This window comes from Bradyrhizobium elkanii WSM2783 (genome assembly GCF_000472865.1).
GTDB lineage: Bacteria > Pseudomonadota > Alphaproteobacteria > Rhizobiales > Xanthobacteraceae > Bradyrhizobium > Bradyrhizobium elkanii_A.
Window position 1 is genome coordinate 57,056 of sequence record NZ_AXAP01000020.1, and the last position, 57,671, is coordinate 114,726.

The following is a 57,671-nucleotide window of genomic DNA, read 5'->3' on the forward strand; positions in this document are numbered from 1 at the left end:
TGTGCAATCTTTCCGCCGCAGCTTTTGCGCCGCCTGCGGCGCGCCCGATCCGCAGGAAAGGCGCGCCAGCGGGATAGGGACGGTGTACGCGACCTCGCTGGTCTGCCGCGCCGCGACGCCCGAGACGCGCGCGCATGTGCCCTACAACATGGTGCTGGTCGACACCGCCGAAGGTTTCCGCATGATGGCCCACGGCGAGAATGATCTTGCGATCGGCGACAAGGTGACCGCGCGGTTTGCGCAGTTCGCGGGCCGCGTGGTGCCGTATTTTGAAAAGGTTAGATGATCGCGGTCACCGCCAATAGAGCACAATACTGGCGATGACGACCATTGCCGTCACCGCCAGCATTTGCGCGAGCGCTTCCGAGGCCGCCCTCCTGGTGGCTTCCTTCATGCCTGTCTCCCTAGACTTGGGCGTGACTCATCGTGGCGCGGAAACCGCGCAAGCGACGGCCTTTTAGATTGGTACTCTCGGAACACCCCGCGTCGGACATTCGCTCTGATTGAGTCCCCACTCGGCGAATATCGACGGTAGCAGGGTCGGTCAGCATTGCGGCGGCATTTTGACTCGGCTGTGTTGCTCCTGCGTCAAGCGGCGGATAGTGTTTTGAAACTTAACGGAACCGAAGCAAATCGAGAAAAAAGAACGAGACGGAAAAGAATGGCCCGCATCGAATACAGCGATCCCGCCAAAGCCAGCGATCGCACCCGTGAAATCCTCGACAAGAATCGCAACGCCAACATCTTTCGCATGATGGCGCATTCGCCCAGTTATTTTGAGCAATATTGCCGGCTCGGTGGCGCGATCCGACACAGAGGCGAGCTTGATCCTGTTGTCCGCGAGCTTGCGATCACCCGCACCGGCATCCTGTGCGAAGCTCCTTACGAAATCGTCGCGCATAAACGGATCGGCAAGAATGTCGGCGTCACCGACGAACAGAACGAAGCGTTGGAGAATTGGCAGTCCGCCACCTGCTTCAACGACGTGCAGCGCGCCGCGCTCGCTTTCACCGATGAGATCGTCAAGCTCAACAAGCCGACGGATGCCACCTTCAATGCGATCGCCTCGAAACTGACGCCAGCCGCGCTCGTCGAATTGCAGCTCTCGGTCGGCTTCTACATCATGACCTCGAAATTCCTCGAAACGTTCGAGATCGACCTGCAGCCGGTATCGGAAGTGGTGGGTTGATAGGGACTGTTGCCGCGAACTCCTTCGCCTCGCCCCGCCTGCGGGGAGAGGCCGGATCGCATCGCCAGATGCGATCCGGGTGAGGGGCTGCCTCCGCGAATATAACTGGCACCGTGTTCGCAGAGGCAGCCCCTCACCCAACCCTCTCCCCGTAAGAACGGGGAGAGGGAGATCGATAGGCCTACGTCGCCGTCAGCAGATCGACCTTCGCGTTTGCGACGATCAGCCGGTCGGCGAGCAGTTGCGCGAGGTTGCGCATGATCCGCTCGCCGGCGCGCGGATGCTGCTTGCGGAACCGTTCGAAGTCGCACAGCGGGATTTCCCAGGCGGTCGCAGCCTGGTCCGCCAGGACGTCAGCGGAGCGGACCGGTTCGATCAGCGCCATCTCGCCGAACGCCATGCCGGCGGTGAGCGTCGCCAGGCGGACGCCGTCGGGCAGGGTGATGTGCACGACACCGCTGCGCAAGAAGAACAGCGAGCCAGCGGCATCGCCGGCGGAGATGATCTTCTCGCCGGAGCGGTAGGTGTGGGTCGAAGCGAGCGACGCGAGGTCGGTCAGCTCTTCCGCGCTCAATCCGGCCAGCAGCGGCTGCTCGGACAATTCCGTGGTCTCGAAGAAATCGATCGAGCCGCCATAGCGGTAGACGATCTGGTCCTCCGCCCATTCGATTGCGGTATCGAGCAGGTAGAAGTCCCTGATGTTGCCGAGCTTGGCCGTCCACTCGCGCAGCGTCTTCCATTCCGTCGATGAGCGTTTGATTCCGGACAGGATCACGGTGACGCCGAGCGCGGCCAGTTCCTCGAAGGCCTCCGCCACCAGCCGCGCGCCGGCACGGGTGGTGGAGGTGACGCGGTGCAGGTCGAACACGACGAATTGCGGCCGCCGCTCCGAGGCCATCCGCCGCGACACGTAATCGACCGCGGAAAGCGACAGCGTGCCGACCAGTTCGATGATCCGCACCTCCTCGTGATGCGCCGCGAGGATGTCGCGCTCATGCGGGCGGCGGACGCGGCGCGACGGGCTCTTGCCGATATTGTAGTCGGCGATGATGCTGGTGCGCGCATCGTCGCTGCGGTTGAGCATATGCAGGTCGTAATGCGAAGACAGCGCCTCGCAGACCTTGATGCCGCGCACGCTGTTGCCGTGCTTGTCGAGCTTGGGCGAATAGCTGCCGAGCCCGAGCCGTGCCGGCAGCGCAGCCAGAATGCCGCCGCCGACGCCGCTCTTGGCGGGAATGCCGACGCGATAGATCCATTCGCCGGCGAAATCGTACATGCCCGACGAGGTCATCACCGAGAGCGTGCGCGAGATCGCATACGGCGTCATCACTTGCTTGCCGGTCACCGGATTGATGCCGCGATTGGCCAGCGTTGCCGCCATGATCGCGATATCGCGCGCGGTCACCAGCACCGCGCATTGCCGGAAATAGACATCCAGCACGGAGGCAACGTTGTCCTTGATCACCGCATTGGTGCGCAGGAGATAGCCGATCGCCCGATTGCGGTCCCCGGTCGTGCTTTCGGAAAGATAGACCGCCTCGTCGAGCGCGAGCTCGCGCCCGGCGAAGCGGCCGAGCGCCTGCCGGATATAGTCGAAGGCGGCATCGCCCTTGGCCTCATGGATCAGCCCGGTGCAGGCGATGGCGCCGGCATTGACCATCGGGTTGAAGGGATGGTTCTCCGCATTCAGCCGGATCGAGTTGAAAGGATCGCCCGACGGCTCGACGCCGATCGCGCTTTCCACCCGCGCCGCCCCCAGCGTGTCCAGCGCCAGCGCGAACACGAATGGTTTGGACATCGACTGGATGGTGAAGGGCACCTTGGTGTCGCCGACCTCGTAGACGTGACCGTCGAGGGTGGCGAGGCTGATGCCGAAATGGGCAGGGTCGGCCTTGCCGAGCTCGGGGATGTAATCGGCGACGGCGCCACCGGTCTCGGCGGCGAACTCGTCGTGGCATGACTGCAGGAACCGCAGCAGAGGCGGTCTTGAGCGGGTCCAGGCGGTGGCGCTGGAAGGAGGCGGCTCGGATTTCATCGCCGCCTGTTGTGCAACGCAATCAGGGGGCGCGCAACTGGTTCGGTATTAGCGCCTGCCGCCGGACCAGGAGCAGCGCGATCAGGACCGTCGGCACCAGGATGGCAAGGCCAAGCAGCGTCACCTGCATCTGCGACAATGGCATGATGCCGCCGCCAGGCGTCGCCACCACGAAGCCGCCGATCACGAGCAGCACCCGCAGCGGCCATTCCAGCGCGCCTGCGCGGCTGAGATCGCCGACAAAGGCCTGATAGCCCTGGATGCCGCCGCAAATGAACAGCGTACCCAAGGCGGCAAGCGCCATCAGGCCAAGCCCGGCGAGATAGGGGGAAGGTCCCTGCAGCACCAGCGCCGGGTTCAGCACGAAGAAGAACGGGATGAAATAGATGATGCTGCCGACCCACATCGATTCCCAGCCTGTCTTCATCGCCGGCGATCCGGCGATGCCGGCCGCCGCAAATGAGGCGATCGCGACCGGCGGGGTGATCGACGACAGCATGCCCCAGTAGAAGATGAACATGTGCACCGCCATCCGGTTCAGCCCGAGCTTCTCCAGCGCCGGCGCCACGAGGATGGCGAGGAAGATGTAGCACGCCGTGGTGGTCAGCCCGAGGCCCAGGATCAGGCTGGTGAATGCGCACATCGCCAGCAGCAGGAAGGCGTTGTCGCCCGCAAGCGTCAGCAGGTCGTTGGCGAGGCTCGAGACCACGCCGGTCATCGAGAATGCGCCGATCAGAAGCCCGCAGCCGGCGAGGATGCCGACCAGCTCCACGAAGGTGCGGCCATTGACCTCGAGGAATTTCGCGATCGTGGCCCAGGTCCAGCGCGTGTCCTTCGAGAAGAACTGGTTCAACACCAGCAGCAGCGCAGTGGCGTAGAACGGGGCGTGGCTCTCGCGCTTGAAGTAGAGCAACATCACGATCAGCAGCGCGATCACGAACACGTAGTACCAGCCGGACTTGAGCGTATCCATGACCCGCGGCAGTTCGGCGCGCGGGATGCCTTTCAAGCCATGACGCGCCGCATAGGAGTCCACCTGCATGAACAGGCCGATATAATAGAGCGCGGCGGGAATGATCGCGGCGACCGCGACCTCGGCGTAGCTGATGTTCAGGAACTGCGCGATCACGAAGGCGGTGGCGCCCATCACCGGCGGCGCCAGCACCGCGCCGGTCGAGGCGCAGGCCTCGATGGCGCCGGCATAGGAGGCGCGGAAGCCGCTGCGCTTCATCACCGGGATGGTCATGGTGCCGGCAGTGAGCACGTTGGAGATGATCGAGCCGGACATCATGCCGAGCAGTCCGCTCGCGAAGATGCAGACCTTCGCCGCCCCGCCGCGGAACGTGCCGCACAGCGCAAAGGCGATGTTGATGAAGAATTTTCCGGCACCCGTCATCATCAGCGCGGTGCCGAACACGAGGAAGCCGATCACGGTATCGGCAAAGGCCTGGATCGGAATCCCAAGCAGGCTCTCGCCCGAGAGCACATGATAGGCGGTGGCCTGGTCGAAGGTGAGTTCGGAGCCACGAAACGGCCCGAGCCATTTGGCCTCGGCAAACAGCGGATAGACTGTGAAGGGGAACACGCTGAGCAAGAGGCTCCAGCCGCCGGTGCGGCGCAGGGCCTCCATCAGCATCGCCCACATCACGACGCCTGCAATCAGGACGTTGCGCGGCGCGCCGTCGGATTCCCAGCCGTACTGCGCGGCCTTGCGGATGTTGAGCATCAGCCAGATCGCCGCAGCAAACGTCAGCACGAACAGGAGAAGGTCGTACCAGGGAATCCGGTCGAGCGGCGCGCTCCCCGTTCCCGGAAAGATCAGGAACGTGAACGGCAGCATCAGCGCGATCAGCAGATAGAAATATTCGGTGTTGAGCTGGGTGTAGCCGATCAGGAAGCGCAGCGAGAATTGCTGGTTGATGCAGAGCAGGATGGTGGCCGCGGTCGCGATCACCAGCGCCCAACGCCAGCCGCCGCGCAAGCTGCGCACGCGCGTGACCTCGGCCTCCTGCATGTTGCCCGCCCCGGCATGGGGATCTTCGAACTCGATCCTCTTCGGCGGCGCGGCCACGGCGCTATCGAGCGGAGAAGCTGACATCAGGAGATCCCCACAATGGCGTTAGCTTGCAATGGAAGCTGGTGGCTTTATTCAAAGCCGTTCGACATGTTGGCCTTGGCAAGCGCTGCCGCGCGCGCCTTCATCCAGCCTTCCAGGAACGCCTTCTCGTCCGCGGGCGGATTGGACTTGCCATATTCTGTCCAGGCGGCGGTGAGCACGTCCTGGCGCTTGAACAGCGCGTTGTTGTGGGCCTCCTGCTGGTCGGTCCATTGGCCCGCTTCCTTCAGCGCCCTCACGGCGCCGGGATGCACCGGCGCGACCCAGTTCTTGGTCTGCCTATCGGCGGCAAGCCCGCTCGCGCCTGGCGCGGAATCCTTGTAGGCATCGTAGTTGACGATCATCGCCTTGGTGATGGCGTAAATCTGGTCCGCGGGCACGGATGCATAGGCGACGAAGATCGGGTAGGGGTAGTTTGCGAGGTTGAGCGGCTTCTCTGGCGAGATGCCGGCGCCACAGGTCGCGCGATGCGGGAAGAAGAACGAGCCGACCTTCTGCACCCGTTCCCATCCGGCCTTGTCGTCAGCTGGAAGCGGCGGCCAGATCAATCCGCGCGGCGAGGTCTCGGCTTCCTTTGCGGGCCCCGTGATGGTGGTGCCGAAGGCAGCGTCGGTGTCGTTGTTGATCAGGCCCTTCCACATCGCGCCATAGCTTGCGAATTCGACGGCCTTGACGTCGGACTGCTTGAGACCGCCGAAGGCGAGGATGGCGAGCGAGTTCTGGTTCAGCGCGGGCGAGCCGACCACGAAGCCGACGCGCTTGCCCCTGAGATCCTTGATGTCCTTGACGCCGATATCGGCGGCGACGCCGAGCGAGGCTGCATTGCAGTCGACCGTGGACAACAGGAGTTGCAGCGGCTGCGGCCCCCATTCCTTGGCGCCGAACTCGAACACGCCTTCCTGCGCGAAATAGGTGCCGGACCCCATCGCCGACATCACCGCGCGCTTGGCGCGCAGCGGCGCCAGCCGCGCCACGTCATTGCCCGCCGGCAGCACGCGGAGGTCGGTGCCGTACTTGTCCTTCATCATCTTGCCGACACCGACCGCGATGTTGAATCCCGCGGTTCCCGTGTCGTAGGCGGTCACGCCCATCGTCGGCGGCAGCTTGATGTCTTCGGCGAGCGAAGGTCCTGATACGAGTAGGGTGACGCCGAGCGCGAGCAGACGACGGATCATGATTCCTCCCTGATGTTTCGCTACGCGAAACTTGTTGTTTGCGAGGATCATTGCATCGCATCGCGATGATGGCAACGGCGCACCGTTGGCGCGCACTGCCACCATCGTTGCATCACCGGACAGATTGTCGCGGATCGAGCCTTGAATGTGTGCGCGTCAGGTCTCGACGATGGCGACCGCCTGTCCTTCGGCGATCACGTCGTCGACGCTGACGAGGATCGACTTGACCGTGCCCGACGCGGTCGACGTCACCGGAATCTCCATCTTCATCGCCTCAACCAGCGCGACCTCGTCGCCATCTGCGATGCTGGCACCGGCCTCAACGGGTATTGCGCATACACGGCCGGCCACTTCGGTGATGATCTTGATATCTGGCATTCCACGCTCCCCATCCGTTTCGCGAAACGCATAGCGCTCTGCGAACGGCTTTTGTTGTGGCCGCACATTGCCTGAGGTAGCTTGTTCTGCAAGTGGAATTTTATTCCGTACGGCGGAATGGAGCCTATAACAAATGGGAAGACGCTCAGAGCGGCTTAGCCGCCAAGGAATGCTCGCCAGCGATCTCGCAGGCGAGGGCGACGTGATCCAGGTCGTGTCGCGCGCGTTTGATGTCCTCAGATGTTTCGAAGGACACGAAGCGCGGCTCGGTAATCTTGAAATATCAAATCGTTGCGGCCTGCCGCGATCGACGGTGTCGCGGCTCACGCACACGCTGACGCGGATGGGCCAGCTCGTCTATCTGCCGCGGGACCAGAAATATCGGATAGGTCCTAGCGCGGTGGCGATGAGCACCGCGATGATGAAGGGCCTGCAGCTCCGCAACCTGATCCGTCAGCGTCTGCAGGACGTCGCCGAGCAATTGCCCGGCACCGTCGGCTTCGTCATCCCCGATCGGTTCCAGCTCGTCTATCTCGAATACGCGCGCTCGGCGAACGCTCTCGGCCTGCACGAGGTCACCGGCAGCCGGATCTCGATGGCGACCACCGCTGCGGGCCACGCCTATACGGCCGCGCTCGAGCCCGAGGTCGGCGATGCCCTGATCGCGGAGATGGAGCGCGAGATTCCCGAAGGCGCGAAGCTGCTCAAGCCGCGCATCGAGGGCAATCGTCGCCTGTTGCGCGAGCACGGCTATGTCGTCGCCTGCGGCCTCTGGAGTCCGCACATCAACGGCGTCGCGGTGCCGCTATGGTCGCCGCAATACCAGACCTATGTCGTGACGACGATCGGCCTGTTGTCGGCGATGTATGACGAGAAGCGGCTGCACAAGGAGGTCGGGCCGCAAATGGTGCAGCTCGGCGCCGCGCTCGCCAGCCTGCTCGAAGGCGCCGACGCCAGCATCTTCAATAACCGGCTTGAGCGAAAACCTGTTCCGGCAGCCGTGAACCATAACAAGATCATAAAAGCGGAGGAAAGGAATGAACTGGAAGCCGGAACTCGACGAACTCGCCCGGCGCGAAGCGTTCGCGCGGGAGATGGGAGGCGTTGAGAAGGTCAAACGACAGCGCGATCAAGGCCGGCTCACCGTTCGCGAGCGCATCGACAAGATCGTCGATCAGAAATCCTTTCACGAGATCGGCGCCATATCCGGCATCGCCGAATATGACGAGAACAACGAGCTCAAGCAGCTGACGCCCGCGAACTGCGTGTTCGGCCGCGCCAGGGTGGACGGCCGTCCGGTGGTCGTGGTCGGCGACGATTTCACCGTGCGCGGCGGCTCGGCCGATGCGTCGATCTCCGCCAAGCCGCTGATGGCGGAGGAGATGGCGCATGATTTCAGGTTGCCGATCATCCGCATGATCGAAGGCTCCGGCGGCGGCGGCTCGGTCAAGACCATCGAGACGCGCGGCGCGGCCAACCTGCCCGGCGGCGTCGGCGGCACGCGCTGGTACTGGTACACGACCGCGAACCTCGCGCGCGTGCCGGTCGTCGGTCTCGGGCTCGGCTCGGTCGCAGGCCTTGGCGCGGCGCGACTTGCGGCCACGCATTATTCGGTGATGACGAAGAACTCGGCGATGTTCGTTGCGGGCCCGCCGGTGGTGAAGCGGCTCGGGCAGGATCTGACCAAGCAGGAGCTCGGCGGCGCCGACATCCAGACCCGCGCCGGCGCGATCGATCAGGCAGTCGAGACCGAGGAGGAGGCGTTCGAGTGCGCGCGGCGCTTCCTCTCCTATCTGCCGCAATCGGTGTTCGAACTGCCGCCGACCATTCCCTGCACCGACGATCCTGAACGATCAGAGGAAACGCTGACGAAAGCCGTGCCGCGCAATCGCCGGCAGGTCTACAAGATGCGCCCGATCATCGACGCTGTCGTCGACAAGGGCTCGTTCTTCGAGGTGAGCGCCAATTTCGGCAAGCCGATCATTGTCGGCCTGGCGCGGCTCGAGGGCAGGGCGGTGCTGCTGCTGGCGAGCGATCCCTTCCACTATGGCGGCTCGTGGACCGCGGAAGCCTGCCAGAAGGTGGTGCGCTGGGTCGATTTCGCCGAGACCTTCCATCTGCCGGTGGTCTACCTGATGGACTGCCCCGGCTTCATGATCGGGCTGGAGGCAGAGAAGAGCGCGACCATCCGCCATGGCGTGCGCGCGATGGCGGCGGTCAACCAGAGCACCGTGCCCTGGTGCACGATCATCGTGCGCAACGCCTTCGGCGTCGCCGGCGTGGTGCACCAGCCGGCGAACCGCTTCTCGATGCGCTACGCCTGGCCGTCGGCCTATTGGGGCTCGCTGCCGCTGGAGGGCGGCATCGAGGCCGCCTACCGGGCCGACATCGAGGCCGCGCCCGATCCGGCGGCGAAGCTGAAGGAGATCGAGGACCGCCTGAACAAGCTGCGCTCGCCATTCCGTTCGGCCGAAAAGTTCTGGGTCGAGGAGGTGATCGACCCCCGCAGGACGCGCTCGCTGCTCTGCGAATTCGCGCGTTTGGCTGAGCCGATCCGGACCGCGGGGCCGCCAGGCAACATGTCGACAAGGCCGTAGTTGCTGCCTGACCCTCATGGTGAGGAGCCGGCGTGGCGGCGTCTCGAACCATGAGGCCCCGATCTCACCCGCGGCCCATCCTTCGAGACGCCTGCTTACGCAGGCTCCTCGGGATGAGTGGGGAGTGCGTGGCGCCTGCGTCCTTTCGGCAGTCCTACACCTCGCTCTCGCGGTGCACGTCGTGGACCACGATGCCCATGCCGGCGTCGGGCATCTTGATCCAGTCGCGCCGCATCAGCGTACGCTTGGTGTCCTCATGCCCGCTCATCCAGTGCTCGCGCATCGAGGTGCCCGAGAATTCGTGATCCTTGGCGTGGCCTTCATAGGCCTTCTGCTGATAGATCAGTTGCAGGATCGCGATGCTCGGCAGGGCGCTGTTGGAATCGCGGAGCTGGCGCTCTTCCTCCGATAGCTGCTCGTTCGGAATCTTCGATAGCGCCTTGTAGAGGCGGGCGCGGAGATTGTGGGTCTTGCGATACATATCGGTGTTGTAGCGCGTGCGCGAGGAATACATGATGTCCTTGTGGCGGGCCATTACGTCGTGGATGTCGCGGGGCAGCACGCCGCGGGCCGAGAACAGGTCGACCTGGAACACCAGTGAATTCAGGCTGTCGACCTGGTCGAGCAGATGCTGCAGCGGCGTGTTGGAGACGATGCCGCCATCCCAGAAATGGTCGGTGCCCACCTTCACCATCGGCAGCGCCGGGGGCAACGCGCCGCTCGCCATGATGTGCTCGGGAATGATCTCGTCATGCGCGTTGTCGAAATAGATGAAATTGCCGGACAGCACGTTCACCGCGCCGACGGCAAAGCGCATCCTCTTGGAGTTGATGCGCTCGAAATCGACCAGCTCGAGCAGCGACTCGCGCAATGGCGCCGTGTCGTAATAGCTCGTCGCGGTCCTGGCGCCGGCCGGGCTGAGCCATGGATTGGTGGTGTGGGGCGCGAAGAAGCCGGGCTGGCCCAGCACCGTCGTCATGAACGAGGAGGTGAAGTTGCGCGCCTTGCGGAAGATGTCGCCGTCCGGCGTGTAGTGCCAGATCTTGCGGCTGGTGATGCGGTCCCAGAATGTGTGCAGTCGCTCAAGCCGCCGCTCCGGCGGATTGCCGGCGATGATTGCCGAGTTGATCGCGCCGATCGAGACGCCGCAGATCCAGTCCGGCTCGATACCTGCTTCGTGCAGCGCCTGATAGACGCCGGCCTGGTAGGCGCCGAGCGCACCGCCGCCTTGCAGCACCAGCGCGACACGGTCGCAGCGCTCCGGCCGCCAGCCGCGATGGGAGGTTGCAGTTTCTTGTTCGTCGAAACGTGGGCTACGCGCATCCATGTCCTTGCACTCCCTGCGCGCCAACGATTCCGTGTGCCCGTGACGCGCTGATGACAGCCGCCAAGGGGGACATTCGGGTCACGCGGCTGAAGGAAATCCCTCATATCAATGTCAATGTCCGTCGCTAGCGTTCGGGCCATTAATTGCAAAACAGGGGGATTTGCGATGCGCAGGGAAGAACTATTGCGGCTTCCGTCAATGCCAGCCGCGGGCCCGAGCTATCCCGCAGGACCCTACCGCTTCGTCAATCGCGAATTCCTGGTCATTACCTACGAGACCGATCCCGCGCTGATCCGTGCCGGGCTGCCTGAGCCGCTCGAGCCGATTGATCAGCCGATCGTGCACTACGAATGGATCAAGATGCCTGATAGTTCCGGCTTCGGCAGCTATACCGAGTCCGGTCTGGTGATCCCGGCGCGCTTGCACGGCGAAGAGGTCAATTTTGTTTCGCAGATGTACCTCGACGATGATCCGCCGATTGCGGCGGGCCGGGAGATCTGGGGCTTTCCGAAGAAATACGCCCATCCCAAGCTCGAGATCGTCAAGGACACGCTGACCGGCACGCTCGAATACGCCGGCCAGCTCGTCGCCATGGGCACCATGGGCTACAAGCATGAGAGCATGGCGGGCAATGGCGACATCACCCGCGCGACGCTGTCGAAGACGCAAGTTAATCTGAAGATGATCCCGGGAGTCGATGGCCGTCTCGAAGTCTGCCAGCTCGTCGCGATCAACCTGACCGACATCAACGTCAAGGGCTCATGGATCGGTCCCGGCCGGCTGCATCTGGTGCCGCACGTCAATGCGCCGGTTGCGGATTTTCCGGTGCGGCGGGTGGTCGGCGCGCATCATTTCCTCGCCGATCTGACGCTGCCGTTCGGCCGCGTCGTGCACGATTACAACAAGGAAGCCGAGCTGGCCGCAACGGGTCTCGCGGCGGAGTAGGCTGCGACATCAAACTGTAACAGAAGCGTAATTCAATCGTCGCGTGCCGGCGTGTGGGGAAGGCGCCCCGCACTGATATGTGCTGGCTTGCGCAGGGGTTGACGATGTCTCGCGTTGAGCTTCGGGCTGGTCATGTCGGCTGAACCAGCGAAAATTATCAGCGTGCCGGCGGACGCTACTCCGGTGATCCCTGGCCTGGTGTGGGCGTTCCGTCTGCATGGCGACGGCACCGCTGAATCCTTGCCCATCGATGCGCCGATCGAGTTCAGCCATGATGGCAGGCTCTGGCTGCATTTCAATCTGGCGGATGGTCGCAGCCGGCAATGGCTTGGCGGCCTGCAGTTTCCGATGCTGGCGCGCGATCTCTTGCTCTCGCATGACAATTTCCAGCAGCTCCACATCATCGACAACTGCGTCTATGGCGTGTTCTCCGATCTCGTGCGCGAGATCGATTCCCCAACGGAGGAAACCGGCTTCCTTCGCTTCGCGATGACCGAGCGTCTCCTGATCAGCGGCCGCCATCAGGCGCTGTGCGCGGTGGATGCCACGCGCCGCGTGCTCGAAGGCGGCCATCGTGTCGCGACGGTGGCGGCGCTGCTTGAGAAGATCATCGACGAGGTCGCCGACACTATGGACCGGATGGCCGACAAGATCGCCACCGAGATCGACGGCATCGAGGAACGGGTGCTGTCCGGCGAGACCAAGTCGGAGATGCGGGCCGGGCTCGGCCGGTTGCGGCGAACCTGTCTGCGGCTGCATCGTCAGCTTGCCGGCTTGCGTGTCCTGTTCCACCGGCTCGAGCAGAAGAGCCCCGAAAATCTCAGCCCGGCGCTAAGGCTGCATGCCGCAAAGCTCGCACAGCGGCTCGACGGTCTCGACCACGATATCACCGAGCTGCGCGAACGCAGCCGGCTGCTGGAGGAAGAGCTTCGCTTCAAGCTGGAGGAGGAGAGCAACCGGCATCTGCACGCGCTCTCTGTCGTGACCATGATGCTGCTGCCGCCGACGCTGGTCACCGGCATCTTCGGCATGAACACCAAGGGACTGCCGCTCACCGACGTCGACAGCGGCTTCCTGTGGGCCGCGGTGCTGTTGATCGCCGCCTCAGGCCTTGCCTATCTAATCATGCGTCGCCTGGGCATCGTCAAATAACTGGCTGCGGTATCATTGCATGTACCGAGTGCTCATCCGCGCGGTCACGGTATTCGCGGCGATCACTGCCCTTGCTCTCGCAGCCGCCCGCGCGGCAGATCAGCCCGACGGCGGCGACAAGGACCTGCGCGACAGGCTGGCCGATGCCGGCTACCAGTTCAGCCTGACCTATATCGGCGAGGGGCTCGCCAACGTCTCGGGCGGCATGCGTACCGGTGCGATCTATACCGGGCGTCTCGACCTCGGCACCACCATCGACCTTGAAAAGGTGATGGGCTGGACCGGCGCCACCTTCCACGCCAACGTGTTCCAGATCCATGGCGACGGCCTGTCGCGCAGCTATATCGGCAATCTGATGCTGGTCTCCGGCGTCGAGGCCTTGTCCTCGACGCGGCTCTATGAGCTCTGGATCGAGCAGCAACTGCTTGGCGGCAAGCTCGCCGTCCGCGTTGGCCAACAGGCCTCCGACATTGAGTTCATCGACAGCCAGTACGACGACATCTTCATCAACTCCGCGCTGGGCTGGCCCGGCATCACAGGGATCAACCTGCCGGGGGGCGGGCCGTCGCCCCCGCTCGCGGTTCCTGGCATCCGCATCAAGGCGGCGCTCTCAGACCGGATCACCGCCTATCTCGCACTGTTCGACGGCAGTGCGGCAGCGCCGGATGCGGACGACGCGCAGATCGCCAATGCCAACGGCCTTCTGTTCCGCGTCAACGATCCGCCGTGGTGGATCGGACAGCTCAAATACAAGTTCGAGATCGGCGAGAGCCGGCTGCCGGCGACGATCAGCGGCGGTGGCTGGTATCACATGATGTCGTTTCCCGATCAGCGCTTTTCGGGTGACGGCCTGTCGCTCGCCGATCCGAATAGCTCGGGCAATCCGGCGTGGTGGCGCCGAAACCAGGGATTGTTCATGGTCTACGAGCAGCAATTGGCGCGCGCCGCACCCGGTTCGGACAAGGGCGTCGCATTCTTCATGCGGGCCTCGGTGAGCCCGTCCGATCGCAACCTGGTCAACGCCTATGTCGACGGAGGCTTCCTGTTCACCGGCTTCAGCGACGCCCATCCGAACGACAGGTTCGGCGTCGCTGCAACCTATGCCAGGATCTCCGACCGCGCCCGCGCCCTCGATCGCGACATCCAGTTCTTCACCGGAACGCCATACCCGATCCGCGACTACGAGGCGATCTTCGAGGTCACCTATCAGCATGAGGTCAGGCCCGGCTTCTATCTGCAGCCGGTGCTTCAATATATTGCGCATCCGGGCGGCGGCGCGGTCGATCCCTACGATCCCACGCAGACGCATCGCATCAAGGATGGTGTAATGGTCGGTGTACGTACGACCATCACGTATTAGCTGCGTGATGAGTGACGACGTTACTCTGGAGGCGCGCCGCGACTTGTAGGGTGGGCAAAGCCCAGCGTGCCCACCGCCCACAGTCGGTGCAAGGAAAGGTGGGCACGCTGCGCTTTGCCCACCCTACGGGATCTAAGCGGCTGCCGCGACCGCTTTCAGCGCCGGCCGCCTGATCGCCAGCGCGATCGATGCAGCAATGAGGCAGAGCGCGCCGGCAATGAAGAAGGCGGGCAGGTAGCTTGCGTAGACCGTCCGCGACAGGCCGGCACCGAAAGCGGCGGCACCGGCGCCGAGCTGATGTCCGGCAAAGATCCAGCCGAATACGAGATTGGCGCGCTCAACACCGAAGTTCTGCGCGGTCAGGCGCACGGTGGGCGGCACGGTAGCGATCCAGTCGAGCCCGTAGAACATCGCAAACAGCGACAGGCCGTAGAACGAGAAGTCGGTGAACGGCAGAAATATCAGCGACAGCCCGCGCAGGCCGTAATACCAGAACAGAAGCCAGCGGTTGTCATAGCGGTCCGACAGCCAGCCCGAGACGATGGTGCCGAAGAAATCGAAAATGCCCATCGCGGCGAGCAGGCTTGCAGCCTGTACCTGCGGAATGCCGAAATCGAGACACATCGGGATCAAGTGCACCTGGACCAGGCCATTGGTGGAGGCGCCGCAGATGAAAAAGGTCGCGAACAGGATCCAGAATACCGGCGACTTCGACGCGTCGCGCAGCGTGCCGAGCGCGACCGCCATGATCGGCGTGTTGCTCGGCGGCGGCGCGGGGATTGGCTCCTTGCCGGTGTCGCCGAACGGGCGCAGCCCGACGTCGCTTGGCCGGTCGCGCATAACGAGCAGCACCAGAAAGGCGGACAGGCCGAGCACGACGCATACCAGCGACAGTGCGATCCGCCAGCCGTAGCGCTCAGTAAGCGTTGCGAGCAGCGGCAGAAAGACGAGTTGGCCGGTTGCGACACTCGCGGTCATGATGCCGATGACGAGGCCGCGCTGCGCGACGAACCAGCGCGCAGCGATCGTCGCGCCCAGCACCAGCGCCGTCATGCCGGTGCCGATTCCGATCACGACTCCCCACAGCAGCACCAACTGCCAGACCTGTGTCATCGCGAGCGAGGCAAGCAGGCCGGAAACCACGATGAGTTGGGCCACCAAGGTCACATTGCGCAAGCCGTAGCGATTCATCAGCGCCGCGGCAAAGGGCGCCATCAGACCGAACAGGATGAAACGGATCGAGAGCGCGGAGGAGATCTCCGCTGTGCTCCATCCGAACTCCTGCTGCAGCGGCACGATGAAGACGCCGGGCGCGCCGACGGTGCCGGCGGCAATTAGGGCGGCGAGGAAGGTGACGCCCACCATCACCCAGCCGTAATGGACACTGCGGCGGCCAAGGGCGGCCGCCAGCCAGTTCGAGATCATGCAGCCTCGGAAAATTCTAACTGGAAGGTTAGCTCGTCAGACAGATACTGCCGCGAGGGAGGCATGACGTAAATGCCATACTTCCCTCGTTTCAGGACATTAGGGGCGAAGGCTAATGCGCGACCCGCTCGACCGCGATCGCGGTGGCTTCGCCGCCGCCGATGCAGAGCGCGGCGACACCGCGCTTCAGGTTCTGCGCTTCCAGCGCATGCAGCAGCGTCACGATCAGCCGCGCGCCGGTGGCGCCGATCGGGTGACCCAGCGCGCAGGCGCCGCCATTGATGTTGAGTTTTTCGCGCGGGATTCCGAGGTCGCGCTGCGCCGCCATCGCCACCACCGCGAAGGCCTCATTGATCTCGAACAGGTCGACGTCGCCGACGCTCCAGCCGACCTTGTCGAGCAGTTTGCGGATCGCCGGGATCGGCGCCGTGGTGAACCATTGCGGCTCCTGGCTGTGGGTGGCATGGCCCTTGATCTCGGCCAGTACCGGCAGGCCGTCGCGATCGGCCAGCGAGCGCTTGGCCAGGATCAGCGCCGCGGCGCCGTCGGCATTGGCGGAGGAGGCGGCCGGCGTGATGGTGCCGTTGGCGCGGAATGCCGGCTTCAATCCGGGGATCTTGGCGGGATCCACTTTGAGCGGATGCTCGTCATTGGCGATCACGCGCGGGCCTGCCTTCTCCGTGATCGTGATCGACGCGATCTCGGCCTTGAACGCGCCGCCCTCGACCGCGTTGCGCGCCCGCGTGAGCGTCTCCATCGCGTAAGTGTCCTGGTCCTTGCGTGTGAACTGATAGGCCTCCGCCGTCGCCTCGCCGAAATCGCCCATCGAGCGTCCGGTCTCGTAGGCGTCCTCAAGTCCGTCCATCATCATGTGGTCGATGATGCGGTCATGGCCGGCGCGATAGCCGCCGCGCGCCTTGGCAAGCAGATACGGCGCGTTGCTCATGCTCTCCATGCCGCCGGACACCACGATCTCGGCCGAGCCGGCCTTGATGATGTCGTGCCCGAGCATGGTCGCCTTCATGCCGGAGCCGCAGACCTTGTTGACCGTGGTCGCCCCGGTTGCGTCCGGCAGTTTGGCGCCGCGCGCGGCCTGGCGGGCCGGCGCCTGGCCCTGGCCGGCCGGCAGCACATTGCCCATGAACACTTCATCGACGCGTTCAGGCGCGAGCTTTGCCCGCTCCAGCGCCGCACCGATCACATGGGAACCGAGCTTGTGCGCGCTGAACGGCGACAATTCGCCCATGAAACGGCCGAGCGGCGTACGGGCGGCGGAAAGGATAACGACGGGATCGGAGGCATTGGCCATGGCGGGCTCCCTGGAGGATTCTTGGTCACATGATGATAATCATATGATGCGCCGCAAAAATTGCAACGCCCGCCGGCATGAGAAATTGTCGTGCTTCATCCCTACCGCTGGCATCATCCGCGAAGGCGGATGATCCAGTAACCACAGAACGTCGTTTGGCGGGTACTGGATGCCCCGCCTTCGCGGGGCATGACGGCGCGCTTTGCGGCTACCGCTTTCGCCCCAAAAACCCCTGCATCAGTCGCTGCGGTTCGCCGGTCAAAAACGATTTCCCGAACACGCTGACGCTCAAATTGACCGATTCCGTCAGCGGCAGTTCTTCCCATTGCCGCAGCAAATCCTTCTGGATGCGCAGCGCTTCGGGGCCGCATTCGAGCAGCGCCGCCACGGTGCGTTCGACCTCGGCGTCAAGCTCGCCTTGTTTCGCGACCTTGTCGACGACGCCCCAGGCGAGCGCGGTGGGTGCGTCGATGTTCTCGGCGGTCATCACTAGCCAGCGCGCGCGGCTCCAGCCGATCAGGCGCGGCAGCAGCGCCGCATGGATCACCGAGGGGATGCCGACGCGCACCTCGGGCATGCCGAATTTGGCGTCATGCGCCGCGATCCGGAAATCGCAGGCTGCGGCCACTTCCAGCCCGCCGCCGAGACACCAGCCCGGCATTCGCGCGATGACCGGCGCCGGGAATCGGCGCACGGCCTCGCAGAGGTCGCGCAGTCGCGTAATGAAGATTTCCGCCGACTTCTGCTCGAGCTCGGCCATCTCCTTGATATCGGCGCCGCCGATCATGCTCTTCTCGCTCTGGCCGGCCAGGATCACCGCGCGAATATCGCGGTCATCGGCAAGCTTCTCGAACCCTTCGCGGACGCCATCGATAACGGCCGAACTCAGGATGTTCAGTGAGCCGGCGTTGCAGACGGTGAGGCGGACCACGCCGCGGGAATCGCGGTCGACGCCGCAATGGGGGTTGAGCATTTCCATGGGATCATCTCGGGGCAGGGGAACATCCGGCCACTTCCCGGACAATGGCGGCGCTTGTCAAGCCGTCGCGCAACCGGTGTTGCGACGCAGCAGTGCGTGCAATAGAATGATGATTATCATTTAATGTCACTTGAAAGGAGTTGCCCATGACCTTCGCCGATACTGTCGATCTGCTCTCGCCAACATCCCGCCGCGAGCGGGTGGTGCATTGGCAGGCGCCTGGGCCGATCGCGAAGGTCGCTGCCGCGATGACGGGGATGGAAGCGATGTGCGGGATCCGCGACGGCATCCTGCCGCCGCCGCCGTTCGCCAAACTGATCGGTTTCCGGATGGCTGTCGTCGAGCCCAGCCGGATCGTGATGGAACTCGATCCCGAGGAGAGCCTCGAGAACACCATCGGGCTCCTGCACGGCGCGACCGCTGCGGCATTGCTCGATACCGCCATGGGTTGCGCGATCTCGACCATGCTCCCCGCCGGCCAGACCTCGGTCACGCTCGACCTGAAGCTCACTTATCTGCGACCGCTGTCGGTGCGTTCAGGCACGATCCGGGCAGAGGGCAAGGTGATCAAGCTCGGCCGCCAAAACAGCTACACCGAAGGTTTCGTCCGCGACGGCGCCGGCAATCTTGCAGTGCACTCTACCGCGACCTTCGCCATGATCGGTGGCGCGAATTTGAAATAGCTGCAGCTTTCTTTACATCTTGATGCTATTATATGACTGGAAACATCCAATGAGACTCTCATGCGTTATTCGAAAGAACACAAAGCGGAGACCCACGAGCGGATCGTGAAGCAGGCCTCGGTCAGGCTGCGCGAACGCGGCGCTCATGGCATCGGCGTCGCCGACCTGATGAAGGAGGTCGGACTGACCCATGGCGGCTTCTACGCCCATTTCGATTCCCGCGAAGCGCTGGTGATCGAGGCGTTCAACTATGCGATGGATCGCGGCAACGAGCGTTGGCGCAAGATCGTTGAGGAGACGCCGCCGGAGAAGCGGCTGGCAACCATCGTCGATTCCTATCTCACGACGACGCACCGCGACGATCCCGGCCGCGGCTGCGCGGTTCCTTCGCTCGGCGCCGAGATCGCCCGCGAAAGCCCGAAGACCCGCAAGGCCTTCGCCGCCAAGCTGGAACGCATGATCGACATGATAGCCGACCAGATTGTGGACGTGCCGCCAAAGACCGCGCGCAAGCAGGCGATGGCGACGCTCGCGACCATGATGGGAACCGTCGTGATGGCCCGCATCGCCGGCAATGGCGAGTTCTCCGACGAGATCCTCGCTTCGGGCCGCGAAGCCGTGTTGTCTCGTGCGTCGTCGTCGAAGCCGGCGGTGAAGAAGCCCCGCGCCAAGGCGCATTGAAGCTTCCGCTGCGCCAACCTGGGTCGTCCCGGGCTTGACCCGGGACCCATAACCACAGGACTTGATCAGGCGCGAGGCTATAACTGCTTGCTCGCACCACAACACGTCCCTTTGGTTATGGGTCCCGGCTTTCGCCGGGACGACACCGTGTTGTCATGGCGGGCGCCTCGCTTCCGTTAAACAACGCCCGCTCGTCCTCGACCGTCTCGTAGATGTAATCCGCCACCGCGCGGATGCGGGCGAGGTCCTTGCTGTCGGCATGCATCAGAAGCCAGAAGGTGCGTGATATCCGCACTTCCTCCGGCAGCACCGGTGACAATTCCGGATGCGCTGTCGCCATGAAATGCGGCAGCACGGCGATGCCGTAGCCGGCGATGGTCGCGTTGAGCTGCGCGATCAGATTGGCGCTGCGGAATTTGGCGGAAATCTTCGGCGAGACCTGCGGCAGGTAGTCGAGCTCGGGCGTGAACAAGAGTTCCTCGATGTAGCCGACGAAGCGATGCTGTTGCAGGTCAGCGCGCGAAGCGATGTCCGGCGCGCGCTCGAGATAGGCGGGCGCAGCGTAGAGGCCGAGGCTGTAGTCGAGCAGCTTGCGCCCGACGATGCGGCCTTCCTTCGGCATCGTCAGGCTGATCGCGATGTCAGCCTCGCGCTTCGACAGGCTGAACAATCGCGCCGTCGCCACCAGTTGCAGATCGACATCGGGATACCGGTCGGTGAACTTCACCAGGCGCGAGGCCAGGAAGTGGCTGCCAAAACCGTCGGGCGCGCCGATCCGCACCGTCCCTGTCAAATGCGCGCGCGAGCCGCCGACCGCCTCCTGGTTGGCGACGATGGTCGATTCCATCGCCTCCGCGCTGTCGGCGACGCGTTGGCCGGCTTCGGTCAGGAGGTAGCCGGTCTTGCGGCGGTCGAACAACTTCGCCGAAAGGTGATGCTCCAGCCGGTCGACACGGCGGATCACCGTGGCATGATCCACGCCGAGTTGTTTTGCCGCAGCCGACACCGATCCGCCGCGCACGATGGCGAGCACGAAGCGAAAATCATCCCAGTCGATCGCGCCGCCTTGATCCAGCATTTCCGCACATCTATGGTGCAATTTATCGGACTTGAATCCCATAAAATGCGGGTCAATAGGGTTTGTAAAGCGATCTAGAGCGTTTTCGAGCGAAGCATGCCCTCGGACTTGATCCGAGGGTGGATACCGGTTCGCGTGAAGAAAGCGTGTCGAAACTAAAGGTGCGGATCAGGCGTTCGGCCGGGACCAGGGAGGTTTTCATGCGTTCAATCGGACATTTCATCGGTGGCAAGGAGGTCAAGGGCACCTCGGGCCGGACGGCCGACGTCTTCGAGCCGATGACCGGCGATGTGCAGGCCAAGGTGGCGCTGGCCTCGAAGGCTGAGCTGCGCGCCGCGGTCGAGAATGCCAAGGCCGCGCAGCCCGAATGGGCGGCGACCAACCCGCAGCGGCGCGCCCGCGTGATGATGAAGTTCCTGGAACTGGTGCAGCGCGACTATGACAAGCTCGCCGAGCTCTTGGCGCGCGAGCACGGCAAGACCGTTCCCGATGCCAAGGGCGACATCCAGCGCGGCCTGGAAGTGGTCGAGTTCGCCTGCGGCATCCCGCATCTGATGAAGGGCGAATACACCGAAGGTGCCGGCCCGGGCATCGACATCTATTCGCTGCGCCAGCCGCTCGGCGTCGTTGCCGGCATCACGCCGTTCAATTTCCCGGCGATGATCCCGATGTGGAAGTTCGCGCCCGCGATCGCCTGCGGCAACGCGTTCATCCTGAAACCTTCGGAGCGCGATCCCGGCGTGCCGATGCGGCTTGCGGAACTGATGATCGAAGCCGGCCTGCCGCCGGGCATCCTCAATGTCGTCAACGGCGACAAGGAAGCGGTCGACGCCATCCTCGACGATCCCGACATCAAGGCGATCGGCTTCGTCGGCTCCTCGCCGATCGCGCAATATATCTACGAGCGCGCGGCGGCGACCGGCAAGCGTTGCCAGTGCTTCGGCGGCGCCAAGAACCACGCCATCGTGATGCCCGACGCCGACATGGACCAGGCGGTCGACGCGCTGATCGGCGCCGGCTACGGCTCGGCCGGCGAGCGCTGCATGGCCGTCTCGGTCGCCGTTCCCGTCGGCAAGACCACCGCCGACCGTCTGATGGAAAAACTGATTCCGCGCGTGGAATCCTTAAAGATCGGCACCTCGATCGATCCGTCCGCCGATTACGGTCCGCTAGTGACGCGCGAGGCGGTCGAGAAGGTCAAGGGCTATATCGACATCGGCATCAAGGAAGGCGCCACGCTCGCCGTCGACGGCCGCGGCTTCAAGATGCAGGGCTATGAGAACGGCTTCTATCTCGGCGGCTCGCTGTTCGACAACGTCACCAAGGACATGCGGATCTACAAGGAAGAGATCTTCGGCCCCGTGCTGTCGGTGGTGCGCGCGCATGACTACAACGAAGCGCTGGCGCTGCCGTCCGATCATGACTACGGCAACGGCGTCGCCATCTTCACCCGCGACGGCGATGCGGCGCGCGATTTCGCCGCCAAGGTGAATGTCGGCATGGTCGGCATCAACGTGCCGATCCCGGTGCCGATCGCCTATTACACCTTCGGCGGCTGGAAGAAATCCGGCTTCGGCGACCTCAACCAGCACGGCCCGGATTCGATCCGCTTCTACACCAAGACCAAGACGGTCACCTCGCGCTGGCCGTCGGGCGTCAAGGAAGGCGCGGAGTTCTCGATCCCGACGATGAAATGACCTCGCGCGAGGCGGGCGTTATGCAGTTCGCTCTGAACGAGGACCAGATCGCCGTCAGAGACATGGCGCGGGCGTTTGCGGCGGAGAAGATCGCGCCGCACGCGCTGCGCTGGGACGAGGAGAAGCATTTTCCGGTCGACGTGATGCGCGAAGCGGCGGCGCTCGGCATGGGCGGCATCTACATCAAGGACGATGTCGGCGGCTCCGCGATGACGCGGTTCGATGCGGCGCTGATCTTCGAGGCGCTCGCGACCGGCTGTCCGACGACGTCGGCCTTCATCTCCATCCACAACATGGCGTCGTGGATGATCGATGCCTTCGGCAACGATACCCAGCGCCAGAAATGGCTGCCAAAGCTCTGCACGATGGAGCTCTTGGCAAGCTATTGCCTGACTGAGCCGGGCTCCGGCTCGGATGCCGCGGCGCTGCGCACCCGCGCGGTGCGCGACGGCGACCATTACGTGCTGAACGGCCAGAAGCAGTTCATCTCGGGCGCCGGCGGCGGCGATCTCTATGTCGTGATGGTCCGGACCGGCGGCGACGGTCCCGGCGGGATCTCGACATTGGTCATCCCCGCCGACACGCCGGGCCTCTCGCTCGGCGCCAACGAACGCAAGATGGGCTGGAATGCGCAGCCGACCCGCGCGGTGATCTTCGAGAATGCGCGCGTGCCGGTCGAGAACCGTTTGGGCGAAGAAGGCATCGGCTTCAAGATCGCGATGGCCGGCCTCGACGGCGGCCGGCTCAACATCGCGGCCTGCTCGCTCGGCGGCGCGCAGAGCGCACTCGACAAGGCGCTCGCCTACATGAAGGACCGCAAGGCGTTCGGAAAGCGGCTCGATGAATTCCAGGCGCTGCAGTTCCGCGTCGCCGACATGGCGACCGAACTCGAAGCCGCGCGCACGTTCCTCTGGCGCGCCGCCGCGGCGCTCGACCGCAAAGATCCCGAGGCGACCAAGCTGTGCGCGATGGCAAAACGCTTCGGCACCGATGTCGGCTTCGAAGTCGCGAACCAGGCGCTGCAGCTGCACGGCGGCTACGGCTATCTCAGCGAATACGGCGTCGAGAAGATCGTGCGCGATTTGCGCGTGCACCAGATTCTTGAAGGAACCAACGAGATCATGCGGCTGATCGTGGCGCGCAAGATGATCGAGGGAGCGCGATGACGGCTGCCGTGCAGGATGAAGGCGACCTGATCGTTCGCCGCGAAGGGGCGGCGGGCGTGATCCGGCTCAACCGTCCCAAGGCGATCAACGCGATGACGCTGGAGATGTCCGAGGGCATCGACGCGGCGCTGGACCGGTTCGAGTCCGATCCTGCTGTTGCCGTGGTGCTGCTGGAAGGCGCCGGCGACCGCGGGCTCTGCGCCGGCGGCGACATCCGCGGGCTCTATGAGAGCTCCAGGGCGGGAGGCGACCTCGGCAAGCGGTTCTGGCGCCAGGAATACGTCATGAACGCGCGGATCGCGAAATATCCGAAGCCGTACGTGGCGTTCATGGATGGATTGGTGATGGGCGGCGGCGTCGGCCTGTCCGGCCACGCTTCGCACCGTGTCGTCACCGAGCGCACCAAACTGGCGATGCCCGAAGTCGGTCTCGGCTTTTTTCCTGATGTCGGCGGCACCTGGCTGTTGTCGCGTTCACCGGGCGAACTTGGCAGCTATTTTGGCCTGACCGGGCAAATCATGAACGGGCCCGACGCGATCTATGCGAAATTTGCCGACGCAGAGGTGCCGTCGTCGAAATTGCCTGAATTGCGCGAGGCGCTGACGAAAGTCCGCGCCGGCGTGACGCACGCCGAGATCAGGAAGCTGATCGACGGCTTTGCGACCGGCGAGACCTCAGGTCCTGCTGCGGCGATGCAGCCCAGGATCGATGCCTGGTTCGCGCATGATCGCATGGAAGACATCATCGCATCGCTGCAGCGCGACGGCTCGGAATTCGCGCTGTCGACCTTGAAGGTGCTGAACGAGAAATCGCCGCGTGGCATGGTGGTGACGCTGAAGCTGTTGCGGCTGGCGCGGACATCGTCCTCGCTCGAGGAATGCCTGGTGCGGGAATATCGTGCCGCGCTCGCCGTGTTCGCCAGCGACGATTTCCGCGAGGGCGTTCGCGCCGCAGTGATCGACAAGGACCGCAATCCGAAATGGTCACCGGCAAGAGTCGAGGACGTGACACCGGAAATGCTGGCGCCATACTTCGCCGAGGTCGGCGCCGACGAGCTGACATTTTAAACAATAGAAGACAGGACGGGGAGGACATCCAGATGGCAACGATTGCATTCATCGGTCTCGGCAACATGGGTGGCCCGATGGCCGCTAACCTGGTGAAGGCCGGCCACAAGGTGGTGGCCTTCGACCTGGTGGCCGCGTCGCGCAATCAGGCTCAGAGCGATGGCGCCGCGATTGCTGAAAGCAGCGTCGCCGCGGTGAAGGGCGCTGACATCGTCATCACCATGCTGCCGGCCGGCAAGCATGTGCTGTCGGTGTGGAACGAGATCCTGCCCGCGGTGACCAAGGGTGCGCTTATCATCGACAGCTCGACCATCGATGTCGAAAGCGCGCGAGAGGCGCATGCGCTTGCGGCCAAGCACGGCGTTTTGTCGGTGGATGCGCCGGTCTCCGGCGGCACCGGCGGCGCCAAGGGAGCGACGCTCACCTTCATGTGCGGCGGCGAGGACAGGGCGTTCGCGGCGGCCAAGCCCGTGCTGGAGAACATGGGCAAGAAGATCGTGCATTGCGGCGGCGCCGGTGCAGGGCAGGCGGCCAAGATCTGCAACAACATGATCCTCGGCATTTCCATGATCGGCGTCGGCGAAGCCTTCGTGCTCGCGGAGAAGCTCGGGCTCTCGCATCAGGCGCTGTTCGACGTCGCCTCGACTTCGTCGGGCCAGTGCTGGGCGATCACGAGCTATTGCCCGGTGCCGGGCCCGGTTCCGACCTCACCGGCCAACAACGGCTACAAGCCCGGCTTCGCCGCGAACCTGATGGTGAAGGATCTGACGCTGGCGCAGGACGCCGCCAACACCGCCGGCGCGGTGACGCCGCTCGGCAAGCATGCGCAGGAGATCTATCAGGCGTTCGATGCAGCCGGTCACGGCGGGGTCGACTTTTCCGGAATTATCCAGCACGTTAGAGCACTCGCCGGAAAATAATGGTCGCTGGTTTCCCTTAGCGGCCGGATAAGGCGCGGAGGGAATGACCTGATGACCACCTTTCAGGAAGCGCGCGCGTTTCTGCTTCAGCACCGCACGGATTACGAGACGGCGGTAAAGGGTTTTCGCTGGCCCGATCCGGTGCCCTTCAACTGGGCGCTGGACTGGTTCGATGCCGAGCTCGCGCAAAACCCTGACAGCCGCGACCGCGCGGCGCTGTGGATCGTCGATGGTGGCAGCGACCGCGAGACGAAGCTGTCGTTCGCCACGCTGTCGCGCCGCTCCAATCAGCTCGCGAATTTCCTGCGCGCGCAAGGCTTGAGGCGCGGCGATCATCTGCTGCTTCTGCTCGGCAATGTCGTGCCACTCTGGGAGACCATGCTGGCCGCGATGAAGCTCGGCGTCGTCGTGATTCCTGCAACCACGCTGCTGACCGCAGACGAATTGCGCGACCGGCTCGACCGCGGCAAGGCGAGGGCGGTGGTCGCAACGCAGGATCAGGTTGCGAAGTTCTCCGGCCTCGGCAGCGATAAACTCGTGCGCATCGTGGTCGGAGCGACGTCGCAGCACGACGGCTGGCTGCCGTTCGAGCAGGCCGCGGATGCATCGGAAACCTTCACGCCCGATGGGCCGACCAAGGCCGACGACCCGATGCTGCTCTATTTCACGTCGGGAACCACGGCGAAGCCGAAGCTGGTGCGGCACAGCCAGCGCAGCTATCCGGTCGGTCATCTCTCGACCATGTACTGGATCGGCCTGCAGCCGGGCGACGTGCATCTCAACATCTCCTCGCCCGGCTGGGCCAAGCACGCCTGGAGCTGCTTTTTCGCGCCTTGGAATGCTGGCGCCACCGTGTTCGTGGTCAACCAGCCGCGCTTTGACGCCAAGTCGCTGCTTTCAACGATCGGCCGCTGCGGCGTCACCACGCTGTGCGCGCCGCCGACGGTGTGGCGCCTGTTCATCCAGGAGAAGCTGTCGACCTTCAAGGTGTCGCTCCGCGAGGTCTGCGGCGCCGGCGAGCCGCTCAACCCGGAAGTGATCGATCAGGTGCAGGCGGCATGGGGCCTGACCATTCGCGACGGCTATGGCCAGACCGAGACCACTGCGCTGGCCGGCAACTCGCCGGGCCAGAAGGTCAAGATCGGCTCGATGGGCCGGCCGCTGCCCGGCTATCGCGTCGCGATTACCGATCTCGACGGCAATCCGACCCGGGAGGGCGAGGTCACGCTGGTACTCGGTGCCGACAGGCCCGCTGGTCTGATGCAGGGCTATCAGGGCGATGACGGCAAGCTCTCCGGGGCCGACGGCGCGATCTATCGCAGCGGCGGCGTCGTGTTCAGCGATGAGGACGGGTATTTGACCTTCGTCGGCCGCACCGACGACGTGTTCAAATCATCCGATTACCGCATCAGCCCGTTCGAACTGGAAAGCATCTTGCTTGAGCATGAGGCGGTCGCGGAAGCTGCTGTCGTGCCGAGCCCCGATCCGATCCGGCTCGCAATTCCGAAGGCCTATGTGCTGCTGGTCTCGGGCGTCGAGCGCACGCCGGAAACGGCGTTGTCGATCTTCGGGCATCTGCACACCCGTCTCGCGCCGTTCAAGCGCATCCGCAAGATCGAGCTCGTCACCGAGCTGCCCAAGACCATCTCCGGAAAGATCCGCCGGGTGCAGTTGCGTCGGCTCGAACATGAGGATAATCGCGAGGACAGTTTGCGCGGCGTTGAGTTCCGCGAGGAAGAATTCCCGGAGCTGCAGAAGGTCCGCGCGACTGGATCGGAGAATTAGAAAAATGAACGAAGTCTGGAAGAAGCCGCCCGTGTCGCTGGAGACGTACCAGGGCATGGTCGGCAAGGAGATCGGCGTGTCGGCCTGGCACCTGATCGATCAGCAGCGGATCGATACCTATGCCGACGTGATCGAGGATCACCAGTTCATCCATGTCGACCCTGAGCGCGCGAAGGACACCCCGTTCGGCACCACGATCGCCCACGGTTTCCTGACGATGTCGCTGCTCAGTATCATGTCCTACCAGGTGATGCCCGTCATCGAGGGCACCACGATGGGCGTCAATTACGGCTTCGACAAGCTGCGCTTCATCTCGCCGGTGCGCTCCGGCAAGCGCGTCCGCGGACGCTTCGTGCTCGCCGAGGCCAAGCTGCGCAAGCCGACCGAGCTGGCGTCGCGCACGAACGTTACGGTCGAGATCGAAGGCGAGGAAAAGCCGGCGCTGGTCGCCGACTGGCTCGGCCTGATCTACTTCGCCTGAGCCGCTCCTTTCAGCGTCATGGCCGGGCTTGACCCGGCCATCCATCGCTGCTCAAAAGCTGTCAAATCGGCGCGCTGGTACCCTCTCCCCTTGTGGGAGAGGGTGCCTCGCGGAGCGAGGCGGGTGAGGGGTCTCTCTCCGCGAGCGCATCTGTGGAGAGAACCCCTCATCCGGCGCGCGATGCGCGCCACCTTCTCCCACAAGGGGAGAAGGGAAGAAAAGGCCTTCGATTGACCACATCACATTGGGAATTCTACGCATGACAATCAGGTTTGACGGACGCGTCGCCATCGTCACCGGCGCGGGCAATGGTCTCGGACGGGCGCACGCGCTGGGGCTCGCGAGCCGTGGTGCCAAGGTGGTGGTCAATGATTTCGGCGGCGCGCGCGACGGTACCGGCGCCTCGCTGTCGCCGGCTGAAGCTGTGGTCGAGGAGATACGGAAAGCGGGCGGCACCGCGATCGCCGACGGCGCCGACGTCTCGAACTTCGAGCAGGTCACGGCGATGGTCGAGCGCGCGACCAAGGAGTGGGGCAGCGTCGATCTGCTTTGCGCCAATGCCGGCATCCTGCGCGACAAGTCGTTCGGCAAGCTCGAAGTCGCCGATTTCCAGAAGGTGTTGGATGTCCATCTCGTCGGCAGCTTCTACTGCTGCAAGGCGGTATGGGCCGGCATGCGCGACCGCAATTACGGCCGCATCGTGCTGACGACCTCGTCCTCAGGCCTTTACGGCAATTTCGGTCAGGCCAATTACGGTGCGGCGAAGGCCGGCATGGTCGGGCTGATGAACGTGCTCGCCGAAGAAGGCCGCAAGAACAACATCCGCGTCAACACCATCTCGCCGACGGCCGCGACCCGCATGACCGAGGAATTGCTGCCGCCGCAGGCGCTCGCGCTGATGAAACCGGAAGCGATTACGCCGGCGGTGGAATATATGCTGAGCGAGGACGCGCCGACCCGCACCATCATGGGCGCCGGCGCCGGCTCGTTTGCGGTGATCAAGATCCTGGAGACCGAGGGCATCAACCTGCCGCCCTCCGAATGGACCCCCGACGCCATCGCCGCGCATTTCGCTGAGATCAGCGACATGTCGAAAGCCAGGGCGTTGCAGGGCGCGTTCGAGCAGACGCAGAAATATGTCGCCCAGGCGGCGGCAAGAGCAGGGATCAAGCTGTAACGCGACGTCGCGTCGCCGCACTCAACCGTCATGGCCGAGCTTGACCCGGCCATCCACGTCGTGAGGGCTGCGCAAGTTCTTCGTGGATGCCCGGGTCAAGCCCGGGCATGACGGCCGTTTTGCGGTACGAGAATCCTGCCTAAACTCAAGCCATGCCTTCCGCTCCACACCAAGTTGCCGTCATCGGCGCCGGCCCCGCCGGCCTGATGGCGGCTGAAGTGCTGGCGCAGGCCGGCGCGCTGGTCACGATCTACGACGCGATGCCATCGGCTGGCCGCAAATTCCTGATGGCCGGCCGCGGCGGCCTCAATCTCACCCACAGCGAGCCGCTGCCAAAATTCCTCGCGCGCTATCGCGAGGCGATGCCGCATCTTGAGGCCGCCATCGAAGCGTTCCCACCGCAAGCGTTGCGCGACTGGAGTGAGGCGCTGGGCCAGCCGACCTTTGTCGGCTCCAGCGGCCGTGTCTTCCCGAAAGCGTTCAAGGCCTCGCCGCTGCTGCGCGCCTGGCTGCGCCGGCTAGACGGCGCAGGTGTGCGGCTGTTGCTGCGGCATCGCTGGAGCGGGTGGGACAATGACGGCCGCCTGCTGTTTCAAACGCCGGAAGGAACGCGCGCCGCTGAAGCCCGCGCCACCATCCTGGCGCTCGGCGGCGCGAGCTGGCCGCGGCTCGGGTCTGATGGCGCATGGGTGGATGTGCTGACGGCGAAAGGCGTAAGAGTCTCGCCGTTACGTCCAGCCAATTCCGGCTTCACCGTCGCCTGGTCGGATATCTTCCGCGACCGCTTCGAGGGCCAGCCGCTCAAGAGCGTCGCGTTAAGCTTCGGCGAGCAGCAGGTACGGGGAGAAGCCATCATCACCCGCACCGGCATCGAGGGAGGCGCCATCTACGCGCTATCGGCCGATCTGCGCGAGGCGATCCTCCGTGATGGCGAGGCAACGCTCCATATCGCCTTGAGGCCCGATCTCTCAATCGATGAACTCGCCGCAAAGCTATCAGCGCCGAAAGGCAAGCAATCGTTCTCGAACTTCCTGCGCAAAGCCTTGAACCTTGCGCCCATCGCCATCGGCCTGCTGCAGGAAGCAGCAAAAACCTCGGGGCTTTCTCTGCCGTCGCAGCCTGCCGCCGATCTCGCCCGCCTCGTCAACGCCGTACCGTTGCGTCTCACCGGCATCGCGCCGATCGGCCGCGCCATCTCCACCGCCGGCGGCATCGCCTTCGACGAGCTCGACGACAACTTCATGCTCCGCCGCTTGCCCGGCATCTTCGTCGCCGGCGAGATGCTCGACTGGGAAGCGCCCACCGGCGGCTATCTCTTGCAGGCGTCGTTTGCGACGGGCGCCGCCGCGGGGAAGGGCGCGTTGAACTGGCTCGATGCGTAGGATGGCTAGAGCACAGCGAAACCCATCATCTTAGTCCCGATGAGGAGTTGATGGGTTTTGCTGCACTCAGCCGAAGGCGCTGCACGACGTCCAGATTTTTTGCACTGCGCGGCACGGTTTGCACTGCCATCAGTTCGACGGCTGTGCTCTCCTTGGCTGCGCGACCTCTCGCTGGCCACTCAGCCCCCAGCCCCGGTCGGCGGAGAGGAAGCGCGCCCCGGCGTTGATCCCCACGATCGCGCCGGGGCACGATCGCGTTGGTCGCCTTGCGAGTTGAGCTGGAGTGGCAGCCATGGTGCAGAACCTCGTAGCCGGACTGGTCGTGGTGGCTTTGATTATCATGGGCGTGCTTGCCTACGCCCAGAAACATGAAGGATGCTTGCACGGGCACTCGCTCCAAACCTTCAAGCCCTGCGGATCAGTCAGTGTTGAAATGTAGCGCTGGCTGCGACGCTACGAATGCTTGTCTATTGGCACGAGCTATTTTGCTCAATTGTGAGAGAGAAAACGAGCGCCCGCATTGTAGGCGCGCGCTCGAATATCTCGTCAGGACTTATGCCTAAATCCCATTCGGTGTACAGGCCATCAGCAGCTTGGCCGATTCGAGAAGCTGATGTTGGCTTGAGCCTCTGATTACCCGGCTTAGGTTCGGCAGCACAAAGACGATTTCGTCATCGTCTTGCATGGTATAGTGATTATCGTGCTCTTCTTCGGTGATAATGACGGCACGCCTCAGTGCCATGCCGGTTTCTCGATTAACCAGTTCTGTAGCCTCATCCACGGCCTGTTGCGTCGGAATGCCGGGGGAGTCCCGATCCAATATGTGTCGACGGTCGTTCCACACCTCAACGATCACTCTGGGAAGGTCGGTGTCGGGGTAGGAAAGGGTTGGCTGCGTGATGTCTCTATTTTCCACACCCTGAGTTGTCAGCACTCTCCTGATGATGGCCACGGTCAATTCCTCCCTAATGAAAATGCATTTTGCAGTAGGGCGCTACTCAGTCGTGGCAACTTATGCCTGCAAGCTAGCGTTGTACATGCGCTAGATTAGCGCGTGAATTAGACAGCGCTTCTGTCATATGGGTGCTGCAGTCGACCGCCATGTCCAGCTATCGCAGCTTCCCCCGCGCCGCGACCGGCAGCGTGCCGATGATCTCCTCGCCGCGCACCATCACCACCTCGTCCATTATGTTGACGACGACGCAGACGTGATTGGGTACGATGCGGACGACGTCGCCGACATTGGGACGCGTGTTGCTGCGGGAGAGATCGAGGAAGCCGTGCTCCTCGGCGAACTTCGCGATCTTGGCCTCGGGATGTTCGAGGATCAGCCCGTGGCCTTCGAGTCCGCCGGTGTCGGTGGTCAGCGTCTTCGAGCCGGCATCGAGGATGCCGCGCTCGGGGGCGGCGCGGCTCACCACCGTCGAATAGATGTGCAGCGCGCAGTCGTCCCAGGTGGCGACGCCGGCGGCGACCTGCATGCGGTCGTTGTAGATATAGGTGCCGAAGCGATGTTCGGTCGCGCCCTTCAGCTTGCCGAGATTTTTCAGGTTCGGTGTGCCGCCGGTGGATACGATGGTCGCGTCAAGCCCGTGGGCGCGCACGCCGGCCAGCGCCTCGTCGAAGAAATTCTGCGCGTCCGCCCAGCCGGTCTCGGTCGGATACAGCATGAAGCCGGCAAACTGTAGCCCCTTGCCGCCGGCGATCTCGCGCGCCAATGCGACGGCTTCTGCCGGAGTCTCGACGCCGGCGCGCTTGCGCCCCGTATCGCATTCGACCACGACCGACAGGGTGCGGCCGGACGCAGCCGCCGCTTTCGGCAGATCGGCGACGATAACCGAATTGTCCGCCGCCACGGTGACGTTTGCTTTCCCCTGCAGCGCGCCCAGCCGCGCCATCTTCTCGTCGCCCAGCAAATTGTAGCTGATCAGGATATCGGCGATCCCAGCATCCGCCATGATCTCGGCCTCGCCGAGCTTCTGGCAGGTGATGCCCTTGGCACCGGCCGCGATCTGCATCTGCGCCAGCATCGGGTTCTTGTGGGTCTTGATATGCGGACGATGCGCCACGCCGGCCGCATCGCACGCCGCCTGGATCCGCGCGATGTTGCGTTCGACGCGGTCCATGTCGATGACGGCGCAAGGCGTGCCATAGTCGCGGGCGATTTTTGCGGCGAGGGGATTGGTCATGGATTATGCCTGTTCAATTTCTTCGCGCAGCACTTCGAGTTCGAGCCAGCGGTCTTCGGCGGCGGAAAGCTCCTGCTGCGCTTTGGCGATCGCGGCGGAGGCGTCGTCGAATGTCTTGCGATCCTTCGCGTAGAGGTTGGGATCGTCAAGCAGCTTCTGCTGCTTTGCGATTTCCGCGTGCAGTTTCTCGATCGTCTTCGGCAATGTCTCCAGCGCGTGCTTCTCGTTGAAGCTCAGCCGCCGCTTTGGCGTAGCCGTCGGCGCCGCAGCCTTCGTTTCCTTTTTCTCCTCGACAACCGTCGTCTTCACTGCCTCGCGCTTCAGATCCGCGCCGCGCTGCGCCAGCATGTCTGAATAGCCGCCGGCATATTCGATCCAGCGGCCATTACCTTCGGGCACGATCACTGACGTCACCACGCGATCGAGGAAGTCGCGGTCGTGGCTGATCAGGATCACCGTGCCCTCGTAATCGCCGAGCATCTCCTCGAGCACGTCGAGGGTTTCGAGATCGAGGTCGTTGGTCGGCTCGTCCAGCACCAGGAGGTTCGACGGTTTTGCCAGCGCCCGAGCCAGCATCAGCCGGCCGCGCTCGCCGCCGGAGAGCACTTCCAGTGGTGTGCGGATCTGCTCCTGCGAGAACAGGAAGTCCTTCATGTAGCTGACGACATGCTTCGGCTTGCCGCCGACCATCACATGGTCGCCGCGACCGCCGGTCAGGGCTTCCGACAGCGTCGATTTCGGATCGAGGCTTTCGCGGTGCTGGTCGAGCGTCGCCATTTCGAGGTTGACGCCGAGCCGCACGCTGCCGGCATCGGGTGCCTCCGCGCCGGTCAGCAGGTTGACCAGCGTGGTCTTGCCGGCGCCGTTCGGGCCGACGATGCCGACGCGGTCGCCGCGCTGGATGCGGATCGAGAAATCTTCCACGATGTTGCGCTCGCCGAATGCCTTGCCGATGCTCTTCGCCTCGATCACCAGCCGTCCGGATTTGTCTGCCTCGGCAGCAGCGAGATTGGCGCTGCCCGCGGTGCCGCGATAGTTCCGCCGCTGCGCGCGCAGCGTATGCAGATTGGCAAGCCGCTTGACGTTGCGCTTGCGTCGTCCGGAGACGCCGTAGCGCAGCCAGTGCTCCTCGTTGACGATCTTGCGGTCGAGCTTGTGCTGATCGCGCTCTTCCTCCGCCAGCACTTCGTCGCGCCAGCTCTCGAACGCGCCGAAGCCGCGGTCGATCTGCCTGATTTGGCCGCGGTCGAGCCAGGCGGTCGCGCGCGACAAATTGGTGAGGAAGCGGCGGTCGTGGCTGATCAGCACCAGCGCCGAGCGCCGGTTCTGCAATTCGCCTTCCAGCCATTCGATGGTCGGCAGATCGAGATGGTTGGTCGGCTCGTCCAGCAGCAGGATGTCGGGCGAGGGCGCTAGTGCCCGCGCGAGCGCCGCGCGACGCGCCTCGCCACCGGAGAGATGGGCGGGATCTTCGTCGCCGTGCAGTCCGAGCTGCTCGAGCAGATAGCGCGCCTGATAATGGTCATCGCCGGGTCCAAGACCGGCTTCCACATAGGCGAGCGTGGTGGCGTGATCGCCGAAATCCGGCTCCTGCGGCAGATAGCGGATGGTCGCGCCGGGCTGCACGAAACGGCTGCCGGCGTCAGGCTCGACCAAACCGGCCGCGATCTTGAGCAGCGTCGATTTGCCGGAGCCGTTGCGCCCGATCAGGCACACGCGCTCTTCGGCCGAGACCGAGAGCTCGACGCCCGTGAGTAGCGGCGTGCCGCCGAACGTCAGCCTGATGTCCTTGAGCTGGATCAGGGGCGGCGCCATCAGTTTTGTCCCGTTACGGTTTGTTCGGCGCGGCGGCGCTGGATGCGGCGGATCGCGGTGTCGAGTGCCGAGAGGAACGCCGAGCGGTCGCGCGGCGAGAATGATCGTGGCCCGCCGGTGATCTCGCCGGACGAACGCAGGTCGGTCATCAGATTGCGCATCGCCAGCGTCATACCGATCGATTGCTCCGTGAATGGTTTGCCGTTTGGCGCAATCACGTCCGCGCCCGCCTTCACGCAGCGGCTCGCCAGCGGAATATCGGCGGTGATCACGATGTCGCCGTCTCCAGCGCGCTCGGCGATCCAGTCGTCCGCGGCGTCCATGCCGGAACCGGCGGCGACGCGTTCGATCAGCGGGTCCTGCGGCACGCGGATGAAATTGCCCGCGACCACGCTGACCGCAAGCCCATGCCGGAGCGCGACGCGATAGACCTCATCCTTCACCGGACAGGCGTCGGCATCGACATAGATGCGGGTGGGGTTTTCAGTCGGCATCACTGTTTGGCGGTTCATTCGTGGGCCGCATGTAACCCATCGGGCGGAAAATTGCGAGGCCGCCCACAGGCTTGCCACGGACGGTTGATGGCGTACGATCCCGTCAGAAAAACAACCGAAATAAGGGGAACCCCATGAGCCATCCGCAAACCTACCGCGTCTCGGCCTATAACACCTCGAAAGAGTCCGAGAACAAGATCCATGACGATGCGGTGGCGCGGCGGTACGGCTTCTCGGGCGGGCTGGTCCCCGGCGTCGACGTGATGGCCTATATGATGCATCTACCGGTTGCGACATGGGGCCGCGATTTCCTCGGGCGCGGCTTGATCGACGCGCGTTTCGTCAAGCCGGTCTATGATGGCGAACAGGCCGAGGTGAGGGGCGAGGAGCGCGACGGCGCGCTGTCGATCGAGGTGTTCAGCCGCGGCGAGCTTTGCGCCACCGGCAGCGCGTCGCTGCCAACCGCGGCACCCGCTGTTTCGATCAAGGACTACACGGAGGCCGCCGCAGTCGCCGAGCGTAAGCCGGTGAATGCGGCGTCCTACGAAGTCGGCAAATGGCTCGGCACCCGGCCATACACCTGGGCCGGCGATGCTGCGACAGGATATCTCGCCGATATTAGGGAAACCGACACGATCTACACGCGCGAAAAGCTCGGCCATCCCGGCATGCTGCAGAAGGTGATGAACAAGCTCCTGGTGGACAACGCCATCCTCGGCCCCTGGATTCACGTCGGCAGCCGGATGCAGCTCCTCTCGGCCGCGAAGACCGGCGATGAGCTGACGGCCCGCGCGAAGGTAACTGCGAACTATGACAAGAAGGGCCACCGCTTCGTCGAGCTCGACGCGATCGTGGTCGCCAACGGCACCACGCCGCTGGCGCATTGCTGGCACATCGCGATCTATCAACCACGAGAGCAGGCCGCGGCGTGATTCGACGCGTCATTGCCGGGCTTGACCCGGCAATCCATCACGCTTGGAAGACTCTGCTCTGGAGATGGATGCGCGGGTCAAGCCCGCGCATGACAGTGTTGGTGGTTGTAGGCTTCTGCCGCCATTGCCACCTGCTCCGCTGAAGCGTCAGGCCGCCTGCGCCTTCTTCGCGTCCTGGATCGCGCGCCACACTTTTTCCGGCGTCAGCGGCATGTTGATGTGCTTGATGCCGTATTCCGACAGCGCATCCACCACCGCATTCACCACTGTGGCAAGGCTGCCCGCGCAGCCGGCCTCGCCGCAGCCTTTGGTGCCGAGCGGATTGCTCTTTGCCGGCGAGGGATGATCGCCGACCGCCATGGGCGGAATGTCCTCGGCGCGCGGCAGCGCGTAGTCCATGAACGAGCCGGTGATCGGCTGGCCGGAGGCGTCGTAATTGACCTCTTCCATCAGCGCCTGGCCGATGCCTTGCGCGACGCCGCCGTGCAACTGGCCCGCGACGATCATCGGATTGACGATGGTGCCGAAGTCGTTGACGCCGGTGTAGCGCACGATCCTGATCACGCCGGTGTCGGGATCGATCTCGACCTCCGCGACATGGCAGCCGTTCGGGAAGGTGGACGGCGTCTCCTTGGTGGCGTGGTCGACGTCGAGCGTATCAGGCCCGCCCTCGGCAATCTGGCCCTCACGCATCCGCTGGGCGAGCTCCATGATGCCGATCGAGCGGTCGGTGCCGGCGATGGTGAAGCGGCCGCCGGCAAATTCAATGTCGGCTTCGGATGCTTCCATCAGATGTCCGGCGGCTTTCTTGCCTTTCTCGATGACGAGCGCGGAGGCTTCGACGATGGCCTGTCCGGTCGCGGTGATCGAGCGCGAGCCGCCGGTGCCGTTGCCGAACCGCACCAGATCGCTGTCGCCTTGCTCAAGCTTGATCTTGTCGAAGGGAACACCGAGCTGGTCGGACAGCACCTGCGCGAATGGCGTGGCATGGCCCTGGCCGTAGTCGAGCGTGCCGGTGGTGAGCGTCACCGATCCATCCGGATCGAAGGTGATCTTGCCGAGCTCGCCGCTCGGCGGCGCGGTGACCTCAAGGTAGGAGCCGACCGCGATGCCGCGCAATTTGCCGTTCTTCTTGCTCTCCCGCTTGCGCTTGCCGAAATTCTCGTAGTCCGAGATTTCCAGCGCCTTCTCGAACACGCCCTGGAAATCGCCGCTGTCATAGGTGACGCCTGATGCGGCCGGGAAGGGCAGTTGTGACGGCTTAATGAAATTGCGCTTCCGCAAGGTCAGCCGGTTGATGCCCATCTCGTCGGCGGCTTTATCGATCAGCCGCTCCATGTAGTAATTGGCCTCGGGCCGGCCGGCGCCGCGATAGGCGCCCATCAGCGTGGTGTTGGTCAAGACCGTCTTGATGTCGACGCCGAGCAGCGGCGTGCGGTAGACGCTGGCCAGATTCTTGCCGGTGTTGAGCGACAGCGGCCCGGGCGCGACGCCGGTGATGTAGGCGCCGAGATTGCCGTAGCCAGAAAGCCGCACTGCCAGGAACTTGCCGTCGGCATCGAGCGCCAGCTCGGCATGGATGAGCTGGGCGCGGCCCTGGCTGTCCGAGAGGAAGCTGGTCGAGCGCTCGTCGGTCCATTTCACGGGACGTCCGAGCTCCTTCGCCGCATGCGCGATGCAGGCATACTCGGGATAGCTGAGATTCTTCATGCCGAAGGAGCCGCCGACATTGGCGGTGAGGATCCGCACCTTCTCCGGCGGCACGTTGAGGATTTTTGCCAAGGTCGTCTTGTTGCCGGAAACGCCCTGGGTCGGCACCTGCAGGGTATAGCGCTCGGTTGTCTTGTCGTAGACCGCAAGCGCCACGCGCGGCTCCATCGAGACGACAGCGACGCGGGTATTGACGATGTCGAGCTTCGTCACATGCGCGGCGCTGGCGAAGGCGGCACTGATCTTGTCGGTGTCGCCATAGTGGTAGTCGAGCGCGACATTGTTCGGGATGTGGTCGTAGAGCTGCGGCGCGCCGGGCTGGGCGGCCTCGGCGGCATCGGTCACCGCCGGCAGCGATTCGATGTCGACCTCGACGGCTTCGGCCGCATCGCGCGCCTGCGCGGCCGTTTCAGCCACCACGAAGGCGACGGGATCGCCGACGAAGCGGACCTTGTCGGTCGGCAGCGGCAGGCGGTTGGTCTGCAGCAGCGGCGAGCCATCCCGGCTCTTCAGCGGCATGCCGCAGGTGAACGGGTTGTAGTTGGCGGCGGCGAGGTCGGCCCCGGTCCACACCCCAAGCACGCCCGGCATCGCCCTGGCAGCGGCGGTGTCGATCCCCTTGATGACGCCGTGGGCGTGGGAGGAGCGCACCATCCAGCAATAGGCTTGGCCGGGCAGGGAGAAATCGTCGGTGTATTTGCCGTTGCCGCGCACCAGCGTGTCGTCCTCCTTGCGGCGGACCGGTTGCCCGACACCGTATTTTTGCAGTGCGATAGCGTTTTCGAGGGCCGCGGAAGATGTGTGATCTTGCATGGTAAATAACCTGAAATGCCGCGATTTGGAGCAATTTCGCGGTGTTTCGACCAGATAACGTAGGGTGAGTTCAGCGACAACGCCCGATTAGGCATGTCGCGTGTGATGATTTGTTGCGTAGGCCTTTGGCGCTGCTAAAGTTTCCGTGAACGGAAATTCTTCGGCGGGCCGGGTGCCGCGCGGAAAGACAGTGTTGATGAAGGATGACACGCGGCCTTGCGTCGGCCTTTCGGCCCGCGAGAGCCCGTCAGGGTTGGTTACGGCGGCCGTCGAAAACGGCGTTTACGCCGCGCTCGACCTTGGCACCAACAATTGCAGGCTCCTGATCGCCTGTCCCACCGGGGACGGGTTCCGTGTCGTCGACTCCTTTTCGCGAATCATCCGGCTCGGCGAGGGCATTTCGACCACCGGTTCCATCAGCGACGCCGCAATCGAGCGCGCGATCGCCGCGCTCTCGATCTGCAGCGACAAGATCCGCTACCGCAAGGCGAGGCGCCTGCGGCTGATCGCAACCGAGGCCTGCCGTGCGGCCGCCAATGCCGACAGTTTCCGCGCGCGTGTCGCGGCCGAGACCGGCATCAAGCTCGAGGTGATCGACCGCGAGACCGAGGCGACGCTGGCCGTGATCGGCTGTTCGCCGCTGCTCGACCGAAGAGGCCGCGGCGCGATCCTGTTCGACATCGGTGGCGGCTCCACCGAACTGGTGCGGATCGAACGCGATCCAGCAAGGCCCGATGCTGCGCCCTGGATCAAGGCCTGGATGTCGATCCCGTTCGGTGTGGTCAGCCTTGCCGAGCAATTCGGCGGTCGCAATGTCACAAAAGAGTTGTATGCGCGGATGGTCGCCGAGGTCGCGCAATATGTCGCCCCGTTCGCGACCGAGCACGGCTCCGATTTGCGCGACATGCATCTGCTGGGCACGTCGGGCACGGTGACGACCCTTGCCGGCGTATTCCTCAATCTGCCGCGCTACGATCGCCGACGCATCGATGGCATCTGGATGAGCGACGCCGACGTGACCGCGACGATTCAAAATCTGCTTGGCATGAGCTATGAGGAGCGCATCAATAATAGCTGCATCAGCATCGAGCGCGCCGACCTCGTGCTGGCGGGCTGCGCGATCCTCGATTCCGTCAGGAACGCATTCCCGCTGCCGCGGCTGCGCGTCGCCGACCGCGGCCTGCGCGAGGGCATGCTGGTCGAGATGATGCGCGAGGACGGCGCGCTGAAGTCGTGCCTGCACGTGCCGTAGCGGGATCGGGATAGGTTATGGCGAAAGATTCGAGCGGCCGGCTGCACGTCACCGTGAAGAGCGGCGGCAAGCGGAAATTGTCCTCAAAACTCTGGCTGGAGCGCCAGCTCAACGATCCCTATGTCGCGAAAGCCAAGGCGCAGGGCTACCGTTCGCGCGCGGCCTTCAAGCTGACCGAGATCGACGACAAATATCGCCTGCTCAAGCCGGGCATGACCGTGGTCGACCTCGGCGCTGCGCCCGGCGGCTGGAGCCAGGTCGCGGCCAAGCGCGTCGGCTCAGCCGATGGCAAGGGCAAGGTGATCGCAATCGACCTCCTGGAAATGGGAGAGATTCCCGGCGTCATCTTCGCGCAGCTCGATTTCCTCGACAACGACGCGCCGGAGAAGCTGATCGCGATGATGGGCGGCCGCGCCGACATCGTGATGTCCGACATGGCCGCCAACACCACCGGTCACCGCAAGACCGACCAGCTCCGCATCGTCGGCCTGGTCGAGACCGCCGCAGCCTTTGCCTGCGACGTGCTCAGCCCCGGCGGCGCGTTCCTCGCAAAGGTGTTTCAGAGCGGCGCCGATGCCGAACTGCTCGCGCAGTTGAAGCGCGATTTCTCGACCATCCGCCACGTGAAGCCCGCCGCCAGCCGGCAGGATTCCTCGGAGCGTTACGTGCTGGCGACGGGATTTCGTGGCGGAGTAAGGGGATAGGTGGTCTCGCGCGTCATGGTCGGGCATATCCCGGCCATCCACGCTCTTTTCTTCGTATCGACACGAAGTACGTGGATGCCCGGGACAAGCCCGGGCATGACGGCGGTGAGACCGTCAACTACCCGGCACCCAACGCGACCGCGATGTTGTACGTCGCAAGGCTCGCCAAATACGCCAGCGCCAGCATGTAGAAGAACGTCACTGCCATCCATCGCCAGCCGCCGGTCTCGCGGCGGATCACCGCGAGCGTCGAGGCGCATTGGGGGGCGAAGATGTACCAGACCAGCAGCGACAAAGCGGTGGCGAGGCTCCATTTGGTGGCGAGCACATGGCCGATCTGGTCGGCGGCTTCCTTGCCGCCTTCGATGGCGTAGACGGTGCCAAGCGCTGCCACCGCGACCTCGCGGGCGGCCATGCCGGGGATCAGCGCCACCGCGATCTGCCAGTTGAATCCGAGCGGCGCCAGCAGTGGCTCAATCGCCTTGCCGATGATCGCGGCGAGGCTGTAGTTGATGGCGGGTCCTTCGGCGCCGGCCGGCGCGGTCGGGAACGAGGCCAGGAACCAGATCAGCACCATCATCGAGAAGATCGTCGTGCCGGCCCGCTGCAGGAACATCTTCGCCCGCGTGTAGACGCCGATGGCGATGCTCTTCAGCCGCGGTAGTTTGTAGTCGGGCAATTCGAGCATGAAGGGCGCAGGGGCGTAATCTCGCAGCATGAAGAATTTGACCAGGAACGAGACGCCGAGCGCGCTGGTGATTCCAGCCGCATAGAGGCCGAACAGGACGAGGCCGCGCAGGTTGAACCAGCCCCAGACATCGCGGTCCGGAATGAACGCCGAGATGATCAGCGTGTACACGGGAATGCGTGCCGAGCAGGTCATCAATGGCGCGATCAGGATGGTGGTCAGGCGGTCGCGCCGGTTGTCAATCACGCGCGTCGCCATGATGCCGGGGATCGCACAGGCAAAGCTCGAGAGCAGCGGAATGAAGGCGCGGCCGTGCAGGCCGGCGCCGCCCATGATGCGGTCCATCAGGAACGCCGCGCGGGCCATGTAGCCGAAATCTTCCAGCAGCAGGATGAACAGGAAGATGATGATGATCTGCGGCAGGAACACGATGACGCTGCCGACGCCGGAGATGACGCCGTTCTGCAGGAAGCTCTGCAGCAGCCCTTCCGGCAGCGTGTCATGCACGAACTGGCCGAGCGCGTCGAAGGCCGAGGATAACAGCTCCATCAGCGGCTGTGCCCAGGCGAACACCGCCTGGAACATCAGGAACAGGATCAGCGCGAGGATGAAAAGTCCCGCCACCGGATGCAGCACCACCGCGTCGATCTGGGCGGTCCAGGTGTCGGGCTTGGCTGGTAGCGTAACGGCGGAGTTGATGATGCGGTCGGCCTCGCGCTGGGTGGCGCGCAACTGGGAGGCGGTGAGGGGCTGCCATCGATTCGGCCCGGCGGGTGTCTGCTCTTGCGCCGCGATCTCGTCGGTTCGACGCAACAGTTCCGCGATCCCGCCCTTGCGAACCGCGATCGAGGTCACGACGGGCACGCCGAGCGCCTCGGACAACTTAGGCACGTCCACGCTCACACCGCGGCGGGCCGCAATGTCGAACATGTTGAGCACCAGCATCATCGGCCGGCCGGTGTTCTTCAGCTCCAGCAGCAGGCGGATCGTCAGCCGCAAATTGGTCGCGTCCGCGACACAGAGGATGAGGTCGGGGACGGCCTCGCCAGGGGTGCGGCCCAGCACCATGTCGCGGGTGATTTCCTCATCCGGGCTGCGCCCGCGCAGCGAATAGGTGCCGGGCAGGTCCACCAGCGAAACCTGCCGTCCGGCGGGGGTGACGAAAAACCCTTCCTTGCGCTCGACGGTCACGCCCGGATAGTTCGCGACCTTCTGGCGGCTGCCGGTCAGCGCATTGAAAAGCGAGGTCTTGCCGCTGTTGGGCGTGCCAACCAGCGCGAGATGCAGGAGTGGGGCTTCCATCGCGTTTCCGCTCGCTCCATCAGGCGACGATGATCGCCATGGCCTCGCGCCGACGGAGGGCGATCGTGACGTTTTCGACCCTGACCGCGATCGGGTCGCGTCCAACGATTCCCTCGTGCAGCACCTCGACCCGGGCGCCCTCGACGAATCCGAGCTCGATCAACCGGCTCTCAAGCTCGTGGCCGGCGAGCGCGGAAGCCGCGTCAGCTACGGCCAGACGCTGGATCACGCCCGAATATCCCCGCTTGGCCAAACCCAAGGGCTGAGATGTTCGGATATCGGTTTGTTCGCTCATCGCACGTGTTTTCCAGTCGGGCGCAAAAGGGTCAAGCGCTGCGATCAACACGAAGCTGGGATTTAGAACGATTACAAGCTGTAGGAACCGGCGACTATCCCAATCGCTGATCCCGCGCGTCCTGCGTGCCTTCGGTTGCGGCCTTCACGGCGGCGGTGGCCGCGCCCTTGCGGCTGGAAATCTCGACCGCCTTGCGGCCCGAGATCTCGTGGCCGGCATCGTCTGGCATCTGCCAGAAGAACCAGGCTGACGCCGTGGAGATGACCGCGACAACCAGGAAAGCCGGTGCGAACATGGTCGCGTTCAAGTCGCTCGCACCATCCAGCCACATCGTCGTCTCGACGGAGAACGCGCCGACAGCGACGCCGGCGGAGATCGCGAGTTGCTGGTTGACGCTGACCAGCGTGGTCGCCCGGCTCATCTGCGCCGGCTCGACCTCGGCATAGGCGACCGTGTTGATGGCGGTGAACTGCAGCGAGCGGAAGAAGCCGCCGACCACCAGGATGATCATGATCAGGAGCAGCGGGGTCGCCGCCGTGAACAGCGCGCAGGCGGCAAGGAAGAGCGAACTTATTACCGCATTGACCGTCATCAGGTTGCGGAAGCCGAAGCTGCGGATGATGCGTGCGGCAAGCGTCTTCATGCCCATGGCGCCGACGGCGGACGCGAAGGTGACGAGGCCCGACTGGAATGGCGACAGCCCGAAGCCGACCTGCATCAGCAAAGGCAGCAGGAACGGCAGGGCGCCGACGCCGAGGCGGAACATGAAGCCGCCGATGATGCTGGCGCGCAGTGTCGACAGGTTCAGCAGCGAGAAATCCAGCACGGGCGATCCGGTCCGTCGCGCGTGGATAACGTAAAGCGTCATCGAGATCGAACCGACCGCGATCAGCGAGGCGACGACCGTCCATGGCAAAAGGTTGAGGCCGGCGACCGAAAGCCCGAAGGCGATGCCGGCAAGGCCGATGCCGGCGAGCACGAGGCCATAGAGATCGAACGGCTCCGGATTCTCGCTCTTGATCGGATCGATGTATTTCAGCGCCATGAAGATGCCGAGGAAGCCGATCGGAATGTTGATCAGGAAGATCCAGTGCCAGGAGAAATAGGTGGTGATGAAGCCGCCGAGCGGTGGCCCGATCACGGGACCGATCAATGCCGGCACCGTCACCCACGCCATGGCGTTGACCAGCGCGCTCTTGTCGACCGAGCGCAATAGCACCAGCCGCCCGACCGGCGTCATCATCGCCCCGCCGAGGCCCTGCAGGATGCGCGCGAACACGAAATCGGTGACCGAGGACGATAGCGCGCAGCCGATCGATCCCAGCATGAACACGCCGACCGCTCCTGCAAAAACCATCCGCGCGCCGAACCGGTCGGCGGTCCACCCGCTTGCTGGAATGAAGACCGCAAGCGAGAGCAGATAGGAGGTGATCGCGAGCTTCAGCGTCAGCGGACTGGTGCCGATATCGGCCGCAATCGCCGGCAGTGACGTCGCGATGACCGTCGAATCCATGTTTTCCATGAATAGGGCCGTGGCGACGATCAGCGGGATCAGGCGTTGCTTGTCCATGGAGCCGGAGGCTTGAGAAGCGGGCGGGCGCGGACGGGCTGTATCACCCCGCTACCGGACTGGCTATTGCGGAACCCGCATGACCACTTAGATCGTATGCGACGCTCGATTTTGGCGTTTCCCGACCCGATTCCGCGCCGTAAGGGCGCGATGTCAGATCGGGACAGGCGCTGAAAAAGCCTGTGCATGGCTGGCAAACACTTTGATTCGTCATGTCGCCATGCTATCGACCAGCGTCAACCCCACCGATGGGCTCCGATTCGACGGCGATGCAGCAGGCAGCGCCGGGAGGCGGCGCTCATCCTTTTACGTTATCGCGGCGGATCGCCGCCGAAAGGAGTTGGCAATGGCGACGGTACAGGCATTCCCCGCGATCCGCGAGGCCTTCACGTTTGACGACGTGCTGCTGAAGCCCGGCCTATCGGACGTGCTTCCCTCCGAAGTCGACATCCGCTCCTACGTCACCCGCGCGATTCCGCTCAACATCCCCATCATCGCCTCCGCGATGGACACCGTCACCGAGGCGCGCATGGCGATCGCGATGGCGCAGTCCGGCGGCATCGGCGTGATCCACCGCAATTTCGATCCCGAGGGCCAGGCCGCGCAGGTGCGGCAAGTCAAGAAGTTCGAATCCGGCATGGTGGTCAACCCGCTGACCATCGGCCCCGATGCGACGCTCGCGGACGCGCTGACGCTGATGAAGGACCACGGCATCTCAGGCATTCCAGTAGTCACCGGCGCGGCCAAGAATGTCCCGGGCAAGCTGGTCGGCATTCTCACCAACCGCGACGTGCGCTTTGCGACCGATCCCAGGCAGAAGGTCTCGGAATTGATGACGCGCGAAAACCTCGTGACCGTGCGCGAGGGCGTCAGCCAGGACGAAGCCAAGCGGATGCTGCACAAGCATCGCATCGAGAAGCTCCTGGTCGTCGACGATCAATATCGCTGCGTCGGCCTGATCACCGTGAAGGACATCGAGAAGGCGGTCGCGCATCCGCTGGCCGCAAAGGACGCACAGGGCCGCCTGCGCGTTGCCGCTGCGACCACGGTCGGCGAGGGCGGTTTCGAGCGCACCGAGCGCCTGATCGACGCCGGCGTCGATCTCATTGTCGTCGACACCGCGCACGGCCATTCGTCACGCGTGCTGGATGCCGTCAACCGCATCAAGCGGCTCTCCAACGCGGTGCAGGTGATCGCCGGCAATATCGCGACCAAAGACGGCGCGCAGGCGCTGATCGATGCCGGCGCTGACTCGATCAAGGTTGGCATCGGCCCGGGCTCGATCTGCACCACCCGCATCGTCGCCGGCGTCGGCGTGCCGCAGCTCACCGCTATCATGGATGCGGTCGAAGCGGCGAAGAAGGCCAATGTGCCTGTCATCGCCGACGGCGGCATCAAATATTCCGGCGATCTCGCCAAGGCGCTTGCCGCCGGCGCCGATATCGCGATGGTCGGCTCGCTGCTGGCCGGCACTGACGAGACCCCAGGCGAAGTCTTCCTGTGGCAGGGCCGCTCCTACAAGGCCTATCGCGGCATGGGTTCGGTCGGCGCGATGGCGCGCGGCTCGGCCGACCGCTATTTCCAGCAGGACATCAAGGATACGCTCAAGCTCGTCCCTGAAGGCATCGAGGGGCAGGTGCCCTACAAGGGCCCGGTCGCCAATGTGATGCACCAGCTCGCGGGCGGCCTGCGCGCCGCGATGGGCTATGTCGGCGCGAAGAACATCGCCGAATTCCACGAAAAGGCGGAGTTCGTCCGGATCACCGGCGCGGGACTTCGCGAGAGCCACGTCCACGACGTCACCATCACCCGCGAATCCCCGAACTATCCGGGCGGGGCGTAAGTCCTCTCGTCTTGTCATTCCGGGGCGGTCCGCCGGACCGAACCCGGAATCTCGCTTCCGATTGATTGGCTGCTTCGCTACGGTGACGCAAACAACGCAATCGGAGGAAACACCATGTCCCAGGGTCAGCGCATCGTTCTCGCCTCGCGTCCCGTTGGCGAGCCCAAACCATCCGACTTCCGCCTCGAGGAATATGCCGTGCCGGAGCCGGGCGCGGGCCAGGTCCTGCTCCGCACGATCTGGCTGTCGCTCGATCCCTATATGCGCGGGCGCATGAGCGATGGCCCGTCCTATGCGCAGCCGGTGCCGGTCGGCGGCGTGATGGAAGCCGGCACCGTGAGCGAGGTGGTCGCGTCCAACAATCCAGCCTTTGCCAAGGGCGACATCGTGCTGTCGCGCGCCGGCTGGCAGACGCATGCGCTCTCCGATGGCAAGGGCCTGTCCAAGATCGATCCGAAGCTTGCGCCGATCTCGACGGCGGTCGGCGTGCTCGGCATGCCCGGGATGACGGCCTACACAGGCCTCCTCGATATCGGCAAGCCGCAAGCCGGCGAGACCGTGGTCGTGGCTGCAGCGTCAGGCGCGGTCGGTTCGGCGGTGGGCCAGATCGCAAGGATCAAGGGCGCCCGCGCGATCGGCATCGCCGGCGGCAAGGACAAATGCGACTTCGTGAAGAACGAGCTCGGCTTCGACGATTGCCTCGACCATCGCGATCCCGACCTCGCTGCCAAGTTGAAGGAAGCCTGCCCGAAGGGCATCGACGTCTATTTCGAGAATGTCGGCGGCGCCGTATTCGACGCGGTGTTCCCGCTGCTCAACCCGTTCGCACGCGTGCCGGTCTGCGGCCTGATCGCGCACTACAACGATACCGAAAGCAAGCCGCCGAAATGGGCGGGTGCGATGATGCGCGCGATCCTGACCAAGCGCCTGACGTTCCGCGGTTTCATCGTCAGCGATTTCGCCGCGCGTCAGGGCGATTTCCTGCGCGATATGTCGGGGTGGGTGCGCGAGGGCAAGGTCAAGTACAAGGAGTTCGTCACCGAGGGTCTCGAGAGCGCACCCGAGGCGTTCATGGGCCTCTTGAGAGGCGCCAATTTCGGCAAGCAGCTGGTGCGCGTCGGGCCGGACAAGGCGTGAGCCATCACAGCTCAGCGAGCCCTGCGATCCATGGGTCGCAGTCCACCGACCTCGCGCATCGGTGAATGGAAATCAGGAACGCACTGCTGCTTGCGGCTGTTGGTGGCCGAGCATGATCCGAAAAAGCCGGGAACATTCGCTCGCGATGACGCGAAGCGTTCCCGCGCGGGGATCATGCGCAACCAGCAAGCCAAGATGCCGGGAAGCCGAACACCATAGGTTCCTCGCATCGGAATGGAGCAGCTAATGAGAAGACTGGCAGTCCTATCAGCAGCACTGATTGCGACGGCGACGTTGGCAAACCCCGTGGCCGCCCGCGAGCGCTACGTGCAGTGACCCGCCGTGATGGATCCCGACCTGGCCGCCCCGTATTACCGTAGCGGGCCGGCCTACTATCCGGGGCCGCGCGTCGGTGCATTCGCCACCGCACCCTGGGATAATTCCCCGCCGCCTGCGTACTACGGCTCGCCTTACGCGGCGCCGGGTTACGGCTACTGACCTCTGAGAAATCTGGAAGCAACTCCAGTCCGCCGCGCCAACGCGGCGGACTTTTTCATGCCGGCGCAGAAGTGTCGCAAGCCTCGGCAGGGGGCCCGGCGTACCCCAAAGGTCACAGCGTTAACCAAATGATTCCGGCGAGCGGTACCTTTGCTTGACTGTGCATGCAACACATTGAATCATCACATTATTTTCAGGTGTAGTCATGTTTGAAATCGGCATTTTCTGTGTCATTTTGCTGGCGGCCGGCTATGCGATGGCCATGTGGGTCATCGGCCGCCGCGCTGATGTTTTGCACGGCAAATTCGTCGAGGCTGAGCCCGAGTCCGAACCGTTCGGAATAGGTCCGCTGCTGCCGCCGCCCGCGCCGCGCTCCAGCGCGGACTCGCTGCAGGCCCTGCTGACAGTGATCCAGCAGGATCTGAACGACAGTCATCCAGCAGGATCAGAAGGATACGGCGCAGACTTAACGCGTCGGCCTAATCCGCCGCCATCTCTGCGAGCAGCGCGTCGAGGCTGATATCGACCTGGCCTTTCGCCCTGATGTGGCGAACCTCGAAACTGCCCGGCCGGAAGCGGTATTCGACAATCCCGGTTTCCTTGATCCCGATCACGTCCTGCATGTGGTCGGGAATCATGAAGCCGACCGACGGCGCCCAGATGTGGCGGACACGTCCAAAGGTGAAATCGCGCCGCTGATGCACATGGCCGCTGCCGACCAGGCGCCAGTCGACTGCGCCAAACATCTCGATCAGGCGGCGGCGCGCCGGCTGCGGGACATAGCGGATCGCGGTTTCCGCCAGTTCGGCGTCATCAGGCAGATTCAGGAACAGCGGCTTGTGCAGGAACAGCGCCACCGGCTTGCCGTTCACGTTGCCAAGCTGTGAAGCGAGCCAGTCGAATTGCTCGGCTTCGCTATCGAGCCCCGTATTCATGATCAGCGAATTCAGCCCGATGAAGCGCCAGCCTGCGGCCTCGAAGCACCAGCGATCTGCGCCGACGGTGGCGCGGAACGCATCGCAATTCTCCTCCGTCGCCGGCTCTGTCGGCGGCGTGCCGACCGCGGTCGGGTTGTCGCCGATGTCGTGATTGCCGGGCAGATAGCGGCAATCGACCGGCAGCGCCGCATGCAGTGACTTCGCGAATTCGAGATCGCTGCGGCTGTTCGGCCCATCGAAGGCGACATCGCCGCTGTTGAGCACGAGGTCTGGCCGCGTCGCGTCGATATGCTCGGCGACCGCCTCGAAGTTGGCGATCAGCGTCGGCCGGCTGCGGGCGAGGTGGGTGTCGGAAATCTGGGTCAGACGAAATTCGGACATGCAACCTTCCTTTTGCAACGATGTTAGATCGGGCCGAAGTCGGAATGATGACGGTGTCACGTTGTCAGTAGCGCAAGCGTTCGCCATCAGCTATCGCTTGCGTTTTAAACGGGGTATGAATCCCATGTCGGTTCAAATGGTTCTGCTGCCGGTCTTCGTGCTGGTCGGCCTTACCTTCGCGCTTCTGTTCGGCATGATGCGAACGCGGCGCGGCGCGCCGGCCAGTGGCGAGCCGAACCGGGCAAAGCAGCTTGCCGATTGCTACCGCGACCAGTTCGAATTGCCGGTCCTGTTCTATCTCCTGATCGCACTTGCGCTGCCGCTGCGCCGTGCCGATCTTGTCATCGTGCTGCTGGCCTGGGTGTTCGTGGTGACGCGCTTTGCCCATGCCGGCATCTTCGTCATATCAAGCGATTCCGCGCCCCGCTCGACGGCTTGGCTCGCAAGCGCGCTGGTGCTGTTTGCGATGTGGCTCTATTTCGCCTTGAAACTCCTGCTCCTGATCTGAAAGTTCTTGATGACCCCCGCCGCGCGTCTGTCCGCCGCCATTGAATTGATCGACACCATCGACGCCGAGCGCGTGCCGGCGGCGAAAGCCTTGAAGGAGTGGGGCACCGCGCACCGCTACGCCGGCTCCGGCGACCGCGCCGCGATAAGCGGCCTGATCTGGGACGTGCTGCGTCGGCAGTCCTCCAGCGCTTACCTGATGGATGACGACAGCGCCCGCGCCCGCGTGCTCGGCATGCTCCATCTCGAGCGCGGCATGGATGTCGATGCCATCGCCGCACTCTGCGACGGCGGCCGCTTCGCGCCGTCGCCGCTCACCGATAGCGAGCGCAGCGCGCTCGCCTCGCGTTCGCTTGCCGGCGCGCCGGCGCACATCGCCGGCGATTATCCGGAATGGCTCGATCCATACCTGGCAAAAGTGTTCGGCGATGACCGCGTGGCGGAAGCCACCGCGATGGCGAGCCGCGCCCCGCTTGATCTGCGCGTCAACACGCTGAAGACGAGCCGCGACAAGATGCTGCCGCGGCTGAAGCATCTCGGCGCCAAGGCAACGCCGTGGTCGCCGCTTGGCCTGCGCATCGAGCTCGGCGCCGATGCCCGCAATGTCGGCATCCATGCCGAGGAGGATTTCGTCAAGGGCGGCATCGAGGTGCAGGACGAAGGCTCGCAGTTAGCGGCGCTGTTCTCTTCAGCAAAGCCCGGCGAGCAGGTGATCGATCTCTGCGCCGGCGCCGGCGGCAAGACCTTGGCGCTGGCGGCGATGATGCAGGGCAAGGGCCGGCTGATCGCGACCGACCGCGACAAGCGCCAGCTCGCGCCGATCCACGAGCGCCTGTCGCGCGCCGGCGTCCACAATTGCGAGGTCCGCACGCCCCGCGGCGACAGCGATCCGCTGTCAGACATCAAGGCCTCCGCCGATCTCGTCGTGATTGACGCGCCCTGCACCGGCACCGGCACCTGGCGGCGCAATCCGGATGCCAAATGGCGGATGCGCCCCGGCGCGCTGGAGGTGCGGCTCAAGGACCAGGCCGAGGTGCTCGCGCGCGCGGCGCCACTGGTGAAGGCGGGCGGGCGGATCGCCTACATCACCTGCTCGGTGCTGCCGGCCGAGAACGGCGAGCAGGTCGCAGCCTTCCTCGCCAGCCATCCGGATTTCTCGATCATCCCGCCCGAGCAGGCCGCCAGCGTCCTCTGGGACAAGGCCGAAGCCTTCGCCGCCGCGGCCCTGCCGTCGCCCGAGGGCTGGCTGATGACCCCCCGCCGCACCGGAACCGACGGCTTCTTCGTCTCGGTTTTGGTCCGGAAGGGCTGACCGCGGACGCTCGTCATGCCCGGGCTTGTCCCGGGCATCCACGTCTTCCCGTCCACGCATGCAAAAGGGCGTGGATGGCCGGGACAGGCCCGGCCATGACGGCATGCGAAGGGTTGCGGCGCCGCCCCCCGTCGCGTATCTGCTGTCCATGACAGCCGCCAAGCCCGACCGCTCGCCGTCGACGCCATCAGTGGCCTCGGCGCATGACAAGATTCTGATTGTCGATTTCGGCAGTCAGGTGACGCAATTGATCGCCCGCCGCGTCCGCGAGGAGGGCGTCTATTCCGAGATCGTGCCGTTCCAGAAGGCCGAGGCCGCCTTCAACGAGATGAAGCCCAAGGCGGTGATCCTCTCCGGCGGCCCGGAATCGGTGCATGAGGAGGGCTCGCCGCGCGCGCCGCAGGCAATCTTCGATTCCGGCGTCCCCGTGCTCGGCATCTGCTACGGCCAGATGACCATGGCCGCCCAGCTCGGCGGCGAGGTCGAGGGCGGGCATCATCGCGAATTCGGCCGCGCCGATCTGGAAGTGAAGACCGCGAGCAAATTGTTCGACGACACCTGGTCGATGGGCGAGCGCCACCAGGTTTGGATGAGCCATGGCGACCGCATCACCAAAATGCCGCCGGGCTTCACCGTCGCCGGCATCTCGGCCAACGCGCCGTTCGCGGTGATCCAGGACGAGAAGCGGAAGTATTACGGCCTGATGTTCCACCCCGAGGTGGTGCACACGCCCGACGGCGCAAGGCTCCTTCGCAATTTCGTCCGCAAGGTCGCAGGCCTCACCGGCGACTGGACCATGCGCGCCTTCCGCGACGAGGCGATCGAGAAGATCCGCGCCCAGGTCGGCAAGGGCAGGGTGATCTGCGGCCTCTCCGGCGGCGTCGATTCCGCGGTCGCGGCTGTGTTGATCCATGAAGCGATCGGCGACCAGCTCACCTGCGTCTTCGTCGACCATGGCTTGCTCCGGCTGAACGAGGCCGAGACCGTCGTCGACTTGTTCCGCCATCACTACAACATCCCGCTGGTTCACGTTGATGCGTCAAAGCAATTCCTTGGCGAGCTCCAAGGGGTCACCGACCCCGAACAGAAGCGCAAGACCATCGGCCGCCTCTTCATCGACGTGTTCGAGGCGGAGGCGAAGAAGATCGGCGGCGCCGAATTCCTCGCGCAGGGCACGCTCTATCCTGATGTGATCGAAAGCGTCTCCTTCACCGGCGGCCCCTCGGTGACGATCAAGTCGCACCACAATGTCGGCGGCCTGCCCGAACGCATGAACATGAAGCTGGTCGAGCCGCTGCGCGAACTGTTCAAGGACGAAGTCCGCGTGCTCGGCCGCGAGCTTGGCCTGCCCGAAGCCTTCGTCGGCCGCCACCCATTCCCGGGCCCCGGCCTCGCCATCCGCTGCCCCGGCGACATCACACGCGAAAAGCTCGACATCCTCCGCCAGGCTGATGCCGTCTACATCGACCAGATCCGCAAAGCCGGCCTCTACGATGCGATCTGGCAGGCCTTCGCGGTGCTGCTGCCGGTGAAGACCGTCGGCGTGATGGGCGACGGGCGTACGTACGAATACGTCGTGGGCCTGCGCGCGGTGACGTCGACCGACGGCATGACGGCGGACTTCTACCAGTTCGACATGAGCTTCCTCGGGGCGACGGCGACGCGCATCATCAACGAGGTGAAGGGCGTCAACCGCGTGGTGTACGACGTGACCAGCAAGCCCCCGGGAACGATTGAGTGGGAGTAGTGCTGCCGGCGGCTATCCCCATAGTTTAGCGCACACGATAGTGCTGTTCTCGCTTCCTCTTGCTCGCTGGGGCTGACCAAAGTCGTGAGCTTGGCTTATCCCGATCGAGGTCGGGATTCCACGTGTTTTCGCTAGTGGAATATTGCAGCGTACTAAATCGTACAGAAGGGCGGGGGTCCAAAACCTCAACTTGGAGCGCGGCAGCCATTGGCACGAAGCGGTCGTTTTGGTCGGACCGCACCTCTCCGGAAGTGCTGAACGGAAATCGCGATCTTCGCTCATCGACGCAGTCTGCTGCCGGCCTTTTCTGAGTGAATTCGCCTCGGCTCTCTTTGCTGCAAGGGCATCGACCTTCTGGAGCGAGAATGACGTGGGAGAAGCAGAGATGAGGCTTGCTGTTCTGGTACGCGGACAGAGAAGATTAGCGAGGTGAAAACTTTATTTTCTGCTTGAAGTCAGGTGAGTGAGCGTCTATGGGTTCTTGAGCGTTGCCCGTTTGTCGGGCGCTCTCTTTGGCCTTGATGTCAAGGGAAGCATGGACGCTCTTGATGCTCCTCACCTTGTTGAGTGACACGACAGCCGACACCAGTCGGTTGGAGTTCATCCATCGTCGGTAAGGGTGTCGGAACCCTTCCTCTCAGGAAGGTTGGGACCTCTCCGGTCCCGGGCTGTTTGACAAGTGAAGATGAAGAAAGAGAAACGTGGACGGCGGAGTCCTTGCGGGTCTCGATTTTGAAAACCTTGGTTTTCCCGATCGGGACCGGACGAAAGACTTCGGCGGTACACGTTTTGAATAAGGTTACACCATGGCCTCTTGATTGAGGTCGGGTCGCCAGCGATGTGAATCGCTGCGCGATTTTGGTGTGGACCTCGTCAAACGTTGTGATCAGCCGGTTCAAAGTTTCAAGTCCAACTTGAGAGTTTGATCCTGGCTCAGAGCGAACGCTGGCGGCAGGCTTAACACATGCAAGTCGAGCGGGCGTAGCAATACGTCAGCGGCAGACGGGTGAGTAACGCGTGGGAACGTACCTTTTGGTTCGGAACAACACAGGGAAACTTGTGCTAATACCGGATAAGCCCTTACGGGGAAAGATTTATCGCCGAAAGATCGGCCCGCGTCTGATTAGCTAGTTGGTGAGGTAATGGCTCACCAAGGCGACGATCAGTAGCTGGTCTGAGAGGATGATCAGCCACATTGGGACTGAGACACGGCCCAAACTCCTACGGGAGGCAGCAGTGGGGAATATTGGACAATGGGCGCAAGCCTGATCCAGCCATGCCGCGTGAGTGATGAAGGCCCTAGGGTTGTAAAGCTCTTTTGTGCGGGAAGATAATGACGGTACCGCAAGAATAAGCCCCGGCTAACTTCGTGCCAGCAGCCGCGGTAATACGAAGGGGGCTAGCGTTGCTCGGAATCACTGGGCGTAAAGGGTGCGTAGGCGGGTCTTTAAGTCAGGGGTGAAATCCTGGAGCTCAACTCCAGAACTGCCTTTGATACTGAAGATCTTGAGTTCGGGAGAGGTGAGTGGAACTGCGAGTGTAGAGGTGAAATTCGTAGATATTCGCAAGAACACCAGTGGCGAAGGCGGCTCACTGGCCCGATACTGACGCTGAGGCACGAAAGCGTGGGGAGCAAACAGGATTAGATACCCTGGTAGTCCACGCCGTAAACGATGAATGCCAGCCGTTAGTGGGTTTACTCACTAGTGGCGCAGCTAACGCTTTAAGCATTCCGCCTGGGGAGTACGGTCGCAAGATTAAAACTCAAAGGAATTGACGGGGGCCCGCACAAGCGGTGGAGCATGTGGTTTAATTCGACGCAACGCGCAGAACCTTACCAGCCCTTGACATCCCGGTCGCGGACTCCAGAGACGGAGTTCTTCAGTTCGGCTGGACCGGAGACAGGTGCTGCATGGCTGTCGTCAGCTCGTGTCGTGAGATGTTGGGTTAAGTCCCGCAACGAGCGCAACCCCCGTCCTTAGTTGCTACCATTTAGTTGAGCACTCTAAGGAGACTGCCGGTGATAAGCCGCGAGGAAGGTGGGGATGACGTCAAGTCCTCATGGCCCTTACGGGCTGGGCTACACACGTGCTACAATGGCGGTGACAATGGGAAGCGAAGACGCAAGTCCTAGCAAATCTCAAAAAGCCGTCTCAGTTCGGATTGGGCTCTGCAACTCGAGCCCATGAAGTTGGAATCGCTAGTAATCGTGGATCAGCACGCCACGGTGAATACGTTCCCGGGCCTTGTACACACCGCCCGTCACACCATGGGAGTTGGTTTTACCTGAAGACGGTGCGCTAACCGAAAGGGGGCAGCCGGCCACGGTAGGGTCAGCGACTGGGGTGAAGTCGTAACAAGGTAGCCGTAGGGGAACCTGCGGCTGGATCACCTCCTTTCTAAGGATGGTCCTTCAGAGAGCTCACGCTCACTATCGGATCGTTTTAGAAACATCTCGGGGCCAATCGATCGCCAGATCGCTTGAGCTCCATTGGCGGGATTTCGCCGTCTTCGTTTCTCTTTCTTCGCGGACGAACACGCGCCAGGGGCTAGAGCGCTGTGCGATGCATCGGCGAAAGCCGGTTGCGCGCGAGCGGGTTCCTAATCCTTTGTAGGATGAGCGTTAGGGGCTTGTAGCTCAGTTGGTTAGAGCGCGCGCTTGATAAGCGTGAGGTCGGAAGTTCAAGTCTTCCCAGGCCCACCACTTTCATCGAGCGGGCATTCGTCTTCTGGTTACGGGGCCATAGCTCAGCTGGGAGAGCGCGTGCTTTGCAAGCATGAGGTCGTCGGTTCGATCCCGTCTGGCTCCACCAGATGGTTTGATCGCCGGTGCCTCAACCGTCGTCCGCGAAACATCAATTCGCACACGCAGTCCGGATGGACGCGGTGTGCGTGTTATCTGACATCGTAAAGAGGAGATCGATCCAAGTTTGGGATCTGCGGAGCAATTCGCGGGTGCTCATTCACTATCTCCAGATCATTTTCGGCGCTCGTTCATCGCAAGATGAGCGGGTTGTAAAATGATCCTGTTAGCGAAGCTTGACCGCCTCGCTATTGGTTCGATCTTACGAAGCAAGCTGGTCTTTCTAATCAATGTCCGGCCGCGCAAGCAGCATTCATCGAGGGTGCGCGCTTTGAGATTTCGGTCTCAATGCGATTGGGCGGCATACATTCTGCCGAGTGTGTGGACATTGATAATGAGAGCAATCAAGTGCCTTAAGGGTGTTCGGTGGATGCCTTGGCGCTGAGAGGCGATGAAGGACGTGCTACGCTGCGATAAGCCGTGGGGAGCTGCGAAGAAGCTTTGATCCACGGATTTCCGAATGGGGAAACCCACCTTCGATAGCCGGAACTCCAAGATCTTGAGGTTTAAACACCTTGTGTTTTGGGGTTCGACCAGAAATGCGAGAAATCAAACCGCGAGGTTTTGGATTTCCGGTTATCAAGAGAAGGTATGAGACTTCTGAATAAAATAGGAGGTTTCAAGCGAACCCAGGGAACTGAAACATCTAAGTACCTGGAGGAAAGGACATCAATCGAGACTCCGTTAGTAGTGGCGAGCGAACGCGGACCAGGCCAGTGATACATCAAAGACAACCGGAACCTGTCAGGAAAGCAGGGCCTTAGAGGGTGATAGCCCCGTACGGGTAATGCGATGATGTATCCTTGAGTAAGGCGGGACACGTGCAATCCTGTCTGAACATGGGGGGACCACCCTCCAAGCCTAAGTACTCCTCAGCGACCGATAGTGAACCAGTACCGTGAGGGAAAGGTGAAAAGCACCCCGACGAGGGGAGTGAAATAGACCTGAAACCGGACACCTACAAACAGACGGAGCCCAAGATGCGTTCTGGGTGACGTCGTACCTTTTGTATTATGGGCCAGCGACTTAATTTAACGAGCAAGCTTAAGCCGATAGGCGAAGGCGTAGCGAAAGCGAGTCTGAACAGGGCGCCAAGTTCGTTGTATTAGACCCGAAACCTAGTGATCTAGCCATGAGCAGGTTGAAGGTGAGGTAACACTCACTGGAGGACCGAACGGGTGCCTGTTGAAAAAGGCTCCGATGACTTGTGGTTAGGGGTGAAAGGCCAATCAAACTGGGAAATAGCTGGTTCTCCGCGAAAGATATTTAGGTATCGCCTCGGATGAATACCTCAGGGGGTAGAGCACTGGATGGGCTAGGGGGACTTACCGTCTTACCAAACCCAACCAAACTCCGAATACCTGAGAGTACTATCCGGGAGTCACACGGCGGGTGCTAACGTCCGTCGTGGAGAGGGAAACAACCCGGACCTACAGCTAAGGCCCCTAATTCGTGGCTAAGTGGGAAAGGATGTGGAAATCCCAAAACAACCAGGAGGTTGGCTTAGAAGCAGCCATCCTTTAAAGAAAGCGTAACAGCTCACTGGTCTAAATAAGGGTTTCTGCGCCGAAGATGTAACGGGGCTCAAGCCACGAGCCGAAGCTTAGGGTGTGCGCAAGCACGCGGTAGCGGAGCGTTCTGTAAGCCTGCGAAGGGCGACTCGTGAGAGCGCCTGGAGGTATCAGAAGTGCGAATGCTGGCATGAGTAACGACAAACACTGTGAAAGACAGTGTCGCCGAAAGTCCAAGGGTTCCTGCGTAAAGTTAATCTTCGCAGGGTTAGCCGGTCCCTAAGGCGAGGCCGAAAGGCGTAGTCGATGGGAATGCAGTGAATATTCTGCAGCCAGTGGATGGTGACGAATCCCGTGTGTTGTCCGACCTTACTGGATTGGTCGGGCCTCGAAGGGGTTCCAGGAAATAGCCTCCACATTAGACCGTACCCGAAACCGACACAGGTGGACTGGTAGAGTATACCAAGGCGCTTGAGAGAATGACGTTGAAGGAACTCGGCAATTTACCTCCGTAACTTCGGGATAAGGAGGCCCATTGTTCGCGCAAGCGGGCAGTGGGGGCACAGACCAGGGGGTGGCAACTGTTTAACAAAAACACAGGGCTCTGCGAAATCGCAAGATGACGTATAGGGTCTGACGCCTGCCCGGTGCCGGAAGGTTAAGAGGAGAGGTGCAAGCCTTGAATCGAAGCCCCGGTAAACGGCGGCCGTAACTATAACGGTCCTAAGGTAGCGAAATTCCTTGTCGGGTAAGTTCCGACCTGCACGAATGGCGTAATGACTTCCCCGCTGTCTCCAACGTCAGCTCAGTGAAATTGAATTCCCCGTGAAGATGCGGGGTTCCTGCGGTCAGACGGAAAGACCCCGTGCACCTTTACTGTAGCTTTGCACTGGTATTCGTGACTGTTTGTGTAGAATAGGTGGTAGGCTTTGAAGCCTCGGCGCCAGCCGGGGTGGAGCCGCAATGTGAAATACCACCCTAATGGTTATGGATATCTAACCGCATCCCCTCAGCGGGGATCGGGACAGTGCATGGTGGGCAGTTTGACTGGGGCGGTCGCCTCCCA

The 57,671-nt window shown here is 63.3% G+C and carries 45 protein-coding genes, 2 tRNA genes and 2 rRNA genes (2 of these 49 running past the window's edge); 30 read left to right on the forward strand and 19 right to left on the reverse strand.

Annotated features, from left to right (window positions below):
- On the forward strand, positions 1–286 hold the 3' portion of the coding sequence (locus tag YY7_RS0119100; RefSeq protein ID WP_028164613.1) for a Zn-ribbon domain-containing OB-fold protein. Its footprint begins 74 nt before the window's first position; only the last 286 of its 360 coding nucleotides appear in the window; its start codon lies beyond the left edge, outside the window; its stop codon occupies positions 284–286.
- Between the two features lie 375 nt (positions 287–661).
- Positions 662–1,189, forward strand: coding sequence for a carboxymuconolactone decarboxylase family protein (locus tag YY7_RS0119110; protein WP_028164614.1), 528 nt, complete (start codon positions 662–664; stop codon positions 1,187–1,189).
- A gap of 181 nt (positions 1,190–1,370) precedes the next feature.
- On the opposite strand, the gene glsA is transcribed toward YY7_RS0119110, so the two are convergent.
- From glsA to YY7_RS0119130, 4 genes are all read right to left on the reverse strand, one after another.
- Positions 1,371–3,224, reverse strand: coding sequence for a glutaminase A (gene glsA / locus YY7_RS0119115; RefSeq protein WP_028164615.1), 1,854 nt, complete (start codon positions 3,222–3,224; stop codon positions 1,371–1,373).
- A 22-nt stretch (positions 3,225–3,246) separates the two neighbouring features.
- Positions 3,247–5,322, reverse strand: coding sequence for a TRAP transporter permease (locus tag YY7_RS0119120; RefSeq protein WP_028164616.1), 2,076 nt, complete (start codon positions 5,320–5,322; stop codon positions 3,247–3,249).
- Positions 5,323–5,369: 47 nt separating this feature from the next.
- Positions 5,370–6,515: a TAXI family TRAP transporter solute-binding subunit gene (locus YY7_RS0119125; RefSeq protein ID WP_028164617.1), complete on the reverse strand. Its 1,146-nt coding sequence runs from the start codon at positions 6,513–6,515 to the stop codon at positions 5,370–5,372.
- 156 nt (positions 6,516–6,671) lie between these two features.
- The gene (locus tag YY7_RS0119130) at positions 6,672–6,893 is read right to left on the reverse strand and encodes an acetyl-CoA carboxylase biotin carboxyl carrier protein subunit (RefSeq protein WP_028164618.1); all 222 of its coding nucleotides are present in this window, start codon (positions 6,891–6,893) and stop codon (positions 6,672–6,674) included.
- A gap of 133 nt (positions 6,894–7,026) precedes the next feature.
- On the opposite strand from YY7_RS0119130, the gene YY7_RS0119135 reads away from it, so the two are divergent.
- Complete coding sequence (locus YY7_RS0119135; RefSeq protein ID WP_028164619.1) at positions 7,027–8,001, forward strand: IclR family transcriptional regulator; 975 nt, start codon at positions 7,027–7,029, stop codon at positions 7,999–8,001.
- A complete protein-coding gene (locus YY7_RS0119140) occupies positions 7,931–9,490 on the forward strand; it encodes an acyl-CoA carboxylase subunit beta (RefSeq protein ID WP_028164620.1) in 1,560 nt (519 codons plus the stop codon). Before YY7_RS0119135 ends, YY7_RS0119140 begins: the two co-directional genes overlap by 71 nt.
- 154 nt (positions 9,491–9,644) lie before the next feature.
- Here the strand turns inward: YY7_RS0119140 and YY7_RS0119145 are convergent, their stop codons facing one another.
- The gene (locus tag YY7_RS0119145) at positions 9,645–10,817 is read right to left on the reverse strand and encodes a patatin-like phospholipase family protein (RefSeq protein ID WP_028164621.1); all 1,173 of its coding nucleotides are present in this window, start codon (positions 10,815–10,817) and stop codon (positions 9,645–9,647) included.
- Between the two features lie 165 nt (positions 10,818–10,982).
- On the opposite strand from YY7_RS0119145, the gene YY7_RS0119150 reads away from it, so the two are divergent.
- The 3 genes from YY7_RS0119150 (at position 10,983) to YY7_RS0119160 (ending at position 14,274) form a co-directional block, all read left to right on the forward strand.
- Positions 10,983–11,762: an acetoacetate decarboxylase gene (locus tag YY7_RS0119150; protein ID WP_028164622.1), complete on the forward strand. Its 780-nt coding sequence runs from the start codon at positions 10,983–10,985 to the stop codon at positions 11,760–11,762.
- A 132-nt stretch (positions 11,763–11,894) separates the two neighbouring features.
- Entirely contained in the window at positions 11,895–12,914 is a 1,020-nt protein-coding gene (locus YY7_RS0119155) for a transporter (protein WP_028164623.1), read from the forward strand.
- Between the two features lie 19 nt (positions 12,915–12,933).
- Positions 12,934–14,274, forward strand: a complete 1,341-nt coding sequence (locus tag YY7_RS0119160) for a carbohydrate porin (protein WP_028164624.1) — start codon at positions 12,934–12,936, stop codon at positions 14,272–14,274.
- A gap of 132 nt (positions 14,275–14,406) precedes the next feature.
- On the opposite strand, the gene YY7_RS0119165 is transcribed toward YY7_RS0119160, so the two are convergent.
- The 3 genes from YY7_RS0119165 to YY7_RS0119175 all read right to left on the reverse strand — a co-directional run bounded on the left by YY7_RS0119165 (position 14,407) and on the right by YY7_RS0119175 (position 17,987).
- Entirely contained in the window at positions 14,407–15,699 is a 1,293-nt protein-coding gene (locus YY7_RS0119165; RefSeq protein WP_028164625.1) for an MFS transporter, read from the reverse strand.
- A gap of 112 nt (positions 15,700–15,811) precedes the next feature.
- The gene (locus YY7_RS0119170; RefSeq protein ID WP_028164626.1) at positions 15,812–17,008 is read right to left on the reverse strand and encodes an acetyl-CoA C-acyltransferase; all 1,197 of its coding nucleotides are present in this window, start codon (positions 17,006–17,008) and stop codon (positions 15,812–15,814) included.
- A 208-nt stretch (positions 17,009–17,216) separates the two neighbouring features.
- Positions 17,217–17,987 (reverse strand): enoyl-CoA hydratase, encoded by a 771-nt coding sequence (locus YY7_RS0119175; protein ID WP_028164627.1) that lies wholly within the window; start codon positions 17,985–17,987, stop codon positions 17,217–17,219.
- A gap of 146 nt (positions 17,988–18,133) precedes the next feature.
- Here YY7_RS0119175 and YY7_RS0119180 point away from each other — a divergent pair, with 146 nt between their 5' ends.
- Positions 18,134–18,670, forward strand: coding sequence for a PaaI family thioesterase (locus YY7_RS0119180; RefSeq protein ID WP_028164628.1), 537 nt, complete (start codon positions 18,134–18,136; stop codon positions 18,668–18,670).
- A 60-nt stretch (positions 18,671–18,730) separates the two neighbouring features.
- On the forward strand, positions 18,731–19,351 hold the full coding sequence (locus tag YY7_RS52200) for a TetR/AcrR family transcriptional regulator (RefSeq protein WP_035690458.1): 621 nt from the start codon (positions 18,731–18,733) through the stop codon (positions 19,349–19,351).
- Between the two features lie 115 nt (positions 19,352–19,466).
- On the opposite strand, the gene YY7_RS52205 is transcribed toward YY7_RS52200, so the two are convergent.
- Positions 19,467–20,429, reverse strand: a complete 963-nt coding sequence (locus tag YY7_RS52205) for a LysR family transcriptional regulator (RefSeq protein ID WP_051396802.1) — start codon at positions 20,427–20,429, stop codon at positions 19,467–19,469.
- A 200-nt stretch (positions 20,430–20,629) separates the two neighbouring features.
- On the opposite strand from YY7_RS52205, the gene YY7_RS0119195 reads away from it, so the two are divergent.
- From YY7_RS0119195 to YY7_RS61940, 9 genes are all read left to right on the forward strand, one after another.
- Positions 20,630–22,126: a CoA-acylating methylmalonate-semialdehyde dehydrogenase gene (locus tag YY7_RS0119195; RefSeq protein WP_028164629.1), complete on the forward strand. Its 1,497-nt coding sequence runs from the start codon at positions 20,630–20,632 to the stop codon at positions 22,124–22,126.
- A 20-nt stretch (positions 22,127–22,146) separates the two neighbouring features.
- Positions 22,147–23,292: an isobutyryl-CoA dehydrogenase gene (locus YY7_RS0119200; RefSeq protein WP_028164630.1), complete on the forward strand. Its 1,146-nt coding sequence runs from the start codon at positions 22,147–22,149 to the stop codon at positions 23,290–23,292.
- Positions 23,289–24,359, forward strand: coding sequence for an enoyl-CoA hydratase/isomerase family protein (locus tag YY7_RS0119205; protein WP_028164631.1), 1,071 nt, complete (start codon positions 23,289–23,291; stop codon positions 24,357–24,359). The genes YY7_RS0119200 and YY7_RS0119205 overlap by 4 nt, the downstream gene beginning before the upstream one ends.
- 32 nt (positions 24,360–24,391) lie before the next feature.
- Positions 24,392–25,279: a 3-hydroxyisobutyrate dehydrogenase gene (gene mmsB, locus YY7_RS0119210; RefSeq protein WP_028164632.1), complete on the forward strand. Its 888-nt coding sequence runs from the start codon at positions 24,392–24,394 to the stop codon at positions 25,277–25,279.
- Positions 25,280–25,330: 51 nt separating this feature from the next.
- Positions 25,331–27,064: an AMP-binding protein gene (locus YY7_RS0119215; protein ID WP_028164633.1), complete on the forward strand. Its 1,734-nt coding sequence runs from the start codon at positions 25,331–25,333 to the stop codon at positions 27,062–27,064.
- Between the two features lie 4 nt (positions 27,065–27,068).
- A complete protein-coding gene (locus YY7_RS0119220) occupies positions 27,069–27,545 on the forward strand; it encodes a MaoC family dehydratase (RefSeq protein ID WP_028164634.1) in 477 nt (158 codons plus the stop codon).
- A gap of 259 nt (positions 27,546–27,804) precedes the next feature.
- Entirely contained in the window at positions 27,805–28,722 is a 918-nt protein-coding gene (locus YY7_RS0119225; protein WP_028164635.1) for an SDR family NAD(P)-dependent oxidoreductase, read from the forward strand.
- Between the two features lie 152 nt (positions 28,723–28,874).
- Positions 28,875–30,104: a TIGR03862 family flavoprotein gene (locus YY7_RS0119230; protein ID WP_028164636.1), complete on the forward strand. Its 1,230-nt coding sequence runs from the start codon at positions 28,875–28,877 to the stop codon at positions 30,102–30,104.
- 292 nt (positions 30,105–30,396) lie between these two features.
- A complete protein-coding gene (locus YY7_RS61940; RefSeq protein WP_196237294.1) occupies positions 30,397–30,543 on the forward strand; it encodes a hypothetical protein in 147 nt (48 codons plus the stop codon).
- Positions 30,544–30,663: 120 nt separating this feature from the next.
- On the opposite strand, the gene YY7_RS0119240 is transcribed toward YY7_RS61940, so the two are convergent.
- The 4 genes from YY7_RS0119240 to YY7_RS0119255 all read right to left on the reverse strand — a co-directional run bounded on the left by YY7_RS0119240 (position 30,664) and on the right by YY7_RS0119255 (position 34,620).
- On the reverse strand, positions 30,664–31,056 hold the full coding sequence (locus YY7_RS0119240; protein WP_035690459.1) for a hypothetical protein: 393 nt from the start codon (positions 31,054–31,056) through the stop codon (positions 30,664–30,666).
- 157 nt (positions 31,057–31,213) lie between these two features.
- On the reverse strand, positions 31,214–32,293 hold the full coding sequence (locus tag YY7_RS0119245; RefSeq protein ID WP_028164638.1) for a D-TA family PLP-dependent enzyme: 1,080 nt from the start codon (positions 32,291–32,293) through the stop codon (positions 31,214–31,216).
- Positions 32,294–32,296: 3 nt separating this feature from the next.
- A complete protein-coding gene (locus YY7_RS0119250; protein WP_028164639.1) occupies positions 32,297–34,108 on the reverse strand; it encodes an ABC-F family ATP-binding cassette domain-containing protein in 1,812 nt (603 codons plus the stop codon).
- Positions 34,108–34,620, reverse strand: a complete 513-nt coding sequence (locus tag YY7_RS0119255; RefSeq protein WP_245287330.1) for a YaiI/YqxD family protein — start codon at positions 34,618–34,620, stop codon at positions 34,108–34,110. Before YY7_RS0119255 ends, YY7_RS0119250 begins: the two co-directional genes overlap by 1 nt.
- A gap of 116 nt (positions 34,621–34,736) precedes the next feature.
- On the opposite strand from YY7_RS0119255, the gene YY7_RS0119260 reads away from it, so the two are divergent.
- Positions 34,737–35,534, forward strand: coding sequence for a hypothetical protein (locus tag YY7_RS0119260; protein WP_028164641.1), 798 nt, complete (start codon positions 34,737–34,739; stop codon positions 35,532–35,534).
- Positions 35,535–35,681: 147 nt separating this feature from the next.
- Here YY7_RS0119260 and YY7_RS0119265 read toward each other — a convergent pair whose 3' ends face one another.
- Positions 35,682–38,057, reverse strand: a complete 2,376-nt coding sequence (locus YY7_RS0119265) for a xanthine dehydrogenase family protein molybdopterin-binding subunit (protein WP_028164642.1) — start codon at positions 38,055–38,057, stop codon at positions 35,682–35,684.
- Positions 38,058–38,253: 196 nt separating this feature from the next.
- On the opposite strand from YY7_RS0119265, the gene YY7_RS0119270 reads away from it, so the two are divergent.
- Both YY7_RS0119270 and YY7_RS0119275 read left to right on the forward strand, forming a co-directional pair.
- Positions 38,254–39,309 (forward strand): Ppx/GppA phosphatase family protein, encoded by a 1,056-nt coding sequence (locus YY7_RS0119270; RefSeq protein ID WP_080663778.1) that lies wholly within the window; start codon positions 38,254–38,256, stop codon positions 39,307–39,309.
- 17 nt (positions 39,310–39,326) lie between these two features.
- A complete protein-coding gene (locus tag YY7_RS0119275; RefSeq protein ID WP_028164644.1) occupies positions 39,327–40,013 on the forward strand; it encodes an RlmE family RNA methyltransferase in 687 nt (228 codons plus the stop codon).
- 118 nt (positions 40,014–40,131) lie between these two features.
- Here the strand turns inward: YY7_RS0119275 and feoB are convergent, their stop codons facing one another.
- From feoB to YY7_RS0119290, 3 genes are all read right to left on the reverse strand, one after another.
- Positions 40,132–42,003, reverse strand: coding sequence for a ferrous iron transporter B (feoB, locus tag YY7_RS0119280; RefSeq protein ID WP_028164645.1), 1,872 nt, complete (start codon positions 42,001–42,003; stop codon positions 40,132–40,134).
- 19 nt (positions 42,004–42,022) lie between these two features.
- Entirely contained in the window at positions 42,023–42,298 is a 276-nt protein-coding gene (locus YY7_RS0119285; RefSeq protein WP_028164646.1) for a FeoA family protein, read from the reverse strand.
- Between the two features lie 94 nt (positions 42,299–42,392).
- Positions 42,393–43,868, reverse strand: a complete 1,476-nt coding sequence (locus YY7_RS0119290) for an MFS transporter (RefSeq protein WP_028164647.1) — start codon at positions 43,866–43,868, stop codon at positions 42,393–42,395.
- A 346-nt stretch (positions 43,869–44,214) separates the two neighbouring features.
- Between YY7_RS0119290 and guaB the strand changes: the two genes are divergently transcribed.
- Positions 44,215–45,711, forward strand: coding sequence for an IMP dehydrogenase (guaB, locus tag YY7_RS0119295; protein ID WP_028164648.1), 1,497 nt, complete (start codon positions 44,215–44,217; stop codon positions 45,709–45,711).
- Positions 45,712–45,825: 114 nt separating this feature from the next.
- Positions 45,826–46,848, forward strand: coding sequence for an NADP-dependent oxidoreductase (locus YY7_RS0119300; protein ID WP_028164649.1), 1,023 nt, complete (start codon positions 45,826–45,828; stop codon positions 46,846–46,848).
- Positions 46,849–47,539: 691 nt separating this feature from the next.
- Here the strand turns inward: YY7_RS0119300 and YY7_RS64765 are convergent.
- A complete protein-coding gene (locus YY7_RS64765) occupies positions 47,540–47,782 on the reverse strand; it encodes a hypothetical protein (RefSeq protein WP_028164650.1) in 243 nt (80 codons plus the stop codon).
- Positions 47,783–47,825: 43 nt separating this feature from the next.
- Complete coding sequence (locus YY7_RS0119310; RefSeq protein WP_028164651.1) at positions 47,826–48,665, reverse strand: metallophosphoesterase family protein; 840 nt, start codon at positions 48,663–48,665, stop codon at positions 47,826–47,828.
- A 124-nt stretch (positions 48,666–48,789) separates the two neighbouring features.
- Between YY7_RS0119310 and YY7_RS0119315 the strand changes: the two genes are divergently transcribed.
- The 7 genes from YY7_RS0119315 to YY7_RS0119345 all read left to right on the forward strand — a co-directional run.
- A complete protein-coding gene (locus YY7_RS0119315) occupies positions 48,790–49,173 on the forward strand; it encodes an MAPEG family protein (RefSeq protein ID WP_028164652.1) in 384 nt (127 codons plus the stop codon).
- A gap of 9 nt (positions 49,174–49,182) precedes the next feature.
- Positions 49,183–50,484: an RsmB/NOP family class I SAM-dependent RNA methyltransferase gene (locus YY7_RS0119320; protein ID WP_028164653.1), complete on the forward strand. Its 1,302-nt coding sequence runs from the start codon at positions 49,183–49,185 to the stop codon at positions 50,482–50,484.
- A 148-nt stretch (positions 50,485–50,632) separates the two neighbouring features.
- Complete coding sequence (guaA, locus tag YY7_RS0119325; RefSeq protein WP_028164654.1) at positions 50,633–52,231, forward strand: glutamine-hydrolyzing GMP synthase; 1,599 nt, start codon at positions 50,633–50,635, stop codon at positions 52,229–52,231.
- A gap of 910 nt (positions 52,232–53,141) precedes the next feature.
- Positions 53,142–54,630, forward strand: a 16S ribosomal RNA gene (locus tag YY7_RS0119330).
- A 228-nt stretch (positions 54,631–54,858) separates the two neighbouring features.
- Positions 54,859–54,935 (forward strand) — tRNA-Ile (locus tag YY7_RS0119335).
- Between the two features lie 33 nt (positions 54,936–54,968).
- Positions 54,969–55,044: transfer RNA gene (locus YY7_RS0119340), tRNA-Ala, on the forward strand.
- Between the two features lie 392 nt (positions 55,045–55,436).
- Positions 55,437–57,671: ribosomal RNA gene (locus tag YY7_RS0119345) — 23S ribosomal RNA — on the forward strand; it runs 621 nt beyond the window's last position.
- The 16S and 23S rRNA genes sit together here with 2 tRNA genes alongside, the layout of an rRNA operon.

Bases quoted from the DNA above. Each gene is read 5' to 3' on its own strand.
- YY7_RS0119110 (WP_028164614.1), top strand. From the start codon at position 662: ATGGCCCGCATCGAATACAGCGATCCCGCCAAAGCCAGCGATCGCACC.
- glsA (WP_028164615.1), bottom strand. From the start codon at position 3,224: ATGAAATCCGAGCCGCCTCCTTCCAGCGCCACCGCCTGGACCCGCTCA.
- YY7_RS0119120 (WP_028164616.1), bottom strand. From the start codon at position 5,322: ATGTCAGCTTCTCCGCTCGATAGCGCCGTGGCCGCGCCGCCGAAGAGG.
- YY7_RS0119125 (WP_028164617.1), bottom strand. From the start codon at position 6,515: ATGATCCGTCGTCTGCTCGCGCTCGGCGTCACCCTACTCGTATCAGGA.
- YY7_RS0119130 (WP_028164618.1), bottom strand. From the start codon at position 6,893: ATGCCAGATATCAAGATCATCACCGAAGTGGCCGGCCGTGTATGCGCA.
- YY7_RS0119135 (WP_028164619.1), top strand. From the start codon at position 7,027: ATGGGAAGACGCTCAGAGCGGCTTAGCCGCCAAGGAATGCTCGCCAGC.
- YY7_RS0119140 (WP_028164620.1), top strand. From the start codon at position 7,931: ATGAACTGGAAGCCGGAACTCGACGAACTCGCCCGGCGCGAAGCGTTC.
- YY7_RS0119145 (WP_028164621.1), bottom strand. From the start codon at position 10,817: ATGGATGCGCGTAGCCCACGTTTCGACGAACAAGAAACTGCAACCTCC.
- YY7_RS0119150 (WP_028164622.1), top strand. From the start codon at position 10,983: ATGCGCAGGGAAGAACTATTGCGGCTTCCGTCAATGCCAGCCGCGGGC.
- YY7_RS0119155 (WP_028164623.1), top strand. From the start codon at position 11,895: ATGTCGGCTGAACCAGCGAAAATTATCAGCGTGCCGGCGGACGCTACT.
- YY7_RS0119160 (WP_028164624.1), top strand. From the start codon at position 12,934: ATGTACCGAGTGCTCATCCGCGCGGTCACGGTATTCGCGGCGATCACT.
- YY7_RS0119165 (WP_028164625.1), bottom strand. From the start codon at position 15,699: ATGATCTCGAACTGGCTGGCGGCCGCCCTTGGCCGCCGCAGTGTCCAT.
- YY7_RS0119170 (WP_028164626.1), bottom strand. From the start codon at position 17,008: ATGGCCAATGCCTCCGATCCCGTCGTTATCCTTTCCGCCGCCCGTACG.
- YY7_RS0119175 (WP_028164627.1), bottom strand. From the start codon at position 17,987: ATGGAAATGCTCAACCCCCATTGCGGCGTCGACCGCGATTCCCGCGGC.
- YY7_RS0119180 (WP_028164628.1), top strand. From the start codon at position 18,134: ATGACCTTCGCCGATACTGTCGATCTGCTCTCGCCAACATCCCGCCGC.
- YY7_RS52200 (WP_035690458.1), top strand. From the start codon at position 18,731: ATGCGTTATTCGAAAGAACACAAAGCGGAGACCCACGAGCGGATCGTG.
- YY7_RS52205 (WP_051396802.1), bottom strand. From the start codon at position 20,429: ATGCTGGATCAAGGCGGCGCGATCGACTGGGATGATTTTCGCTTCGTG.
- YY7_RS0119195 (WP_028164629.1), top strand. From the start codon at position 20,630: ATGCGTTCAATCGGACATTTCATCGGTGGCAAGGAGGTCAAGGGCACC.
- YY7_RS0119200 (WP_028164630.1), top strand. From the start codon at position 22,147: ATGCAGTTCGCTCTGAACGAGGACCAGATCGCCGTCAGAGACATGGCG.
- YY7_RS0119205 (WP_028164631.1), top strand. From the start codon at position 23,289: ATGACGGCTGCCGTGCAGGATGAAGGCGACCTGATCGTTCGCCGCGAA.
- mmsB (WP_028164632.1), top strand. From the start codon at position 24,392: ATGGCAACGATTGCATTCATCGGTCTCGGCAACATGGGTGGCCCGATG.
- YY7_RS0119215 (WP_028164633.1), top strand. From the start codon at position 25,331: ATGACCACCTTTCAGGAAGCGCGCGCGTTTCTGCTTCAGCACCGCACG.
- YY7_RS0119220 (WP_028164634.1), top strand. From the start codon at position 27,069: ATGAACGAAGTCTGGAAGAAGCCGCCCGTGTCGCTGGAGACGTACCAG.
- YY7_RS0119225 (WP_028164635.1), top strand. From the start codon at position 27,805: ATGACAATCAGGTTTGACGGACGCGTCGCCATCGTCACCGGCGCGGGC.
- YY7_RS0119230 (WP_028164636.1), top strand. From the start codon at position 28,875: ATGCCTTCCGCTCCACACCAAGTTGCCGTCATCGGCGCCGGCCCCGCC.
- YY7_RS61940 (WP_196237294.1), top strand. From the start codon at position 30,397: ATGGTGCAGAACCTCGTAGCCGGACTGGTCGTGGTGGCTTTGATTATC.
- YY7_RS0119245 (WP_028164638.1), bottom strand. From the start codon at position 32,293: ATGACCAATCCCCTCGCCGCAAAAATCGCCCGCGACTATGGCACGCCT.
- YY7_RS0119250 (WP_028164639.1), bottom strand. From the start codon at position 34,108: ATGGCGCCGCCCCTGATCCAGCTCAAGGACATCAGGCTGACGTTCGGC.
- YY7_RS0119255 (WP_245287330.1), bottom strand. From the start codon at position 34,620: ATGAACCGCCAAACAGTGATGCCGACTGAAAACCCCACCCGCATCTAT.
- YY7_RS0119260 (WP_028164641.1), top strand. From the start codon at position 34,737: ATGAGCCATCCGCAAACCTACCGCGTCTCGGCCTATAACACCTCGAAA.
- YY7_RS0119265 (WP_028164642.1), bottom strand. From the start codon at position 38,057: ATGCAAGATCACACATCTTCCGCGGCCCTCGAAAACGCTATCGCACTG.
- YY7_RS0119270 (WP_080663778.1), top strand. From the start codon at position 38,254: ATGAAGGATGACACGCGGCCTTGCGTCGGCCTTTCGGCCCGCGAGAGC.
- YY7_RS0119275 (WP_028164644.1), top strand. From the start codon at position 39,327: ATGGCGAAAGATTCGAGCGGCCGGCTGCACGTCACCGTGAAGAGCGGC.
- feoB (WP_028164645.1), bottom strand. From the start codon at position 42,003: ATGGAAGCCCCACTCCTGCATCTCGCGCTGGTTGGCACGCCCAACAGC.
- YY7_RS0119285 (WP_028164646.1), bottom strand. From the start codon at position 42,298: ATGAGCGAACAAACCGATATCCGAACATCTCAGCCCTTGGGTTTGGCC.
- YY7_RS0119290 (WP_028164647.1), bottom strand. From the start codon at position 43,868: ATGGACAAGCAACGCCTGATCCCGCTGATCGTCGCCACGGCCCTATTC.
- guaB (WP_028164648.1), top strand. From the start codon at position 44,215: ATGGCGACGGTACAGGCATTCCCCGCGATCCGCGAGGCCTTCACGTTT.
- YY7_RS0119300 (WP_028164649.1), top strand. From the start codon at position 45,826: ATGTCCCAGGGTCAGCGCATCGTTCTCGCCTCGCGTCCCGTTGGCGAG.
- YY7_RS64765 (WP_028164650.1), bottom strand. From the start codon at position 47,782: ATGACTGTCGTTCAGATCCTGCTGGATCACTGTCAGCAGGGCCTGCAG.
- YY7_RS0119310 (WP_028164651.1), bottom strand. From the start codon at position 48,665: ATGTCCGAATTTCGTCTGACCCAGATTTCCGACACCCACCTCGCCCGC.
- YY7_RS0119315 (WP_028164652.1), top strand. From the start codon at position 48,790: ATGTCGGTTCAAATGGTTCTGCTGCCGGTCTTCGTGCTGGTCGGCCTT.
- YY7_RS0119320 (WP_028164653.1), top strand. From the start codon at position 49,183: ATGACCCCCGCCGCGCGTCTGTCCGCCGCCATTGAATTGATCGACACC.
- guaA (WP_028164654.1), top strand. From the start codon at position 50,633: ATGACAGCCGCCAAGCCCGACCGCTCGCCGTCGACGCCATCAGTGGCC.